A 56,992-nucleotide genomic window follows, 5' to 3' on the forward strand; every position below is an offset into this window, starting at 1 on the left:
TACACGTCCATCAACGAGTACACGGCGCCGGGCGGGGAGCTGTCCCGCACGGTGTCCCCGACAGGGGTCGCCGAGGCGTACAAGTACAACTCGATGGGTGAGGTCACCGAGGTCACTGACGGGGCCGGGAACATCTCCCGGTTCACGTACGCCATGGACGGGCAGGTCCTCACTGCCACCGACCCGGACGGCACGAGCAACCGCAACACGTATGACGGGTTCGGACAGCTCACCAAGGTCGAGGACCTCGACGCGCAGGGCGCGGTGCTGCGATCCAGCAGCTCCACGTACGACCGTGCCGGCAACCCGGTCTCGCTGACGGACTACCGCGGTCATACGAAGACCTTCACGTTCGACCCGACGGGTCTCGTCACGAAGCTGGTGGAGCCGGTCTCCGCCACGGAGTCGATCACGACGACGTACGGCTACGACGTCGCCGGAAACCGGACCCGCTTCACCGACGGACGAGGGAACCGGTTCCTCACGACGTACAACACGTGGGGCCTTCCCGAGTCCGAGATCGAGCCGTCCACCCCGTCCCATCCGGACCTCGCGGACCGGACGTTCACGGCGGTGTACGACGAGGCGGGCCGCGCCAAGGAGATGCGCTCGCCCGGTGGTGTGACCGTCTCCTACGCCTACGACGTCAAGAGCCGTCTGGTGCGTCAGTCGGGCACGGGTGCGGAGGCCGCCACGGTCGACCACACCTACGACTACGACGCCGACGACCGGATCTCGGCCGTCGCGGGCGCGGGTGAGGCCAAGAACACCTTCACCTACGACGACCGCGGTCTGCTCCTCTCGGCCTCCGGCCCCTCGGGGTCGTCCTCCTTCGCCTGGAACGGCGACGGGGCGATGACCGCGCGGACGGACGCCTCGGGCGCGTCGGCGTACGGCTACGACACCGCCGGCCGGCTCAAGACCGTCAACGACGGTGTGACCGGAACGACGGCCACGTACGCCTACGGCGTCAACAACGAGCTCAAGTCGATCGACTACGGAACGGGCAAGTCGAAGCGCACCTTCGGCTACGACTCCCTGCAGCGACTGACCAGCGACAAGCTGACCTCGCCGACGGGCAAGGACCTCGCCTCCACCACCTACGGCTGGGACGCCAACGACAACGAGACCTCCAAGATCACCACGGGCGTCACGGGTGCCACCAGCAACACGTACACGTACGACTGGGCCGACCGCCTGACGTCCTGGAACAACGGGACCACGACGGAGAACTACGGCTACGACGCGTCCGGCAACCGGACCCGTGTGGGCGGCGACACGTACACGTACGACGCGAGGAACAGGCTGACCTCGGACGGCCACAGTTCCTACACCTACACCGCGCGCGGCACGATGAGCTCGGTGATGGACGAGGGCGGCCGCATCACCCCGGTGAAGGCCGATGCCTTCAACCGTGTGATGCAGGAGGGTGACCGCAGCTACACCTACGACGGCCTGGACCGCGTCCTCGAAGCCAAGGACGAGACCGGCGTCGCCCTCCACACCTTCCAGTACAGCGGCGCCGGCAACGACGTCGCCTCGGACGGTGTGACGTCCTACAGCCGCAACGCCGACAACTCCCTGGTGGGGGTGAAGACGGCGGTCTCGTCGGTCCTTGCCCTCACCGACATGCACGACGACGTGGTGGCGCAGTTCACCGCGACGGGCGAGGCGCTGACCGGCTCCACGACGTACAGCCCCTTCGGCAAGGTCGTCCAGACCACCGGCATGCTCGGCGCACTGGGCTACCAGTCCGGCTGGACCGACCCGGAGACGGCCAAGGTCAACATGGCCGCGCGCTGGTACTCGCCGCAGACCGGCCAGTTCAACAGCCGTGACACGGTCGCCACCAGCGGCGTCCCGTCCTCCATCGGGGCCAACCGCTACGCGTACGCGAACGGCAACCCCATGACGGGCGTCGACCCGACGGGCCACTGGTTCGAGTGGGCGAAGAAGGCCGTCAAGAAGGTCGCCAAGAAGGTGACCAAGAAGGTCAAGTCGGCCTACAAGAAGACGAAGGCCGCGGTCAAGAAGGTCGCGAAGGTCGTCAAGAAGGCGGCGAAGGTCGTCAAGAAGGCCGTCAAGAAGGTGGTGAAGCGGGCGAAGAGGGCGGTCCGCAAGGCGGTCCGCTACGTCGCCGACAGCGTCAGAAAGGTCAAGAGATACGTCAAGAGGACGTATCACCGGGTCAAGCGTGCTGTTCACAAGGTCGTCAAGCACGTCAAGAAGGCTGTGCGGAAGGTCGCCAAGGCCGTCAAACACGTCGCCAAGAAGGTGGTCAAGGCAGCCAAGAAGGTCGGCAGAGCCGTCAAGAAGGCGGCGAAGGCCACAGCCAACTTCGTGAAGCAGCACGCCGGGGCGATCGCCTCGGTGGCGACCGGCCTCGTGGTCTTCGCCGGCTGCACGGCCCTGACCGCGGGTGTCGGAGCCATCGGCTGCGCGGCGCTCGCGGGAGCGGCGGCCAACGGTGTCGGCTACCTGATGAGTGACGGCCCGAAGAGCGTCGGCGGCTTCCTCGGCACCGTGGCGCTCGGCGCCGCGACCGGTGCCCTCGGCGGCGCCGTCGGCGGCATGGCCGCGGGCGCGGCAGGCCGACTGCTGCAGGGCGTGGGCGGCAAGATCGCCCAGGGTGCTGCACAGGGCGCGGCGGGCGGTGCCGCTGAAGGCGCCGTCAGCTACGGCGTCTCGTGCGTCGGCAGCGAGGAGGGCTGCAGCGTCGCCGGCGTGGCCAAGGCCACGGCGACAGGTGCCGCGGTCGGTGGCCTCTTCGGCGCGGCGGCCAGCAAGTTCGGCCGCAAGGGCTGCACGCCACACAGCTTCACCGGCCTGACGGGCGTCGTCATGGCGAACGGCACGGTCAAGGCGATCGAGCAGGTCAAGGTCGGGGACTACGTCCTCACGGCCGAGCCCGGCAAGAAGACCAAGGAGAAGCACCGGGTCAAGGAGGTGATCGTCACCAAGACCGACCGTGACTACGTCGACGTCGTCGTCGCCACGAAGTCGGGTCCTAAGACGATCCAGACCACGAAGCATCACCAGTTCTACGAGTCCACTCGTGACGCGTGGACCCAGGCCGCGGACCTCCGGACGGGCCAGAAGCTCCAGAGCGGCTCGGGCGGCTCCACGTCGATTGTCGACGTGAAGCGGTACGAGGCTCAGCGCGTCACGTACGACCTGAGCGTCGAGGGGCTGCACACGTACCACGTGGTGGCCGGTGACAGTTCGGTGCTCGTACACAACAACAATGGCGGGGGCGACGACAGTTGCCCGATCTCCATGGCATCTCCGGATTCCGTGGCATGGCCCAAGTTCCGCTCCACCAAGACCGCGAGCGAGACGGACGGCAAATTCACGCTGTCCGGTTGGTCTGCTCGGAAGCCCAAGTCATTCACCCAGGTGAACGTGGCGGATGTCGCCGCGAAGCGGCTGGAAATCGGAATGCCCATCCGTAAGCACGGATTGGACAATGGTGAGCCTGGGCGCTACTTCAACTCCCACGCGGAGAAACAGGCCGAGATCATGAACCCCGGTGGGTCCCATATGGTCTCTCGGCCGATGTGCGACGACTGCGTGGACTTCTTCTCACGACTGGCGAAGCATGACGGTCAAGTGAAGACGGTCTCCGATCCGGATGGGGTCAACGTGTTCAATACGGACGGGAAGCGGAGTGTGCTGCCACACAAGAAGGAATGACGACAGGTAGGGCCTATGTGGGGCTAGCGGTACGATGCTCGGGTGACAGACGAGCTCTCCGATATCGCTAAGACCGCCAAGGATCTCTTGGATTCTTGGGGCGGCGACCCTGCCCTTGCCCGGCAGCTCACCGAGATTCTTCCCAATCTGCGCGAAGCGGCTGAATCCGGGGACATGGGCGCGCAGAACGTCCTGGGAGGGGTTCTTCTCGAGTTCGAGGAGGACCCCTCCGCTGCCTTGTCCTGGTTCGAGCGGACCGCCGAGCGAGGCAGTGCCGTGGGGCAGCGCAGCCTGGGGCATCTGTACGCGGACGGGATCGGGGTGGTCCAGGATCTGAAGAAGGCGGAGATCCTCTTCCGGGCGGCGGCTGAGGCGGGCGACGGGTACGCCCAGTTCAACCTGGCCCGGTTGTGGTGGGGGAAGGGCGATCCGCAGGCGGTGGCGTCATTGCTGAGGTCGGCGGCCCAGGGCGGTATCGACGAAGCGTGCGTCCCACTGGGGGATCTTCTGGTGGTTCTGGGGGAGGACGCCGAGGCGCTGCGTTGGTACCTCGTGGCGATCGGCGCGGGAGACGCGGACGTCGTCCATGAGGCGATCGAGTTGGCGAAGCGCCTGACCGACGGCGAGATCCGCCGGGCAGGAGAGCGAGCCGGTCGACCGTCCGAAGCGGAGGCGATGATCGGCACCGTGCGGAAGTACCGTTAAGGCCTTGTGTCGCCCGACCGCCGCTCGTGTGTACACGCACGACGTCCGCAACCGGCGCATCTGCTTCGGCGGCGACCCGCGGACGTATGTCACGCGCTCCCGCTGCTTGGAACGCTGTCCGATGGAGACAACCAGCTAGTCGTGGGGAAGCCCCGCCGAGTCGATCGGCGGGGCTTTTTCCGATGGCGGGGTGCGGCCGGCGGCGGGAGCGGTCGGGTCGCTCGACGGGGCGGACCCCCGCCCCCTCAGCCCGTCTTCACCCAGTCCCCGCACCCCGACGACTTGAAGTACCCGTCCGACGCGCTCACCTTCACGATCGCCGTGCCCGTCGCGTTGTCGTTCGCCAGGATCGAGTCCGTGCCGTGGCTCGCGTCCTTCGCCCGCTCCCAGTAGCACTCCGCGTCCTTGTTGCCCGTCGACTTGTACGTGCCCGGGGCGATGTCCGCGCCCACCTTGAACATGCCGCCGTCGCCCTTGAGCGTCGTGCCCGGTGTGCCCTTCGTCTTCGGGTCGACCGCTTCCCACGTGCCGCAGCCCGTCGACTTGAAGAGCTTGTCCGTCGCCTTGATCTCGACGTACGCCGTGCCCGTCACGTTGTCGTTGGCGAGGATCGAGTCCGTGTCGGCCGAGGCGTCCTTCGCCCGCTCCCAGTAGCAGCCCGCGTCCTTGTTGCCCGTCGAGCGGTAGAGGCCCGGCTTCGCGTCGGAGCCGACCTCGAAGTCGCCGTCGCCGTCGATCGTGGGGCCCTTCGGCTTGTCCTGGGCCTTCTTGCCGCTGTCGCCGTCGCCCTGCTTCGCCGGCTGCTCCTGCTTCGCGCCCGCCGTGGGCCCGGTGTCGCCGCCCCCGCCCATCGCCGCGCCGATCACGACGACCGCGACGACCGCGCCGGCCGCGGTGAGGACCTTGTGGCGGGCGAACCAGTTGCGCTTCTGCTGAGACATGGCTGTGGCACCTTCCGGGCGCTGTGGGGACTCCGCTGCGGGACTCCGTGTTCCGATGGATCAATCACAGCAGAGAGTGTGAACCGAGTCAACACTGTTCACGCGATTCAAGTCCGCTCACGCCGTGAATAGGATCGGGCGCTATGCTCCGTGTGTTCACACACGTACGAGGGGAGACGGACAGGTGCCCGAAGAGAGCACGACAGAGGTCACCGCCGCCGGCATCGCCCGGCTCGCCGGCGTCGGCAGGGCCGCCGTCAGCAACTGGCGCCGCCGCCACGCCGACTTCCCCAAGCCCGTCGGCGGCACCGAGACCAGCCCGTCGTTCTCCCTCGCCGACATCGAGCAATGGCTCCGGGACCAGGGGAAACTCGCCGAGGTCCCGCTCCGCGAGCGCGTCTGGCAGCAGCTTTCCGGCCACCCCGGCGGCACCGTCGCCGGCCTCCTGCACACCGGCTGCGCCCTGCTCCTCCTCCGCTCCCGCCCGGGCGCCTGGACCGAACTGGCCGCGCTCCCCGACGACCGCCTCGGCGCACTCCTGCCCGGCGTCTTCGAGGAGGGCCTCACCGCCCGCTTCGGCCCGCACAGGTCGGTTCACACCCCCACCGCCGCCGAGACGCTCCCCGCCGTCCCCCTGCTCCGCGCCGCCGTCGAGCTGGCCGTCGAGCTGGGCGGCGCCCGCCAGGCCTTCGAGTTCCTGCTCGGCCGCCACCTCGACGCCAACCCCCGCCAGTACACGCTCACCCCGCCCCCGCTGGCCGAGCTCATGGCCGCCCTCGCCGCCGCCGCGGCACCCCAGGGCCGCCCCGTCGCCAGCGTCCTCGACCCGGCCTCCGGCACCGGCGGCCTGCTGCGCGCGGTCCCGCACCCCACCGCGCTCCACGCCCAGGACGCCGACCCCGACCTGGCCGCCCTCTCCGCCCTCCGGCTCGCCCTCCACGGCGACGCCGACGTCCGGGCCGCCGCCGGCGACACGCTCCGCGCGGACGCCTTCCCGGCGCTCGCCGCCGACGCCGTCCTGTGCCACCCCCCGTTCAACGAGCGGGCCTGGGGCCACGACGAACTCGCCTACGACCCCCGCTGGGAGTACGGCTTCCCGGCCCGCACGGAGTCCGAGCTGGCCTGGGTGCAGCACGCCCTCGCCCGGCTCCGCCCGGGCGGCACCGCCGTCCTCCTCATGCCGCCCGCCGTCGCCTCCCGCCGCTCCGGCCGCCGCATCCGCGCCGACCTGCTGCGCCGCGGCGCACTCCGGGCCGTCGTCGCCCTCCCGGCCGGCGCCGCACCCCCGTACGGCATCCCGCTCCACCTCTGGGTGCTCGTCCGCCCCGGCGTCGACGAACGGCCCCCGGCGGAGACGCTGTTCGTGGACACCGCGGGGCTCGTCCCGGACGCCGGACGCGACAAGCTCCCCTGGCCCGCCCTGCGGAACGCGGTGCTCGACGCCTGGGCCGGCCGCGGCGGCGACGCGTCCGTGGCCCGCGCCGTCCCCGTCATCGAGCTCCTCGACGACGAGGTCGACCTGGCACCCGCCCGCTACCTCGCCGCCCCCGCCGCCGGCGGCACCGCCCCCGAACTCGCCGCCGTCCGCGACCGACTCGACGAGACCCTCCGCCGCACCCGCGGCCTCGCCCCCACCCCGGTCCCGGCGCGCCCCGCGCCCCGCCCCCTCACCACCGTCGGCGAACTCGCCCGCACCGGAGCCCTCCAGCTGCGGACCGGGGGCGCGGGCACGGCCCCCGCCGGCGGCGGGGTGCCGGTCCTCACCGAGCACGACGTCCTGTCCGGGGCGGCGCCCTCCGGCACCCTCCCCGCCGGAGGCCCCGGGGAGGAGACCGAGGAGCCCGTCCTCGTCGCCGAGGGCGACGTCGTCGTCCCCGTCCTCGGCGGCGGCACCGTCGCACGGGTCGTGGACGCGGCCACCGCCGGCGCGGCCCTCGGCCGGAACCTCCAGCTCCTGCGGCCCGAACCGGCGGCCCTCGACCCCTGGTTCCTCGCCGGGTTCCTCCGCGGCACCGCCAACAACCGGCAGGCCAGCAGTTTCGCCTCGACCGCGACCCGGCTCGACGTGCGCCGCCTCCAGCTGCCCCGGCTGCCCCTGGCCGACCAGCGCAGGCACGGCGCCCACTTCAAGTCGCTCGCCGAGTTCGAGGAGGCCCTGCGGCTCGCCGCCCGCCTCGGCGAGCAGCTGGTCCAGGGGCTGTACGACGGTCTCGCGGACGGAAGTGTGGAGCCCGCGTGAAGGGCCGTCATACTCTCTTGGTCTGATCGACCCCGGGGGTCCGGTCAGGCATGGTCCGGTCAAGCGTCCTGGGGGAGCGTCGTATGTACGGTCAGGTGCCCGCACCCGCGCCGCCGCGGGCCACCGGCCCGTCGGCGGCCACGATCACCGTCCGGGTCCTCATCACGGTCCTGGTGGTCCTGTCGCTCGGCTTCCTCGCCTGGGTCGCCATGCTGCGGATCGCGATCATGCGCCGCACCGGACGGGACTGGACGCTCTTCTGGGCCCAACTGGTCCTGAACGTCGGCTGTGTGGTGCCGCTGGAGCAGCGCTTCGCCGGCACCTGGATGAACACCGCGGGCATGATCGTGCTGCTCGTCCAGATGGCGATCGTGACCTGCTACTTCCTGGTGGTCGACATCCGGCATCACCAGCCCGCCCCGGTCGTGATCATGGTCCCGTCCCCGGCCCCGCCGCCCCACGGGCCGCAGGCACCGGGGCACGGGCAGGGGTACGCGTACGGCACGCCGCAGCCCGGGTACGCCGTGCCGGGATACGCCGCGCCCGGTCACGCCGCCCCGGGGTACGGCTACCCGCCCGCCGCGGTCACGGCGCCGGCCCCGGGCTCGCACCCGGCCCCGGCCCACCCGGCCCCGGCCCACCCGGCTTCCGCGCCGCCCGCCGGGCAGACCCCGCCGCCCCCCGCGCGGACGCCGGACGCCCCGTCCGCCCCGCACCCCGGCCCGGCGCCGCACCCGCTGCCCGGTCGCGCCCCCCGCATCGACCAGGTCCGCGCCGAGCTCGACGAGCTCAGCGACCTGCTCCGGAAGTCCGGGGAAGGCGACGGTCGGGCGTGAACGGGCGTGTGATCGGCGGGCGTTACGAGCTCGCCACCGTCATCGGGCAAGGCGGCATGGGCCAGGTCTGGACGGCGTACGACCGCAGGCTCGACCGCCGGGTCGCGGTGAAGCTGCTCCGGCCGGCCACCCTGACGGGCCCGTCCACCGCCGCCGACGAACTGCGCCGCCGCTTCGTGCGCGAGTGCCGGGTGACCGCGCATGTCGACCACCCCGGCCTCGTGACCGTCCACGACGCCGGCAGCGAGGGCGAGGACCTGTACCTCGTCATGCAGTACGTGGAGGGCGCCGACCTCGCCGACCACCTCGCCGAGCACGACCCGTACCCGTGGGAGTGGGCGGTCTCCGTCGCCGCGCAGCTGTGCGCGGTGCTCGCGGCGGTCCACGCCGTGCCGATCGTCCACCGCGACCTCAAGCCGCGGAACGTGATGGTCCGCCCCGACGGCTCCGTCCTCGTCCTCGACCTCGGCGTCGCCTCCGTCCTGGACAGCGACACCACCCGCCTCACCCATACCGGTTCCCCCATCGGAAGCCCCGCTTACATGGCCCCCGAGCAGGCCATGGGCGGCGCCGTCGGGCCCTCCACCGACCTGTACGCGCTCGGTGTGCTGCTGCACGAACTCCTCAGCGGGAACGTGCCGTTCGCGGGTTCCACCGCGCTCGGTGTCCTCCACCGCCACCTGTACGAGCCCCCCGTGGCGCTCCGCCGGCTGCGGCCCGAGGTCCCCGAGCCCCTCGAAGCGCTCGTCCTGCGCCTGCTCGCCAAGGACCCGCGGGAACGCCCGTCCGGTGCGCACGAGGTGTACGGGGAGCTGCTGCCGCTGCTCCCCGCCCGCGGGGCCCCGGCCGGGCCGATGGATCCGACCCGGCCGTTCCTCCGCCCGTACGCCCCCTGGCCGGACCGCCCGGCGGCGTCCGGGGTGCTGCCGGGCGCGGCCGGTCCGGCGCACGGCGTTCCGGCGCAGGCCCCGCCGCCTCTGCACGTCGGCGCCCCGCCGCCTCCGCCCGTGCCCGCCCCGGCGGCCGCCCGCGCCGACTCCGTGGGCGATCCGCGGGCCTCGTACCCGCCCCCGCCCGCGGCGGTTCCCGCCCGCCCCGATGTCGCCGCCGCCGTCGACGAGGTGAAGCGGCTGCTCGGGGAGGGCGCGCTCACCCGGGCCGTCGACATGCTGGGCGGGATCCTGCCCGCCGCCGCGGCCGAGCACGGCGAGCGGTCGCCGGTCGTCCGCATCCTGCGCAAGCAGTACGCGTCCACGCTGATGGACGACGGCCAGTACCGTCGCGCCCTGCCCGAGCTGCGCCGCCTCGCGGCGGACCGCGACGCGGAGGCGGGGCCGGCGGATCCGCAGGGGCTCCAGTTCCGCTACGACGCCGCCCTCTGCCTGGAGCAGCTGGGGGAGACGGCCGCCGCGCTCGCCGAGTTCCGTGCGGTCCTGCCGTACTACGAGGGCGACCGGGAGCGTGCCTTCGACATCCGGCAGCGGATCGCGCTGCTCCTCGTGGCGACGGGGGAGCACGCCGCCGGTCAGGAGCAGCTCCAGCGGCTGCTGTTCGACGCGGAGCGGGCGTTCGGCCCGTATCACCCGCTTCCGGCGGACTTGCGACGGGTGCTGGAGCACCAGCGTCGGCTGGGGTCGCGCTCCTGACGGAGCGCCAGGGTCACGACTCGACAACTGATCGGTCAACGGTTCTCCCTGATCGACTTTTGTCCTTTTTGGCGCATGTAGCGTTCGCGTCTGATCATGTTCACGTCCCCAAGGAATCACTCATGACGACGCCGCCCGCGCCCTTCACCTCCGAGCAGCCCACCGCCCCGGAGCAGCCCGCCGCCCCCGCGAGCAAGGGCAGCCGCATCCTCAAGAAGGTCGGCGGTGTCGTCGTCGCGATCATCGTCGCCGTCGGCGTGAAGTTCGGCCTGCCGTACCTCACCGGCGACGCCCCCGTGCACGCGAAGGCCGGTGAGTGCGTCACCGTCACGGGCCCGGACAACGACCCCAAGGTCGACACCACGGACTGCTCCTCGGGCAAGGCCGACCTGTTCAAGGTCGTCAAGGTCATCGACGACACCTTCGACGTGAACAAGTGCGGCACGGAGCTGTCGGCGCTCGCGCAGCAGCTGGAGTCGGACAAGTTCGTGCTGTGCCTCGAAGAGGTCCCGGTCAAGAAGTAGTCCGCGCACCCGGACGTCCGTGAAGGGCCGGAACCCGCCGGGGTTCCGGCCCTTCACGCGTCCCGCCCCTCCCCGCGGTCACGGCCGGCCGGTCGCCACCGGCTCCGCGGGGTCGGCCGGATCCGCCGGGGCCGTGGTGTGCCCGCCGGGCCGCGGGACCGCCGGCGGCGCGGGGTGCGCTCCGGGGCGCGGGGTCCCCGTCGGCGCTCCCGTCGGCGTCCCGGCCGTCGGTCCCGGGCCGCCGTCCGGCGTCCGCGGAGCGCCCTCCGGCCCCCGTACCGCCTCCGGCTCCGGCCGCGGCGGGACTCCCGGCCCGGTGACCGAGGGGGCGACCGGGGAGGGCGTGGGCACGGCCGAGGACTCGCCGACCCCCGGCGGGCGCGCGGGCGGTGCCGGAAGGGGGGATACGCCGTCGGCCGGCACCAGGACGAGCAGGTACGCGGCCGCCGCCGCGGCGAGCGCCCCCAGCGAGGCGAACGCGACGCCGCGCACCCGCCGCAGCCCCCAGCTCCGCCCCACCGGGGGCTCGTCACGGCGCAGGTCCCGGTGGGTGACGAGGGCCGCGCGCGCGGCGAACGCGGCGCGCAGCCGTTCCTCGACGACGGTTCCGGGGTCTTCCGCACGCGGTCTCATCGGCCCGCCTCCAGCTTCTTCTCCAGGGCGTCCAGCGCGCGGCTCGCGGTGGACTTCACCGTGCCGCGCGAGAGCCCGAGGGCCTGCGCGATCTGCGCCTCGGTCAGCTCCGACCAGTAGCGCAGGACGAGGACCTCGCGCTGGCGCCGGGTCAGCCCGGCCAGCGCGTCGAGCACGCGCCGGTGCTCCTCGGCGAGCAACAGCCCCTCGTCCACGGGCGCCGCGGCGACCGGGTGCGGCGGGGTGTACGCGCGCGCGGTGCGGCGTCTGCGGAGCACGGAACGGGCGGCGTTGACCACGGCGGTGTGCAGGTACGCGCCCGGGTCCTGCAGTCCGCGCAGGGACGTGCCGTACGTCCGGCACACGGCGGCGAACGCGTCCTGCACGACGTCCTCAGCGGTGGGCAGGTCGTCGACGAGGAAGACCGCGAGCCGCACCATGTCCAGCCGCCGGGCCCGGTACAGCTCGGTGAGCGTGGGCGGCGGGCCCTGTTCCTCGGGGGCCGCCGGCCGGTGCGGACGGCGTGCCCGTACGGTTCCGGCCGCGGCGTCGGCGCCGGGCGGTGCGGTGTCCGTCCCCGGCCGGTCCCCGGGCCGGGTCCGGGGCATGCGGGCGAGCAGCCGGGCCCACCAGGGCGAGGGCCGGGCGGCGGGTCCGGGGGCGGGTATGGCGTACGACAAGTGCACGGTCCTCGATCCGTTGCGGGACGGCGGGCGGCCCGGCCGGACGTGCGCGTGTCCGGCCGGGCCGCCCGCTCCTCGGTGCTACCGCGCGCGGCTACTTCCCGGCGCGGGGCGCGGCCGGAGCCGGCACGGGCGCCGGGGCGGCCGTCGGCCGGACCGCGGGGGCGGGTGCGGGGCGGGCGCCCGGCTCGTCGACGGGCGCGGGCACGGCCACCGGGCGGGGCTCGCCGGGCGCGGCGCTCTTGGGAACCGGCTTAGGAACCGGCTTCGACGCGGGCTTCGGTGCCGCGGGGGCCGGGGCCGCGGGGGCGGCGTCCGGGGCCGAGACCTTCGGCCGCGCAGGAGCGGGCCGCGGGCCGGAGTCGGCGAGGGCCTGAGCGGCGAAGCCGCCGCCGCCGATGAGGAGCGCGGCACCGGCGACGACGCCCAGGATCCGGGGGCGGGGGCGGAAGGTCCGCTTGGAGTGGCTGGACATGGGGTTCTCCCGTGGAAGGGGTCGGACACGGATCGGTTGAAGGGCGCCTTCACACCACCAGACGTGCGTGACCCCCGGGGGTTGCGACCGGACCCGGGAAACTTTCGGCGGGAGTTCGGGCCGGGCGGCCGGAACTCCCGATGCGGCGCCCCGGGGCGCCCGCATAGCCTCTCGGGCATGTCCTCTGACGAGACCCACGCACCGACCGACACCACGACCGACGCACCGGCGAGCACACCGGCGAACGGACCGACGAGCACACCGACGAACGCACCGGCCGCCGCGTCGACGAACGCCGGCCCGGCCCCCGTGATGAACGACGTCGTACGCGGCCTGCTCGACGCCCCGCACATGGCCGTGCTGGTCACCCTCAACCCCGACGGCGGACCGCAGAGTTCGGTGGTCTGGGTCAGCCGGGACGGCGACGAGCTGCTGATCTCCACCACCCGGGCCAGGCGCAAGGCCCGCAACGTGCTCCGGGACCCGCGCGTCGGCCTGACCGTCTTCGACCCCGCCGACCCCGACCTGTACGTCGAGATACGCGGCACGGCCTCCGTCACGGAGGACACCGGCCGGGCGGTGGCCGTCCGCATCGCCGAGGAGTACCTCGGCCCCGGAGGTGGCAAGGAGTACGCCGAGGCCCCGGCGGACCACGTCCGCGTGGTCGTCCGCGTCACCCCGACCCGGATCCTCGGCAGCGCCACCAGGGCGGTCCGCTGACCGCGGGCCCCGTGGCGGCCCGGCGCCGGTCCGGGCGGGCGGACGCGCCGGTGGGCGTGCGAGCATGCCCCGGTGCGTGAACTGAGTGAGTTGACCGAGGTCGAGGACCCCGCGTGGCCGGTCCTCGGGGAGAAGCTGCGGGCCGCGCCCGTCCCCGTCGAGACCCTGGAGGCCGACGCGGCGGAGGGCGCGGCCGCGCTGCTGCGGACACAGGTGACCGTGCGGTCCTTCCTGGGGGCCTTCCTGCTGCACAGCGGCGGGGCGTTCGTCGACGACGGCTGGCTGCGGGTGTACGGCAGCCCGTCCGCCGCCGACGACCGGCGGCTGCCGTCCCTCGCGCGGGTCAACGGCTTCCCCGCGGACCCGGCGGCCGACCCGGGGTGGCGGCCCGGCGCGGGTCTCGTCGTGGCCCACGACGTGCTCGGCGGGGTGTTCGTCCTCCGGGGCGGAACGGCGGACGAGACGGGGCTGCCGGGGCAGCCGGGCGAGATGGTGTACTTCGCGCCGGACTCGCTGCGCTGGGACGCGCTGGGCGCCGGATACGGGGCCTGGCTGTCGTGGATGCTGTCCGGCGGCACCGAGGAGTTCTACGAGGGCCTGCGCTGGCCCGGTTGGCGGGAGGAGGTCCGTCCGCTGGACGGCGACCGGGGCCTCACCCTGTACCCGCCGCTGTGGTCGGCGGAGGCGCACCGGGACCTCGCGGGGACCAGCCGCCGGGTCGTGGCGATGGCGGAACTCCTGGGCGTCGCCCGGGAGACGAGCGTGGGGCTGGACGAGACCGACCCCGGCTTCCTGGGGGACGTGTGAGCCCGGGCCCGGGCCCGGAGGGCCCGCGGGCGGCGGAGGCGGGCGGGGTGGCCGCGCGTACGGTGCGGACCGCCCGCCTGGACCTCGTACCCCTCGACGTCGCGCACGCCGAGGAGATGGCGGTGGTGCTCGACGATCCCGCCCTGCACGCGTTCATCGGCGGGACCCCGCTGTCCCCGGCCGAACTGCGGGCGCGGTACGAGCGGTTGGCGTCCGGGTCGCCGGACCCGGCGACGGTCTGGGCCAACTGGGCCGTCCGGCTGCGCTCCGACGGCCGCCTGACCGGAACCGTGCAGGCGACCGTCACGGAGGGCGGCCGGGTCGCGGAGGTCGCGTGGGTGATCGGCACCGGCTGGCAGGGGCGGGGCATCGCCCGGGAGGCGGCCGTGGGCCTGGTCGGCCTGCTCGTGGAGCACGGCGCGCGGACGATCGTGGCCCACGTCCATCCGGACCACACGGCGTCGGCGGCCGTCGCCGCCGCGGCCGGCCTCGCCCCCACGGACCGGGTGGAGGACGGCGAGGTCCGCTGGGAGCGGCACGACTGACCGCCCCCGCCACCGGGTGTTCCTCAGATCCCCGCACCGAGGCCCGGGCGGGGCCGGGCCGGGTTCCGGTCCGTGGGCGGGGCCGTGCGCCGAGGCCAGGGCGGGGGGCAGGGGTACGGGCGGGGCCGGGTTCCGGTCCGTGGGCGGGACGCGCGCCCAGGCCTGGGCGCGGGACAGCGGCACGGGACCGGGCCGACCAGGGCCACGGCTCACCCGACGGCCCCCGCCCGGCTTCCCGCCGGGCCTTTCGCCGGGCCCCGCGCCCGGCCTTCCGCCGGGCCTTCCGCCGGGCCTTCCGCCGGGCCTTCCGCCGGGCCTTCCGCCGGGCCTTCCGCCCGGCCTCGCGCCAGACCTTCCGCCCGGCCTCCCGTCCGTTCTCCCGCCCGTCGGCCGGACCTGGTGCCGAGGCGCCACGACAGGGCGAGCAGCAGCACGCCCGCCGCACCCGCCGTCAGGCCCGCCCGCAGGCCCGGTGGGTGGAAGGCGCAGCGCACGGCCGTCGCCCCCGGGCGGATGCCGACGGCCAGCAGCCCGCCGTACGCCCGGGCCGGCCGACCCTCGCACCGCCAGCCCGCGATCCTCGGGGCCGCCACCACCGCCGTGCCCGTCGCACCGGGCGGGAGCGTCGCCGTGAGGCCGTCCGACCGGACCTCGACCCCCGTCGCGGCCCGGGTGCGCAGCGCCGCCACCGCCGCGCGCAGCCGGTCGCGGTCCAGGCAGCCCACCTCGGCCGTCCCGCCGCGCGGGATCCGGGGCCGCGCCCCCGCCCGCTCCTGCACGCCCAGCGAGGTCAGCGCCGCCCGCCGCTTCGGCCGCCCGCCGAGCAGCTCCGTCTCGTACCGGCCCAGGCCCGCCGTGCCCGTCGCGTCGGGGGCCCAGAGGAAGACCTCCGTGCCCACCCGGCACGCGCCGCCCGCCCGCGGCGCCTCGTACACCCGGGCGCCCAGCAGGAGTTCCTGGTTGCGGAAGGGGGACGGGCCGTACGCCGGACCCGGGCCCGGCGGCCGTACCGTCACCAGCGGGAGCGGCGGCGCCGACGGGTCCGCGCGGACCACCTCCCCCGCCCGCCAGCGCGCCCCCACCCCGAACAGCGCGTCCGTCACGGGGTTGTCCAGGCTCAGCAGGTTCCGGCCCCGGGAGGTCCAGCCGCCGCCCAGGGCGGTCAGCAGCTCCGTCAGGACCGCCGGGGTGTGGCTGCTGTAGTACGCGGCGCCCTGCCCGCCCAGCAGCAGCGGGTCGTTGCCCGCGACCCGGGGCAGGCCGGGGTCCGTGCGATGGGCGGGCCAGCCGTCCGCCTCGGCGAGGGCCGCCGCCCTGAGGCGCTGCCCGTCGCCCAGCGGCGGGTAGTCGTCGAGCCGGGCGAGCCGCTCCCGGTCCGCGTACGCCGCCGTCGCCGCGGCCTGGCCGGCCACCGTCCCGACGACCAGGAGCGCGGCCAGCGCCCCGTACCGGCCCCGTCGCGTCAGGAGCAGCGCGCCGGCCGTCGCCGCGAGGCCCGCGGCCGTGAGGGCGAGGGCCCAGGGGGTGAGGAAGGGGCTGGGGAGCGCGCCCAGGGACAGGGCCGCGACCACCGCGACCCCGCCGAGGAGCGCGCGGCGGCCCGGGGGGCCGTGGGTGAGTCCGGTCCACGCGGCGAGGACGAGGACGCCGGAGAGGACGAAGGTCTGGCGGTACGGGCTGCCGTTCGGGGTGGCGAAGGCGTGCCACACGAGGTGCGTCGGCCCCCATTGCAGCGAGGCCGCGACCGCCAGGCAGAGCCCCGCCCACGCCCACCGCCGGCGGCCGGGGATCTCGCGGCGGAACGGGAGGGCGGCGACGAGCAGCAGCACCGCCGTGGACACGAAGGCCGCGGGTGTCGCGAAGCTGTACGTCACGGGGAGCAGCCGGGCGAGGACGTCCGTCGCGGGCGCCGGGTCGAACTCCTTCACCAGGCCGGGGTGCGCGTGGCGCGAGCCGAGGAAGACGGGGACGAGGACGGGTGCCGCGAGGGCGATCCCGGTCCCGGCCGTCAGCCCGGCCCGCAGCAGGATGCGGACGACACCGCGCCCGGCGGGGCGCCGACCGCCGTCGGCGGACGCGGCCGGGTCGGGCGCGACCGCAGCGAGGGCAGCCGGGCCGGGAGGGCTGAGGCCGGGTGTGGTCGGGCCCGGGGCGGCCGCATCGGGTGTGGCCGGGCCGGGAGGGCTGAGGCCGGGTGTGGTCGGGCCCGGAGCGGCCGCATCGGAGGCGCCCGGGCCGGGAGGGCCCGCGTCTGCGGGGGCCGCACCCGGAGCGGCCGTGCCGCGTTCGGTCGTGCGCGCGGGAGCGGTCCCCGCGGGGGCGTGCTCCGTCGTGAGGCGGACGGTCAGGACCAGGGCCGCCCCGATCGTCGCCATGTACGCCGTGTAGAAGTTCGCCACCCAGCAGACCGCGACGACCAGCGGCCCCAGGACGGGCCGCACGCCCTCCCGTACCCACTCGCCGACCAGGCAGAGCAGAGGGAAGGCGATCAGGCCGTCCAGCCACATCGGGTTGTACGTGCCCTCCGCGAGCGACCAGCCGCAGAGCGCGTACGAGGCGCCCAGGGCCGAGGCCCACCACCAGCGGCCCGGGCCGGTCCGGCGCAGCAGGTGCGTCATGGCCGCCGCCGCGACCGCCGTCTTGAGGACGGTGATCGCGTACACCGCGTACTCGACGTCCCCGCGCGGGAGGAGGGCGACCAGCGGGGCGAAGGGGCTCGACAGGTAGGTGCCGTAGTCGGGGAGGAAGCTCGTGCCCCATCCCGCCTGCCAGTCGAGCAGCAGCCCGCCGTCCGCGCGGCCGTGCAGCAGGTCCCACAGGTGCGCGTGAAAGGGCACGAACTGGTTCGCGAGGTCGTTGACGGCCCGGTGACGGGGGCCGAAGGGGAAGACCCGGGCGACCGCGTCGCCGCCGCAGACGGCGAGCACGGTGATCAGCGCGGCGAGGAGCAGGGAGCGCGGCCCCCCGGGCGCGCGCCGGGGCGCGGGGACCGCGGAGGCGGGGGCCGCGTCGGCGGGCGGCACGGCGGCGGGCGGCGCGGGGGCGGCCGGCGCGGGGCCCCGCGGACGGGTGGCGTTCGGCATGACCCGTCGAATATGCCAGCGCCCGACCGGGCGGATCCGGTCCCCGCGACCCCGTTCACGCAATGGTCTTCTCGGCGCCATCCCCGCGGACCGGCCGGGACACCGGGCTCCGTTGTCGTGGTCGGCGTGCTGCTCTCGATCGTCGTCCCGTGCTTCAACGAGGAAGACGTCCTCGCCCGCTTCCATGACCATGTGACCCGTGAACTCGCCAGACTGGAAGGCGAGTTCGAGATCGTCTATGTGGACGACGGAAGCCGGGACGGGACGCTCCCGCTCCTCCAGGACCTGGCCGCGCGCGACCCGCGCCACGTCCGCTACGTCTCCTTCAGCCGGAACTTCGGCAAGGAGGCGGCGATGCTGGCCGGCCTCCGCAACGCCGCCGGGGACGCCGTCGTGATCATGGACGCCGACCTCCAGCACCCGCCCGAGCTGGTGCACCGCATGGTCGCGCTGCACGCCGAGGGGTACGACCAGGTCGTCGCCCGCCGCACCCGCGAGGGCGACCGCGTCACCCGCACCCTGACCGCCCGCCTCTACTACTGGGCGGTCAACCGCCTGGTCGACGTCGAACTCGTCGACGGCGTCGGGGACTTCCGGCTCCTGTCGCGCCGCACGGTCGACGCGGTCCTCGGTCTCGGCGAGTACAACCGGTTCTCCAAGGGCCTCTTCTCCTGGGTCGGCTTCCGGACGACGACGTTCTCGTACGAGAACGCCGTCCGCGAGGAGGGCCGCTCCAAGTGGACTCTGGGCAAGCTCCTCAACTACGGCCTCGACGGGCTCCTCTCCTTCAACAACAAGCCGCTCAGGGCCGCCGTGCACCTCGGCCTCCTGCTGGTCCTCGTCGCCGTCGGCTACGCGGTCTGGATCGTCGGGGACGCGCTCGCGCACGGCGTCGACACCCCCGGGTACGTCACCCTCCTCGTCGCCGTCACCGCCCTCGCCGGCGTGCAGATGGTCATGGTCGGGCTGATCGGCGAGTACGTCGGCCGCATCTACTACGAGGTGAAGCGCCGGCCGCACTACCTGGTCAAGGAGACCCACGAGGGAACGGGCGAAGGGGCGTACGAAGGGGCGCGCGCGGGGGCGGAGAAGGGGCCGGTACCGGCCGACACCCGGGGTGCCCGTGAGTCGTTGTGGGAAACAGTCGCACCGAAGTAGTGGCTCCGGCCCGGGCGACTCCCTAACATCGATCACCGCAAGGTCGTTCAACTGACGCACGACCAGCCCGGGAGGCTCCTTTGCACCGCCGCACTGCGCTCACCGTCTCCGCCGCTCTGCTCGCCGCGGCCCCGCTGCTCACCGCCTGCGGCAGCGACGCCCATCCAGGAGCGGCGGCCGTCGTCGGCGGGGAGCGGATCGACGTCTCCAGCCTGCAGGCCCAGGTGCAGGACGTGCGCACCGCCCAGGAGCGCTCCCCGCAGGCCGCCCAGCTCGTCCAGGCCACCGGGGACCTGCCCCGCCGCAAGCTCAACGTGATGATCTTCGACCGGGTCGTCGACAAGGTCGCCGCGGACAACGGCGTGGGCGTCACCCGCGCGGAGCTCCAGCAGACCAGGACGGCGTTCGTCCGCGAGAGCGGCGGCGAGGACCGGCTGAGGGACGTGCTGCTCCAGGAGCAGGGCGTGGCGCCCGGCCAGATCGACGACGTCGTCCGCCGCAACGTCCTCATGAACAAGATCGCCGCCAAGCTGGGCGTCAAGGACACCCCCGAGGGACAGCGGAAGCTGACGGAGGTCTTCTCCGCCGCCTCCAAGGACCTCGCCATCGACGTGAACCCGCGCTACGGCACCTGGGACGACGCCCAGGTCAGGCTCGGCGGCTCCACCGCGCCCTGGCTGCGGCAGATCAGCCAGGACCCGGGCGCCGTCCCGGCCGGTGCGTGAGGCGGAGTAAGTTCGTGGGGTGACAACTGAGAGCCCCGGCCGCATCGTCCTGCTCACCGCCAGCCACCGCGTGGCACCCGGACTGCTGTCCTGGCCCGCCTGGCAGGCGCTGCACGGCGCGGACCGGGTGCTCTGCCCCGACGAGCAGCACCCCCAGCTGCCGTACCTGCGGGAGGCCGGGGTCGCCGTCGAGCACCTGCGGCCCACCGCCGAGGAACTGGTCGCCGCCTGCGCCGGCGGCCGCACGGTCCTGCTGCTGCCCTCCGGCGAGGGCGACCGGCCGCTCACCGACGGCCTCGCCCGCCTCGCCGGCTCGGGCCGCCTCACGATGCCCGACCTGGAACTGCTGCCCGGCTCGTACGACCTGCCCGGCGCCCGCCTCCTGGACGTCGTGCAGATCATGGACCGCATCCGGCGCACGTGCCCCTGGTCCTCCCGGCAGACGCACAAGGAGCTCGTCAAGTACGGCATCGAGGAGGCGTACGAGCTCGTCGAGGCGATCGAGGACGACGACCGGGACGCGCTGCGCGAGGAGCTCGGGGACGTCCTGCTGCAGGTCGTCTTCCACGCGCGGATCGCCGAGGAGGACCCGGAGGAGCCCTTCTCCGTGGACGACGTCGCCGGGGACCTCGCCGAGAAGCTGATCCACCGGCACCCGCACGTCTTCGGGGACGCGGAGGCGCGGACGCCGGAGGACGTCCGGGCCCACTGGCTGCGCACCAAGGCGATCGAGAAGCAGCGCGAGTCCGTGACGGACGGCGTGCCGCTGGGCCAGCCGGGGCTGGCACTCGCCGCGAAGCTCGGCGGCCGGGTGCGCTCGGCGGGCCTCGACGTGGCCCTCCCGGCGGAGCCGGGCGTCGGCTACGACCTGCTGGCCCTCGCGGTCCGCGCGGAGGCGGAGGGCGTGGACCCGGAGGCGGCTCTGCGCGCCGCGGCCCGCGCCTACCGGGACGCGATCCGGGCGGCGGAGGGCGTGGAGGCCTGACGCGGCCGCGGCGGCCCGCGCCGGCGGCCGGCGCTACCGCTCGCGCGGGACCCGTGCCCCCGGGTTGTGCCAGAGCGGGGGCGGCGGGCCCAGGAGGCGTTCCGCCGCGGTGTGGGGGCGGGCGGTGAAGCGGCCCACCGGCTGCAGGGTGTCGTGGTGGATGCGGTACGGGTCGGTGCCCAGTTCCTCCAGCACCTCCGCGACCTCGGTCAGGAAGCCCGGCGGCCCGGCGAGGTAGACGTCGTGCGCGGGCCAGTGGACGCAGGCCCGCAGCGCTTGGACGAGCCGTTCCGTCGCCTGGTCCTTGCGGTGGCCGGGGGCCGAGGTGATGTAGGTGACGCTGAGACCGCTGAGACGTTTCTTCAGTCGCTCCGCGTCCTCCCGGCCGTACAGGTACTCCTTCGCGCGCGCCACCATGAACAGCCGCCCCTGCAGGTCGGGCTCGGCCTCCGCCGCCTCCGACAGCAGCGCCCTCACCGGCGCCCAGCCCGTGCCCGCGCATATATAGGTACGGAGTCCGCCCGGCTCCGTGCACGCGGTGAGGCCGCCGCCGGGCGCGCTCAGCCGCAGCCTCTCGCCCGGACGCGTCCCGGCGACGAGGGCCGTGCTCATCGCGCCACCCGGGATCCGGCTCACATGGAGTTCGACCGTGCCGTCGGGGCGGGGGGCGTCCGCGAGGGAGTAGGTGCGCCAGACGCGCGGGACGCGCGGCGAGCCGACGCTGACGTACTGCCCCGGGAGGAAGGGGAGCGGCTGCCGGGGCCACAGCGTGAGGACGGCCAGGTCCTCGCCGCGCCGCTCGTGCCGGACGACGTCCGCGTCCCACCAGGCGGGCTCGCCGGCCGCGGCCGCCTCCTCGGCCCCGGCCATCATGAGGTCGGCGACGTGTCCGTACGCCTCGGCCCAGGCCTTCTCGGCCTCCCGGGTCCAGGCGGGTCCCGCGGCGTGCGCGAAGGCGGCGAGGAGGCTCGTCCCGACGGCGGCGTAGAGCCCGGGGTCGGCGAGGAACCTGCGGTGGTCGCGGCCCAGCTGCCCCAGGTAGCCGGGGAGACCGGGGGACTCCAGGTGGGTCACCACATGGGTGAGCGCGGCGAAGAGGCGGTCCCGCTGGGGCTGCATGTCCTCGGGGAACAGCTCGCGCATGGCGGGGTTGTTCCAGAAGAGATGCGAGTAGAAGAAGGTGACGGCGTGTTCGGCCCGTCTCTCGACCACCGCGAACGTGCTCCGGAGCATCTGAGGATCCACCGACAAGAATCTAGGGCACCACCCCCTTCTTGATCGCGGGATCCGGCAGACCGCGCCCCCCGGACCGCCGGACCGCGCCTCCCCGGACCGCCGGACCGCCCCTCCCGGACCGCCCTGTACCGTCGGGGAGTGAGCACCACCCCCGGCACCCCGCCCGCCTCCTGCCCCGCGTCGGCCCCCGCGCCCGAGCTCTTCACCTGGGAGTTCGCGAGCGATCCGTACCCCGCGTACGCCTGGCTCCGCGAGCACGCGCCCGTGCACCGGACGACACTGCCCAGCGGGGTCGAGGCCTGGCTGGTGACGCGGTACGGGGACGCCCGGCAGGCCCTCGCCGACCAGCGGCTCTCCAAGAACCCCGCGCATCACGACGAGTCCCCGCACGCCAAGGGCAAGACGGGCATTCCGGGCGAGCGCAAGGCCGAGCTGATGACGCATCTGCTCAACATCGACCCGCCGGACCACACCCGTCTGCGCCGGCTGGTGTCGAAGGCCTTCACTCCCCGCCGGGTCGCCGAGTTCACCCCCCGCGTGCAGGAGTTGACCGACCGGCTCATCGACGGCTTCGTGGAGAAGGGCAGCGCGGACCTCATCCACGAGTTCGCCTTCCCGCTGCCCATCTACGCGATCTGCGACCTGCTCGGCGTGCCCGAGGAGGACCAGGACGACTTCCGCGACTGGGCCGGCATGATGATCCGGCACGGCGGCGGGCCACGCGGCGGGGTCGCGCGGTCGGTGAAGAAGATGCGCGGCTACCTCGCCGAGCTGATCCACCGCAAGCGGGAAGGCCTGCGGCACGAAGGGGCCGACGACCTCATCTCGGGACTCATCAAGGCCTCCGACCACGGCGAGCACCTCACCGAGAACGAGGCCGCCGCCATGGCCTTCATCCTGCTCTTCGCCGGTTTCGAGACGACCGTCAACCTCATCGGCAACGGCATGTACCAGCTCCTGCGCCACCCCGGGCAGCGCGAGCTGCTCCAGACGTCGGTCGCGGCGGGGGAGACCGGGCTGCTGGAGACCGGGATCGAGGAACTGCTGCGCTACGACGGTCCGGTGGAGATGGCCACCTGGCGGTACGCGACCGAGCCCCTGACCATCGGCGGGCAGGACATCCCGGCGGGCGACCCCGTCCTCGTCGTGCTCGCCGCCGCGGACCGGGACCCGGAGCGGTTCGACGGGCCGGACGTGCTCGACCTGGCGCGGCGCGACAACCAGCACCTCGGGTACGGGCACGGCATCCACTACTGCCTGGGCGCGCCGCTCGCCCGGCTGGAGGGACAGACCGCGCTCGCCACCCTGCTGACCCGGCTGCCGGACCTGCGACTTGCCGCGGATCCCGCGGAACTGCGCTGGCGCGGAGGGCTCATCATGCGCGGTTTGCGCACGCTTCCGGTCGAGTTCTCCCCTTCCGTGCGACTCACACAAAGTGAGAGTCCGTCATAAATGTGATCTTCACGTGATCGCGGGTGCATCGACTTGTGATGAGCGTTCGAATACGGCTACCTTCCCCGTCAGCTCGGTTCGTCAACGTGGTTGAGTAATTCGGCCAGGTGTGACAACTCGGGCGCGCCCACACAGTCGTCACGCGAAAGGCGCTTCTATGCGTTCCGGGAACGGACGTCACCGTCGCCCCCGTCAGGCCCCCGCCATCGTCGTCGCCGCGGGCGTGACCGGCTCCGCCATGGCGCTGCCGCTGCTCGCCACCGGGTCCGCCTCCGCCGCCGACGCGGCCACCTGGGACCGGGTCGCCGAATGCGAGTCCGGCGGCCAGTGGAGCGCCAACTTCGGCAACGGCATGTACGGCGGGCTCCAGTTCACCCAGGACAGCTGGGAGCGCCACGGCGGCCTGTCGTACGCGCCCAGCCCGGACCTCGCCAGTCGCGCCCAGCAGATCGCGGTGGCCGAGAAGGCCCTCGCCAAGGGTTCGAACGAGTGGGCCACCTGCGCGCCGATCGCCGGCCTGAAGAACGACGGCGCGTCCCCGGGTGTGGACCCCGGCCCCACGAGCGTCCCCAAGGCCCCCACCGGACCGGTCCCCGAGTCCAACTGGAACGCCGGCCTGCCCGGGACCTCCGGAGAGGCCGCCGAGGCCGACAAGGGGGCCGAGGAGGCCGACAAGTCCGAGGCCGAGCAGAAGGCCCCCGGGACGGCGTCGCCCGACGCGTCCGCCACGCCTGTCTCGCCGACCGCACCCGTCTCGCCGACCGCGCCGACGAGCCCGCCCGCGTCGACCGACCCGAGCGACCCGGCCGCGCCCACCGCACCCGGCACGCCCGACGCGTCCGTGACGCCCGGCGAGCCCGGCTCCACCGAGCCCGGTGCGCCGACGGACGACCCGTCGTCGGCGACCCCCGGCACCGGCAAGCACCGGGGTGACGCCGCACCGGAGGAAACCGACAACCCGGACAGTTCTGCCGAATCAGGTAGACATGCGTCCCCGGACAACAAGCTGGACGAAAAGCCGCTGAAGACGTCGCCCGCTGACGCCTCGAAGGAAACGGACGCAACGGACAGTCAGGGCAAGTCGGACTCCTACCTCGTGCAGCCGGGTGACAACCTCTCCGACATTGCACAGGAGAACGAACTCCCCGGAGGCTGGACCGCCCTCTACGACGCCAACCGGCGGACCGTGGGCCTCGATCCGGACCTCATCCTCCCTGGTCAGGCGCTTGACCTGACGAACGGTTCGACCGCGTCGGCGGAGTAGTTCGGGGGCGTATGTCCGGTTCTGGGCAAGTGAGACATGGGTCTCTTCACCCCAACTGGCGTGTCACGCCCGCAAACTTTGCTCCCGTCACCTCTCACCTGCACAAACACGACCCACCGGAAGGCAAGCAGGGGCGATTTCTCCCCTATGAGGGTCTTTGAACTTCCGGTGGGTCTGTGTCTACGGTCGTCACCGCTCGCCACCGCGGGCCCCGTCGACCGAAACGCCGAATCCTGCCGTCGGCCGACGGGCATCGTCGCGCAAGCGCCGAAGGCAGGAGTGGGGGACCCAAGGTAAGTGCCGGTCCCGGCCGTTGAGACAGACGGCCGAAGACCGGCTTGGGGTGAAGCCGCGTGCTAGGACACGCGGCCGGGCACCTTCCGGCCCGAACCCGACAGCTCACCTCACAGGCGTCGGTGAGGAGAATCCCCATGCTGTTTTCCGCCAAGGGCAAACACCGCCGTCCCTCCAAGGCCACCCAGGTCGCCGCGCTCGTCGGCGTCACCGGTGTCGCCGTGGCCGCCCCGCTGATGACCGCGGGCACCGCCTCGGCCGCCACGGCCTCGGAGTGGGACCGCGTCGCCGCCTGCGAGTCCGGCGGCAACTGGTCCATCAACACCGGCAACGGCTACTACGGCGGTCTGCAGTTCTCGGCCTCCACCTGGGCCGCGTACGGCGGCACCGCCTACGCCTCGACCGCCGACCAGGCGTCGAAGTCGCAGCAGATCGCCGTCGCCGAGAAGGTCCTCGCGGGCCAGGGCAAGGGCGCCTGGCCGTCCTGCGGCGTGGGCCTCTCGGGTGCCTCCTACGAGGGCGGCGCCGCCGAGAGCGCGCCGCAGCAGAGCACCCAGCAGCCGCAGCAGGAGCGGAAGGCCGAGCAGCCGACCACCCGCAGCGAGAAGCGCCAGGCCCCGAAGAAGGCCGCGCAGCAGGCCGCTCCGCAGGCCGACGCGAAGAAGACCGTCACCACCCCGACCGGCAAGAAGGTCAAGAAGGGCGACGGCGAGTACAAGGTCGCCACCGGCGACACCCTCAGCAAGATCGCCCAGGCGCACGGCGTCAAGGGCGGCTGGGCCGAGCTGTTCAAGCTCAACAAGGACGTCGTCGAGGACGCCGACCTCATCTACCCGGGCCAGCAGCTCCACCTGAAGTGAGCCCGGCGGTCCGCGTGAGTCCGGCGGCTCACGCGGCCCCTCCGACCCTCCCGCGGTGACCACCCCGGCCCGGCGCGCCCATCCCCCGTGCGCGCCGGGCCGGGGTTCCCCCGTTTCGGGCCCGCGCCCGGAGAAGGCCAGAGAAGACCGGAGTAGAGGGGAGGGCCGGCGCGACGACCGGCCCGCCGCGGCGGTTACCCGCCGGTAGATCTGGGGCCCTTCGTCCCGACATGCATGCCCTTGGGTCCTTTTTCGTCCCAGGGGGCGGGCGCCCGGCTGGCCGGAGCCCGCGAGCCGGTTAGGCTCTTGTCGCAAGGCCAAGCGACCCTGCACCGACCTTGCGTCACATCCAGCGTCACATCCCAAAAAGGAGATGCTCGTGCCGTCCATCGACGTCGTCGTAGCCCGGGAAATCCTGGACTCCCGAGGCAACCCCACGGTCGAGGTCGAGGTCGGCCTCGACGACGGCAGCACCGGCCGTGCTGCTGTCCCGTCCGGTGCCTCCACCGGTGCGTTCGAGGCCATCGAGCTTCGCGACGGTGACCCGAACCGCTACCTCGGCAAGGGTGTCGAGAAGGCCGTCCTCGCCGTCATCGAGCAGATCGGCCCGGAGCTCGTCGGCTACGACGCCACCGAGCAGCGCCTGATCGACCAGGCCATGTTCGACCTGGACGCCACCGAGAACAAGGGCTCCCTCGGCGCCAACGCCATCCTCGGCGTCTCCCTCGCCGTCGCGCACGCCGCCTCCGAGGCCTCGGACCTCCCCCTTTTCCGCTACCTCGGCGGCCCGAACGCGCACCTGCTGCCCGTTCCGATGATGAACATCCTCAACGGTGGGTCGCACGCCGACTCCAACGTGGACATCCAGGAGTTCATGATCGCCCCGATCGGCGCGGAGTCCTTCTCCGAGGCCCTCCGCTGGGGTGCGGAGATCTACCACACCCTCAAGGCCGTGCTGAAGCGCAAGGGCCTCTCCACCGGCCTCGGCGACGAGGGCGGCTTCGCGCCGAACCTGGAGTCGAACCGCGCCGCCCTCGACCTCATCGTCGAGGCCATCAAGGAGGCCGGCTACACCCCGGGCACCGACGTAGCGCTCGCGCTCGACGTGGCCGCGTCCGAGTTCTACAAGGACGGCGCGTACGAGTTCGAGGGCAAGTCCCGCTCGGCCGCCGAGATGACCGAGTACTACGAGGAGCTCGTCTCCGCGTACCCGATGGTCTCCATCGAGGACCCGCTGTACGAGGACGACTGGGCCGGCTGGAAGGTCCTCACCGACAAGCTGGGCACCAAGGTCCAGATCGTCGGCGACGACCTCTTCGTCACCAACCCGGAGCGCCTGGCCCGCGGCATCGAGGAGGGCACCGCCAACGCCCTCCTGGTCAAGGTCAACCAGATCGGCTCGCTGACCGAGACCCTCGACGCCGTCGAGCTCGCCCAGCGCAACGGCTTCAAGTGCATGATGTCCCACCGCTCCGGCGAGACCGAGGACGTCACCATCGCCGACCTCGCCGTCGCCGTGAACTGCGGTCAGATCAAGACCGGCGCCCCGGCCCGCTCGGACCGCGTCGCCAAGTACAACCAGCTGCTGCGCATCGAGGAGATCCTCGACGACGCCGCGGTCTACGCCGGCCGCAGCGCCTTCCCGCGCTTCAAGGGCTGACGGCAGGCGTCACCCCCGGCAGTTCCGTACGTCCCCGCACTCGGTCCCGTACCGTGTGCGGGGACGTCCGCGTGAACAGGGGAGGCGACACGACATGGCCGCGAAGGACCGGGACCGGTTCTCCACCGCGACCCGGATCAGACTGCTCGGCGAGCAGACCGCCGCCCGTGTCTACCGCTCCCAGACCCGACGCCAGGCCCGCCGCTCCCGGCTCACCGGCCGGGCCGCCTTCCTCGCCCTGGTCGTCTGCTCGCTGGTCGTGGCGCTCGCCTACCCGATGCGGAGCTACGTCTCCCAGCAGGGCGAGATCGCGGAGCAGCAGCGCCGGGCCGCCGACGCCGCCCGGCGGGTCGAGGAGCTCCGGGACGAGAAGGCGCGCCTCCAGGACCCCGCCTACGTCCGGCGCCTCGCCCGCGAGCACCTCCACTACGTGCTGCCCGGCGAGACCGGGTTCACCGTGAACGACCCCGACGCCGAGCAACGGCCCCGCGGGGACCAGGGCGCGGCGGACCGCCCCTGGTACGACAACCTCTGGGACGGCGTCGACCACGCCGACCGCCCCTGACGCGGCCTACCGGTCGCCCCGACATACGAGCAAGGCAGACATGGAAACGCCCCCTCCGCAGACCGAACGCACCGAGCCCACCGGGCAGGACATCGCCGCCTTCGAGCTCCAGCTCGGCCGGCCGCCCCGCGGCCTGCGCGCCATCGCGCACCGCTGCCCGTGCGGAAACCCGGACGTCGTCGAGACCGCGCCGCGGCTCCCCGACGGCACGCCGTTCCCGACCACGTACTACCTGACCTGCCCCCGGGCGGCCTCGGCCATCGGCACCCTGGAGGCCAACGGGGTCATGAAGGAGATGCAGGCCCGGCTCGCCACCGACCCGGAGCTCGCCGCCGCCTACCGGGCCGCGCACGAGGACTACATCGCGCGCCGCGACGCCATCGAGGTCCTGGAGGGGTTCCCGAGCGCCGGCGGCATGCCGGACCGGGTGAAGTGCCTGCACGTCCTCGTCGGCCACTCGCTGGCCGCCGGACCCGGCGTCAACCCCTTCGGCGACGAGGCGCTCGCGATGCTGCCGGAGTGGTGGGCGAAGGGTCCCTGCGTCACGCCGTGCGCGGACGGGGACGAGAAGAAGGAGGGGGCGGAGTGACCCGCGTCGCCGGAATCGACTGCGGCACGAACTCCATCCGCCTCCTGGTCGCCGACGTCCATCCGGAGACCGGGGAGCTGGTCGAGCTCGACCGGCGGATGACGATCGTCCGGCTCGGCCAGGGCGTCGACCGCACCGGCCGCCTCGCCCCCGAGGCACTGGAGCGGACCTTCGAGGCCTGCCGCGCGTACGCCCGGGTCATCGAGGAGCTGGGCGCCGAGCGGCTCCGCTTCGTCGCCACCTCCGCCTCCCGTGACGCCGAGAACCGCGCGGACTTCGTGAACGGGGTCGTGGAGATCCTGGGCGTCGAGCCCGAGGTCATCACGGGCGACCAGGAGGCCGCGTTCTCCTTCACCGGCGCCACCGGCGAGCTGCACGGGGACGACCGCCGGCTGGTCGTGGACATCGGCGGCGGCTCGACCGAGTTCGTGGTCGGCAACCGGCACGTCGAGGCCGCCCGCTCCGTCGACATCGGCTGCGTCCGCCTGACCGAGCGGCACGTCCGGCACGACCCGCCGACCGCCGAGGAGGCCGAGGCGATCCGCGCCGACGTCCGGGCCGCGCTCGACCTCGCCGCCGAGACCGTCCCGATCGGGACCGCGGAGACCCTCGTCGGACTCGCCGGATCGGTCACCACGGTCGCCGCCATCGCCCTCGGGCTGCCGGAGTACGACTCGGAGAAGATCCACCACGCCCGGATCTCCGCCGCGCAGGTCGCCGAGGTCGCCGAGCGGCTGCTCGCCTCCACCCACGCCGAGCGGGCCGCGATCCCGGTCATCCACCCCGGCCGGGTCGACGTGATCATCGCCGGCGCGCTCGTCCTGCGGGAGATCGTCGAGCGGGTCGGAGCCCACGAGGTCGTCGTCAGCGAGCACGACATCCTCGATGGGATCGCCCTATCCGTGGCATAGCGGGCACCTATCGAGGCCTCCCGCGACACCTCGCCGGGAAAGTTCGTGAAGTTCTTCACAAGGAAAAGGGCCCTGGTGGCGCCGAAGTGGGGTCCGAACGAGGTGTTTGGGCCCTCCGGGTGGCGCCTCAGGGCCCTTTCGCAGGCGCGGAGGCGGATTCGCCCGACGTTTCCATCGTGTGAACGGGGGCTCCGGTTCGGGGTTAACGGAGGCTCTCCGGTCCAGTTCACAGGGGGTGAACAACGTCCGCCCGGGTGCCCCGGTTCCTTTGCAGCACCATGACATGGATCACGTGGGCGGCGGAGTGTAGCAGAGGTGTCCGGAGACCTTGTGAAGGGGCGCACGAGCACCCCCCTCAGGAGGGGTGGATACTCGATCTCATGAGCACCACGGAGCGTCCCAGGATCCTCGTAGTAGGCGGCGGGTACGTAGGCCTGTACGCAGCTCGGCGCATCCTCAAGAAGATGCGCTACGCGGAGGCGACCGTCACGGTCGTCGACCCGCGGTCGTACATGACCTACCAGCCCTTCCTCCCCGAAGCCGCCGCCGGCAGCATCTCGCCGCGCCACGTCGTCGTCCCGCTGCGACGCGTCGTGCGCGGAGCGGAGGTGCTCACCGGCCGGGTCACCACCATCGACCAGGACCGCAAGGTCGCCACGATCTCGCCGCTCGTCGGCGAGGCCTACGAGCTGCCCTTCGACTACCTCGTCATCGCGATGGGCGCCGTCTCCCGTACCTTCCCGATCCCCGGCCTCGCCGAGCAGGGCATCGGCATGAAGGGCATCGAGGAGGCCATCGGCCTGCGCAACCACGTCCTCGAGCAGCTCGACAAGGCCGACTCGACCACCGACGAGGAGGTCCGCCGCAAGGCGCTGACCTTCGTCTTCGTGGGCGGCGGCTTCGCCGGCGCGGAGACCATCGGCGAGGTCGAGGACCTGGCCCGGGACGCCGCGAAGTACTACCAGAACGTGTCGCGCGAGGACATGCGCTTCGTCCTGGTCGACGCGGCCGACAAGATCCTTCCCGAGGTCGGCCCCAAGCTCGGCCAGTACGGCAAGGAGCACCTGGAGAGCCGCGGGATCGAGATCTACCTCGAGACCTCCATGGACTCCTGCGTCGACGGCCACGTCGTGCTGAAGAACGGCCTCGAGGTCGACTCCAACACGATCGTCTGGACCGCCGGCGTGAAGCCGAACCCGGCGCTCTCCCGCTTCGGTCTGCCGCTCGGCCCCCGCGGCCACGTGGACTGCAACGAGAAGCTCCAGATCAACGGCCTCGACTACGCCTGGGCCGCGGGCGACAACGCCCAGGTCCCGGACATGGTCGGCCGCAAGGCGGGCAACCCGAACGCCTGGTGCCCGCCGAACGCCCAGCACGCGCTGCGCCAGGCCAAGGTCCTCGGCGACAACGTGGTGGCCGGCATGCGGGGCTTCCCGCAGAAGGAGTACAGCCACGCCAACAAGGGCGCGGTCGCGGGTCTCGGCCTGCACAAGGGCGTCGCGATGATCGTCATGGGCAAGGTGAAGATCAAGCTCAAGGGCCGTCTCGCCTGGTACATGCACCGTGGCTACCACGGCATGGCGATGCCGACCTGGAACCGCAAGATCCGCGTCTTCGCCGACTGGACCCTCGCGATGTTCCTCAAGCGCGAGGTCGTCTCGCTCGGCGCCATGGAGACGCCGCGCGAGGAGTTCTACGAGGCCGCCAAGCCCGCCCCCGCGCCGGCCGCCCCGGCGCAGGAGAAGGCCAAGGCCTCCTGACCGTCGCCCGGCGGTACCAGCAGGACCAGTAGGACAAGTACACGCAAGGCCGTAAAAGGGCCGTCCGCCATCCGTGGTGCGGACGGCCCTTCGCGTGTTTTGCCGACTGATTGCGCTGCGCCGGGACTGCAAACGCCTACGGACGGTGTTCCCTTGGTGACGAGCATTTCTGGGGCACGAGATCACGGAGGTGTGCACCATGGCCGACGCCGCGTCGCGGCTGGCGACTCTCGCCGAGGAGCTGCTGGGCGGACCGCTCCCGGTCCGGCTGCGAGCCTGGGACGGCAGCGAGGCCGGGCCGGTGGGCGGCCCCGTCCTGGTCGTCCGCGACCGCCGCGCCCTGCGGAGGATGATCTGGAAACCCGGCGAACTGGGCATGGCCCGCGCCTGGGTGGCCGGGGAGCTGGACGTCGAGGGCGACCTGTACGCCCTCCTGGACGCCCTCTCCGGCCTGCTCTGGGAGCGGGACGGGGACGGCAGGGGGCTGCTCTCGGCCGCCCGCGACCCGCGGCTTCGCGCCGCCGCGGCCGCCCTGCTGAAGCTGGCCGGACCGCTGCCGCCCCCGCAGCCGCCGGCCGAGGAGGTGCGCGGCCGCAGCGGCGGCCGGCACACCCGGCGCCGCGACAGGCAGGCGATCAGTCACCACTACGACGTGGGCAACGACTTCTACGAGCTGGTCCTCGGCCCGTCGATGGTCTACTCGTGCGCGTACTGGGCCTCCGACGGCCCCGACGCCACCCTGGAGGACGCCCAGCGCGACAAGCTGGACCTCATCGCCCGCAAGCTGAACCTGAAGGAGGGCGACCGGCTCCTCGACGTGGGCTGCGGATGGGGCTCCATGGCCCTCCACGCCGCCCGGGAGTACGGGGCGCGGGTCGTCGGCATCACCCTCTCCCGCGAGCAGGCCGCGTACGCCCGCAAGCGGATCGCCGAGGAGGGGCTGACCGACCTGGTCGAGATCCGCGTCCAGGACTACCGGGACGTCACGGACGGCCCGTACGACGCCGTCTCCTCGATCGGCATGGCCGAGCACGTCGGCGCGGTCCGGTACCGGGAGTACGCCGACATCCTGTACGGGCTCCTCAAGCCCGGCGGACGGCTGCTGAACCACCAGATCTCGCGGCGCCCCGAACCGGACGAGGAGGCGTACGAGATCGACCCCTTCATCGACGCGTACGTCTTCCCGGACGGCGAACTCGCCCCCATGGGACGCACGCTGGGCACCCTGGAGGACGCCGGCTTCGAGGTCAGGGACGTTGAGGCGATCCGCGAGCACTACGCGCTGACGCTGCGCCGCTGGGTGGCCAACCTGGAGCGGGACTGGGACCGGGCGGTCCGGCTCACCTCGCCGGGCCGGGCGCGGATCTGGCGGCTCTACATGGCGGCCTCGGCCGTCTCCTTCGAGCGCAACCGGATCGGCGTGAACCAGTTCCTCGCGGTGAAGACCCCGGTGTCGGGGCGGAGCGGGACGGCGCTGCGGCCGCGGGTCTGGAACGAGAAGGCCTGACGGGCGTACGCCGGAAGGGCCGGCCCCTGGCAGGGGGCCGGCCCTTCCGGGTTCCGGGGGGCTACTCGGCCTTGATGGCGGCGAGCATGTTCAGCCTGGCCGCGCTGCGGGCCGGCCACAGGGAGGCGAGGACACCGACCAGGGCGGCCAGGACCAGGAAGATCCCGATCCGGTCCCAGGGCAGGACCAGGGCGTAGCCCGGGATCTGCTCCCTGATCGTCTCGCCGATCGCCCAGCCGAGGAACGAGCCGAGGCCGATGCCGACGACCGCGCCGAACACCGAGATGACCACGGCCTCCAGACGGACCATCCGCTTCACCCGGCGCCGGTCGAGGCCGATCGCCCGCAGCATGCCGATCTCCTGCTGGCGCTCGAAGACGGACATCGCGAGGGTGTTGACGACACCGAGGACCGCGATGATCAGGGCCATGCCGAGCAGGCCGTACATGATGTTGAGCATCAGGTTGATCGGGCCGCCGAACGAGTCGCGGATGCCCTTGTGGTCCATCACCGTGATGTCGGGGTTGTCTCCCATGGCCTTCGCCAGGGCCCGCTCGTTGGCCGCGCTCGCGCCGCCGTCGGTCGAGACGAAGATCTGGCGGATCTCCGCGCGCTCCTCGTGCGCGGTGACCAGCTTGTGGTCGATCAGGACCGGCGAGACGAACTCGCTGGGCTCGAAGAGCGCGCCGACCGTCAGCGTGGCCTTCTGCTTGTCGAGGTACTCGACGGGGACGCTGTCGCCGACCTTCAGGCCGCGCTTGGCGGCGGTCTTCTCGTCGACGGCGATGGCGCCCTTGCCGAGGGAGGACAGCGAGCCCTTCACGACGGTGAGGTTGAGGACCTTGCCGATGTCGCCGGGGGTGACGCCGGAGGCCGAGACGTAGTCGCCCTTGATCTCCAGGGCGCCCGCCTGCTGCGGGGAGATCGCGGTGACGCCCGGTGCCTTCTCCAGGGCGGTCAGCGCCTCCGGGCTCAGGCTGTTGCCGCTGGCCATGGTGACCATGTAGTCGGCCTTGATCTGGTCCGTGGTGGCCTTGTCGAGGGCCGTGCCGACCGTGGCGCCGAGCACCGAGAGACCGGTGACGAGGGTCAGACCGATGGCGAGCGCGGAGGCGGTGGCGCCGGTGCGGCGCGGGTTGCGGACCGCGTTCAGGCCGGCGAGCTTGCCGGAGACCCCGAAGAGGTTGACGAAGACGGGGCGGATCACGGCGATCACGGGCCGGGACAGGAACGGGATCAGCACGATCACGCCGATGAGGGCGAGGAAGGCGCCGCCCGCGATGAGCATGCGGCCCCCGTCGCCGCCCTGGCCGGCGCCGAGCACGATCAGGACCGCGCCGAGCGCGGCGAACGCGGCGCCGATGGAGTTCCGCACGACGAGCGACTTGGTGCTCGCGGTGGCGTGGACGCTGCTCATGGCGGCGACCGGCGGGATCTTCGCGGCGCGGCGGCCGGGCAGCCAGGCGGCGAGCATCGTGATCAGGACGCCGACGGAGAAGGCGCTGACGGCCGGGGTGGCGGTGAGCACGAGGCCGCCGCCGGGGACCTTCATCTCGAAGGCGCTCATGGCCGAGCGGAGCGAGACGGCGAGGCCGATGCCGAGGACGTAGCCGACGGCGGAGGCGAGCAGGCCGACCAGACCGGCCTCGGCGAGGACGGAGCGGGTGATCTGCCTGCGCGAGGCGCCGACGGCGCGCATCAGCGCCAGTTCCTTGGTGCGCTGGGCGACCAGCATGGTGAAGGTGTTGGAGATCAGGAAGATCCCGACGAAGAGCGCGATGCCCGCGAAGCCGAGGAGGACCTGGTTGAGGGCGCCGAGGCCGGCCTCGATGTCCTTGGCCTGCTGCTCGGCGAGGGCCTCGCCGGTCTGGGCGGTGGCCGCCTTCGGGACGACCTTCAGGACCTCGTCGAGGAGCTTCTCGTCGTCCGTGCCGGGCGTGGCGCTGACGGCCAGGTCCCGGTAGTAGCCGGGCTTGAGGTAGAGCTTCTGGGCGACGGCGCTGTCGAAGACGACGAGGCTGCCGCCGGCGTTGACGGCGCCGTCCTCGGTGGTGAAGACGCCGGAGAGCTCGTACTCCTTGACCGGGCCGGTGGTCGCGACGCGGACGGTGTCGCCGACCTTGTAGCCGCCCTTGTCGGCGGTGTCCTTGTCGAGCGCGATCTGGCCGGCGGAGGCCGGGCCGTTCCCGGAGGTGAAGGCGTATGCGCGGTCCTTGCCGTCCTTGCCGGGGGCGAAGTTGGTGCCCTTGTTGGACCAGCCGACGCCGATCAGCTTGCCGTTCTTGTCGGGCACGCCGGCGAAGCCGTCGACGCGGGGCGTGACGGAGGCGACCCCGTCGAGTTCGGCGACCTTGTCGACGTCCTGCTGGGAGAGGCCGGGGGTCTTCCGGGCGTCCTCGGCGGACGGGTACATCTCGACGGCGACGGCGACGTCGTCGTAGCTCTTGGCCGACTGGTTGCGGAAGGCCTGGCCGAGGGTGTCGGTGAAGACGAGGGTGCCGGAGACGAAGGCCACGCCGAGCATCACGGCGAGGACGGTCATCAGCAGCCGCGCCTTGTGCGCGAGGACGTTGCGCAGGGCGGTACGGAACATGGGTGTGTCCTGGAGGAGGAGGGACGGCGGGAGGGGGCTGCGCTACGGCGTCAGCTCGTGCGGCCCTTGGCGTCGAAGGCCTTCATGCGGTCGAGCACGCCGTCCGCCGTCGGGTGCAGCATCTCGTCGACGATCCGGCCGTCGGCGAGGAAGATCACGCGGTCCGCGTAGGAGGCGGCGACCGGGTCGTGGGTGACCATGACGACGGTCTGGCCCAGCTCGCGGACCGAGTTGCGCAGGAAGCCGAGGACCTCGGCGCCCGAGCGGGAGTCCAGGTTTCCGGTGGGCTCGTCGCCGAAGATGATCTCGGGGCGGGAGGCGAGGGCGCGGGCCACGGCCACGCGCTGCTGCTGGCCGCCGGAGAGCTCGGTCGGGCGGTGGCTGAGCCGCGCGGAGAGGCCGAGCATGTCGATGACCTTCTGCACCCACTGCTTGTCGGGCTTCCGGCCGGCGATGTCCATCGGCAGCGTGATGTTCTCCAGGGCCGTCAGGGTCGGCAGCAGGTTGAAGGCCTGGAAGATGAAGCCGATCTTGTCCCGGCGCAGCTGGGTGAGCTGCTTGTCCTTGAGGGTGGAGAGCTCCGTCTCGCCGATCCGGACCGAGCCGGAGGAGAAGGAGTCCAGGCCGGCGACGCAGTGCATGAGCGTCGACTTGCCGGAGCCGGAGGGGCCCATGATCGCGGTGAACTCGCCCTGGCGGAAGTCCACGGTGACGTGATCGAGGGCGACCACCTGGGTCTCGCCGTGTCCGTAGACCTTGGAGAGATCCGTGGCGCGGGCGGCCACCGCGGTGGCGCGGGACACGGTGGGGGTGGTGGTCACGAGGGACTCCTGTCACTGCGGGGTTTCTGCGGGAACCCCTCCATCGTGTCGAGCGTTCTCGCTCGGATCGTCCGCCCACGTGCCCGTTCCCGGGGCAGTCTCGAGTCGGACCGGGGGCCCCGATCCTCCTCCTGAGGTATGACGGCGGCCCTGAGAGACGGGTTCGCGCCGACGTGACAGACGTGCGACGACTTTTCGTCATTCCGGGGGGTGCGGCTTTGCGCCTGCGACCCCTGTCACAGTCCGGCGAAACGGCCCCCACCTGCACTGACGCACCCTCAAGCGTCAATAAAATAAGACAACATCGGGATGATGTTTCGGCTGAACGAGGGACGCGCCCCGATAGGCTCATGTGCCAACGCGGAGCTTCGCGACGCCCGGATGGTGGAATGCAGACACGGCGAGCTTAAACCTCGCTGGCCTTCGGGCCGTACCGGTTCGAGTCCGGTTCCGGGCACCACCCGGGCCCCAGGTGGGACACCTGCGGCCCGGAGAAGCCCCTCACTCACGCGCGGACCCCCGTGACGCTCCGCGACACGCTCGTGCGAAGATCGAAACCGTACGGGAAAAGATCCTCCCCGAGCACTAGAGAGTTTCTTTTGCCTACGCATTACTCTTGACGCGAGGCCGCGCGCATGCGGCACGCCATGGAGGAGTGAGATGAGGAGCAGCAACCCGGTCTTCTCGCGACGGGGGTTCAGCCGCGACAACGGCACCGCGGGCTTCAACGGCCAGCAGCCGCAGGCCGGGGGCCCCGCCGTCGGGACCAACCCGTACGCCGCCGGCAACCCGTACGCCGAGGGCGCGACGAACCCGTACGCCACCAACCCGTACGCCCCGCAGGACACCCAGCCCGGTGCCCCGCAGCAGGCCCGCGGCAACGTGATGACGATCGACGACGTCGTGAGCCGTACGGCCATGACGCTCGGCACGGTCGTCCTCACCGCCGTCCTGTCCTGGCTGCTCCTGCCGGTCGACCCCGCCAACCTGGGCAAGTCCTACGGCATCGCCATCGGTGCCGCCCTGGTCGCCCTGGTCCTGTCGCTCGTGCAGTCCTTCAAGCGCAAGCCGTCGCCGGCGCTCATCCTGGGCTACGCGGCCTTCGAGGGCGTCTTCCTCGGTGTCATCTCGGCCGCCGTGTCGACGTACATCGCGGACGGCGTGGTCATCCAGGCGGTCCTCGGCACCATGGCGGTCTTCGCCGGCGTGCTGATCGCCTACAAGATGGGCTGGATCCGGGTCAACCGGCGCTTCTACGGCTTCGTGATGGCCGCCGCGATGGGCTTCATGCTCCTCATGGTGACCAACCTGCTGTTCGCCGTCTTCGCCGGCGGTGACGGCCTCGGCTTCCGCAGCGGCGGCCTCGGCATCCTCTTCGGTGTCATCGGCATCATCCTGGGCGCCTGCTTCCTCGCCCTCGACTTCAAGCAGGTCGAGGACGGCGTGACCTACGGCGCGCCGCGCGAGGAGGCCTGGCTGGCCGCCTTCGGTCTCACCATGACCCTGGTGTGGATCTACCTGGAGATGCTGCGTCTGCTGTCGATCCTGCAGGGCGACGACTGACGCGTCCCGACTCGGGGGAAGGGCCCGTCCGGCTTCGTGCCGGGCGGGCCCTTCCGCGTTCCGCGACGACGGGCGGCGCCCGGACCTCAGAGCAGTCTCCGGGCCGCCCTCCGCAGGTCGTACTCGTGCAGGATCGCCTTCGCGTGGCCGTACGCCAGCTCGTGCGCCCCGCGGAGCCAGCTCACGCGCTCCTCGAACCGGAGGAGGGAGGGCCCCTCCTCGACGGTGCGCATCCAGTCGGCGATCTCACGACCGGTGCGGCCCGGGATGCGGGCCAGCATGTTGCGGTGGGTCTCTTCGGAGAATGTATGGGACATCGGCGCCTCCGGACGCGTCGTACCGCGTGCTCCTCGTACTCCTGGCACTTCCTCACGTCACCGTGCCCAAGTGCGCGCCCGTTGGCAAGGGGCCCGCGGCGGCGCGTAGGGTCGCGGGGTGCGCGATACGAGTGAACTGACCGCGGCCGTCGACCGCTTCGCCGACCGGCTGCGGGCCGCCCCGCAGAGCCGCCTCCAGCGGGGCGCGGCGGCCGAGGGCCTGGCCCTCGCCCGGGAGCTGGCGGCGCGCGCCCAGCGCGCCGAGGAGCCGGGGCGGGAGCCCCGGACGATGCCGGACGCGGGGGTCTTCACCGTGGCCGACCAGCTGGTCGTCGCCGGGAACGATCTGGCCGAGATCCTGCGAACGGCCCCGGCCGACTCCCGTGAGGGGGAGCTGGCGGAGGCCGTGGGACTGGTCCGTGCGGCGGCGGAGCGCTCGGGGCTGTAGGGCCGGCGGAGCGCTCGGGCCGGGGCGCGCCCGGTGTGAGGGCGCGGTGCCGGCCTGGCGGTGGAACCCGCCCCGTGCGTTCGGAGCGGGGCGCGAGATCAGAGGGACGCGATGACGCGGTCCGCGAGGATGTAGACGTTCTCGTCGTCGGCCTCGCCGTACGAGAAGGTGAGGGCGAAGGCGCCCGAGACGCCCGAGCCGCCGAGCAGCACCGGCGTGCGGCCGGAGCGCAGGGCCTCGGCCAGGCGCTCCGCGGTCTCGCGGTGCCCCGGCGTCATACAGAGCGTGGTCCCGTCCGCGAACACGTACACGTCGAGCGTGCCGAGCGGGCCCGGGCGCACGTCCGTCAGGGCCGTGGCGGTGTCCGCCAGCTCCTCGAGGCGGGCGACGGTCCGCTCGTGGTCGGTGACGACGGGGGTCTGCACCGGCACGAAGTCCGGGTGCGAGGGGTGCCTGCGGCGGGCGGCGGCCAGCTCGGCCGAGTCCTCCGGGTACTCCTCGAAGGCGTCGACCGCGTCCAGCGGGTCCAGCGCGTCGGGGCCGTCGAGCGCGGCGGCCTCCGCCTCCATGGCCTCCAGGGCCATCGCCTCCAGGCCCACGAAGTCGGCCTGGCGGGGGACGAAGAAGGTGCCGTCGTCGACCGGGCCGCCGAGGCCGCCCAGCAGGGACGGGGCGTCGGCCGCGTCCCGGGCCTCCTGCGCGGCCCAGAAGGCGCGCGCCTCGGCGAGCTCGCGCTCGCGCTCCTCGGCCAGCGCCTCCGCGACCGCGGCCCGTATCTCGGCGGCGGGCGTGGCGCGGGCCGCGGGAACGGTGACGCCGTGCCCGGCCGCCAGTTCGCTCCGCAGGGCCGTGACCTGCTTGCGGAGACCGTGGACGGCGTGCAGGGCGGCAGCGCCCACGGCCGTGGCAGCGGCCGTGGTCAGCAGCAGGGCAAGAGGCATGGTGCTCACTGACGTACTCCCGATTCCGAGTCGATCCCCCCGACTTCCTACATCAGCTTGTCCCGGGGTGGGGCCCGCTGTCAGTGCATTACGTCACGAATTGGACAGGTATTTCTGCCAGGTGTTTCGTCCCGAAACGGCTCTGACCTGCGAAAACGAACTCCCCCGGGACGTAGGTCACATCCTGGGGGAGATTCGGTCACGGCTCGGACGCGGTGCGGTTGGGCGGCTCGGGACGAGGAGACGCGCCCGGGCGCACTCCCCGTCCCGCGGCAGGCGCCCGGCGCCGGTGCCCGGTCCTAGGACAGCCGCTCGATGACCATCGCCATGCCCTGGCCGCCGCCGACGCACATGGTCTCCAGGCCGAACTGCTTGTCGTGGAACTGGAGGCTGTTGATCAGCGTGCCGGTGATCCGGGCGCCGGTCATGCCGAAGGGGTGGCCGACGGCGATGGCGCCGCCGTTGACGTTCACCTTGTCCAGGTCGAGGCCCAGGTCCTGGTAGGACGGGATCACCTGGGCCGCGAAGGCCTCGTTGATCTCGGCCAGGTCGATGTCGCCGATGGTCAGGCCGGCGCGCTTGAGGGCCTGCTTCGAGGCCTCGACCGGGCCGAGGCCCATGATCTCGGGGGAGAGGCCCGAGACGCCGGTGGAGACGATGCGGGCGAGCGGGGTCAGGCCGAGCTCGCGGGCCTTCGTGTCCGACATGATCACGAGCGCGGCGGCGCCGTCGTTCAGCGGGCAGCAGTTGGCGGCGGTGACCAGGCCGTCGGGGCGGAAGACCGGCTTGAGGCCCTGCACGCCCTCCAGGGTGACGCCGGCGCGCGGGCCGTCGTCCGCGGAGACGACCGTGCCGTCCGGGAGGGTCACCGGGGTGATCTCGCGCTCCCAGAAGCCGTTCTTGATGGCCTGCTCGGCGAGGTTCTGCGAACGGACGCCGAACTCGTCCATCTCCTGGCGGCTGATGCCCTTGAGCCGGGCCAGGTTCTCCGCGGTCTGGCCCATGGCGATGTACGCGTCGGGGACGATGCCGTCCTCGCGCGGGTCGTGCCAGGTGGAGCCCTCGGAGGCGGCGACCTCGGCGGTGCGGGCCTCGGCGTCGGCGAAGAACGGGTTGTGCGTGTCGGGCAGGGAGTCCGAGTTGCCCTTCACGAAGCGGGAGACCATCTCGACGCCCGCGGAGATGAAGACGTCGCCCTCGCCCGCCTTGATCGCGTGCAGCGCCATGCGGGAGGTCTGCAGCGAGGAGGAGCAGTAGCGGGTGATCGTGCAGCCCGGGAGGTGGTCCATGCCCATCTGCACGGCCACGATCCGGCCCAGGTTGTTGCCCTGCTCGCCGCCGGGCAGGCCGCAGCCCAGCATCAGGTCGTCGATGTCGCGCGGGTCGAGCTCCGGCACCTTGGCCAGGGCGGCCTGGACGATGTGCGCGGTGAGGTCGTCCGGCCGCAGGTCCTTGAGGGAGCCCTTGAAGGCCCGGCCGATGGGCGAGCGGGCGGTCGAGACGATCACGGCTTCGGGCATCACGGCTCCATGAGGGTGCGGAGTGGGCGGACTGAAAGGGAAGTTACCCGCACGTACCGCACGGGGTCACCGCCCCGGGCATGTGATGCGGGCCTCTTTTCTAAGCGAGCGCTCAGTTGGTGGAGGCGGGGGTCTCCGCGGCCCCCTCGCCCCGGGCGTCCCGCGCCGCCTCCGCCGGGACCGGCAGGCGCCGCCGCCGGCGGTGCTTCAGGAGGGCCCAGGGCGCGCGCGCACCCGTGACCTCGGTGCCCGCCTCCCGCGCCGCCTCGGCCGCCGCCTTCGCGACCGGCAGCATGTTCTCCCGCCGCGCCGGCTCCAGGCGGTCCGTCTCCGGCCACGCGCCGAGCACCGCGCAGAGCGTCGGCAGCACGGCCATCGCCGCCGTCGCGTACCCCTCCGCCGAGGGGTGGAAGTTGTCCACGCCGAACATCTCGCGCGGGTTGGCGGCGAACTCCGGCCCGAGCAGGTCGCCCAGCGACACCGTCCGGCCGCCCTGCTCGACCACCACGATCGTCTGCGCCGCCGCCAGCTGCCGGGAGGCCCGCCGGGCCAGCCAGCGCAGCGGCTGGTAGACCGGCTCGATCGTGCCCAGGTCGGGGCAGGTCCCCACCACCACCTCCGCGCCGGCCGTCCGCAGCCGCCGCACCGCCGACGCCAGGAGCCGTACCGACTCCGTCGGCGACATCCGGTGCGTGACGTCGTTCGCGCCGATCATGATCACGCAGACGTCCGGCGGGCCGAGGGGCTGGGTCAGCAGCAGCGACACCTGGCGCTCCAGGTCGTCGGAGCGGGCGCCGGAGAGCGCCACGTTCCGCAGCACCACCGGCCGCTCCGCCACCGCCGCGAGGCCGGAGGCGAGCAGCGCGCCGGGCGTCTGGCCCGAGCGGCGCACCCCCTGACCCGCCGCCGTGGAATCACCCAGAAGGGCCAGTCGCAGGGGGTCGTCCGTGCCGAACGCGCGGCCGTAGAGGCCGTCCGCTCCCGGCGGCAGCGGGGCCGCGCCGCCGCCCACCGTCCGCTTCGCGATCTGCATCTCGGCCAGCAGGACGCCCACCGCCGCCACACCCAGCAGCCCGATGCTCCCGCCGCCGTACGCCGCACCCGCCGCGATCCGCCGCGCCACCCTCGCCCTCGACATGGGGCCGTCACCTCCTTCAAGCCGTTCAGGGTCTAACTGCCCCGTAACCCGCTCCGACTACGCATACGCTGGCCACACCATTACGGAGACCCCGGAGATTACGGTGCAATTCCACGACTCGATGATCAGCCTCGTCGGCAACACCCCGCTGGTGAAGCTCAACAGCGTCACAGCGGGCATTCAGGCGACCGTCCTGGCCAAGGTCGAGTACTTCAACCCCGGAGGCTCGGTCAAGGACCGGATCGCCCTGCGGATGATCGAGGCCGCCGAGCAGAGCGGCGAGCTCAAGCCCGGCGGCACCATCGTCGAGCCCACGTCCGGCAACACCGGCGTCGGCCTGGCCATCGTGGCCCAGACGAAGGGCTACAAGTGCATCTTCGTCTGCCCCGACAAGGTGTCCCTCGACAAGATCAACGTCCTGCGCGCGTACGGCGCCGAGGTCGTCGTCTGCCCGACCGCGGTCGACCCGGAGCACCCGGACTCGTACTACAACGTCTCGGACCGCCTCGTCCGTGAGACCCCCGGCGCCTGGAAGCCCGACCAGTACTCCAACCCGAACAACCCGCGCTCCCACTACGAGACCACCGGCCCCGAGCTCTGGGAGCAGACGGAGGGGAAGATCACCCACTTCGTCGCGGGCGTCGGCACCGGCGGGACCATCTCCGGCACCGGCAACTACCTCAAGGAGGCCAGCGGCGGCTCCGTGCAGGTCGTCGGCGCCGACCCGGAGGGCTCGGTCTACTCCGGCGGCTCCGGGCGCCCGTACCTCGTCGAGGGCGTCGGCGAGGACTTCTGGCCGACCGCCTACGACCGGAACGTCACGGACCGGATCGTCGCGGTGTCCGACAAGGACTCGTTCCAGATGACCCGCCGCCTCGCCAAGGAGGAGGGCCTCCTCGTCGGCGGTTCCTGCGGTATGGCCGTCGTGGCCGCCCTGGAGGTGGCGCGCGAGCTCGGCCCGGACGACGTCGTCGTGGTCCTGCTGCCGGACTCCGGCCGCGGCTACCTGTCGAAGATCTTCAGTGACGAGTGGATGGCTGACTACGGCTTCCTGGAGGACACCTCGACCGCCACCGTCGCCGACGTCCTGCGCCACAAGGAGGGCGGCACCATGCCCTCCCTCGTCCACATGCACCCGGACGAGACCGTCGGCCAGGCCGTCGAGGTGCTCCGCGAGTACGGCGTCTCCCAGATGCCGATCGTGAAGCCGGGCGCCGGCCACCCCGACGTGATGGCCGCCGAGGTCGTCGGCTCGGTCGTGGAGCGCGAGCTGCTCGACGCCCTCTTCGCGAAGCGCGCCTCCCTGGAGGACGCCCTGGAGCAGCACATGAGCGCGCCGCTGCCGCAGGTCGGCTCCGGCGAGCCCGTCGGCGACCTGATGCACGTCCTCGGCGAGACCGCCGACGCGGCGATCGTCCTGGTCGAGGGCAAGCCGACCGGCGTGGTCAGCCGCCAGGACCTGCTGGCCTTCCTGGCCAACGGCGGGAAGTAGTCCCGGGGCGGGGGCGGCGGGTGCGTTCGCGCAATCGGTACGAGGGCGTCACGTCCGCGCAGCACCCGCTTAACACGCCTCCGGCACAGTAGTGGTCGTCGGCGTCACGGACCTCCGGAGCGGCTCCCGGACTCCTGACGACGCCACGGACGCGGAGACCGGCCCTGACCCGGGCCCGTGTCCTCGCGGGGACCGCCGTCGTCCCGCCCCCCGGTTCCGGGGGTGCGGCGGTCCCCGCGCCGACTTCCCGCCGGGGAGGCCCGGCCGGGCCTTTCCGGCGGTCTTCCCGTTCCCGCTTCTCTCCCGAGCACCCCCTGCATATCCTTATGCAGAGCCCTTCGTGGGTGAATAGGTGCGAGAGAGAGGGGCGGCGGCATGAGCGACAGCCCGGCCGGTCGGCTGCAGGCGCTCTTCGAGGGGCACCGGCTGACGCCGACGCAGCGGCGGATCGCGCACTGCATGGTGCGCCGGGCCGCCGACGCGCCCTTCCTCTCCAGCGTGGAGCTCGCCGAGCTCGCCGGGGTCAGCCAGCCGTCCGTGACCCGCTTCGCCGTCGCGCTCGGCTTCGACGGGTACCCCGCGCTCCGCCGCCACCTGCGCGAGGTCGCGCCCCCCGAGCCGGGCACGGCCGGGGGAGCGGACGAGGGACTCAACGAGTACCAGCAGGCGGTGCTCGCCGAGATCGAGAACCTCCGGCACCTGGCCGGTCTGCTCGCCGACCCCGGGCCCGTCGAGAAGGCCGGCCGGCTGCTCGCCCGCTCGCGGCCCCTGCCCGTGCTGGGCCTGCGGGCCGCCTCGTCACAGGCGCGCGGCTTCGCCTACTTCGCCGCCAAGGTGCACCCGGACGTCCGGCTGCTCGACGAGGCCGGGTCCATGCTCACGGACCGCGTCGACGCCGCCGTGCGCGCCGGGGCCACGGCCCTGCTGTGCTTCGCGCTCCCGCGGCACCCGCGGGAGGTCGTGGAGGCCCTGGAGTACGCCAGGGCGGCCGGGCTCACGGTCGTGACCGTCGCCGAGTCGGCGTTCGCGCCCGTCGCCGCGCACAGCGACCTGCTCATCCCGGCGGCCGTCGGCACCGGGCTCGCCTTCGACACCGCCTGTGCGCCGATGATGCTCGGCCGGGTCCTGCTGGAGGCCATGGCGGACGAGCTCCCGGACGCGCAGGCGCGCCTGGAGGAGTTCGACGCGAAGGCGGCGGCGCGGGGCCTGTTCGTCGAGTAGCCACGGGCCCGCGAAGAGGGGGCGGCGCGGGGTGTCCGTCGAGCGGCGCGGGGTGTCCGCCGAGCGGCCCGGGCCCGCGGGGGCGGCGGCGCGGGGCCCGCGCGTCGAGGAGGCCCCACGCCCGCGAGGGCCGGTCAGACGTCCAGTTCGGCCTCGATCTTCTTCAGCTGGTGGCGCGCCATCGCGAGGTTCGCCCGCTCCTTGTCCAGGGCGAGGTACAGGAACAGGCCGCTCTTGCCCTGCCCCTTGAGCAGCCGGATCATGTGGTACTGGCGGCCGAGGGTGATCAGGATGTCCTCGATCTCCTCGCCGAGGCCCAGCATCTCCATCGTCCGGACCTTGGCCCGGACGACGTCGGTGTTGCCGGCCGCGGCCATGTTGAGGTCGAGTTCCTTGCCGCCGCCGATCGTGCCCAGCGCCATCCCGCTCGTGTAGTCGACGAGGGCCGCGCCGATGGCGCCTTCGATGGCGGCGGCTTCCTTGAGGGAGGATTCGGTGTTAGCCATGGGTGTCGCACTTCCTTCTCGTGTACGGGGTGTCTTCTCGTGTACGGGTCGTCCGGGTGGTGCTCGTGCGGTGCGGTGTTCGTTCCGTGCGGGGTTCGTTCCGTGTCAGTGCAGGTCTCTGCGCTCCAGCGCGCCGTCGACGAGCTCGCCTATCCGGACGCTGGACCTCCGGGCCTCCAGGTGGAGCCGCCCGACGTTGATCCGGGGCTCGGCGAGCAGGGTCAGGACGGCCGAGCCGCCCGCCGCGTATGTCGCCACGTAGCCGTTCTCGCCGCGCACCAGGAGCTCCCGGAACCGGCCCTGGCCGGTGCTGTCGGTCAGCCGCATGCCGACGCCGAGCGCCGCCGCGGTCAGCGCGGCCACGCTCTCGGCCTCGCCGTCCACGGTGTCGTGGGCCAGGACGAGCCCGTCGGCGCTGGCCGCGAGCGCACCGGTCAGCTGGGGCAGCCGGGCCCGCAGCCGTCTGAGCTCGCCGAGGACCTCGGCTTCTGCGGTCATGAGCTGTTTCCTTTCGGCGCGCAGGCGCAGGGCACGCCTCATCACAGGTGTGCCTCCAGGGCGTCACGGAGCCGGCGCAGCAGGGCGATGTCGGGATCGGCCACCGGCAGGGCCGGTAAGAGGGCGGGCATCAGCGGTGGCGGCGGTGGGGACGGGGGGACGGGGTCGAGCGGGGTGTCGACGAGCCCGGCGGCCGCGAGCCGCCGGACGTCGAGGAGGGTGTGGAAGGCGGGGCGGCCGAGCACCCGGGCGAGCTCGGCCGGGGTCAGCTGTCCGTCCGCGGCCGCGAGGAGGGCCCGCTGGCGGGCTCCCACGGTCTGGCCGGGCGCGGCGCGGCGCGGGGCGACGGGGGAGGTGTCGACGGCGGCGTACGGCCAGACGGCGTCGAGGAGTTCGCGGCGGCGCACCGTCTCCCGCTCGACCGCCTCGGCGGAGACCGGCCGGACCGTGCCGAACCAGTGCCCGACCCCGTACCGGAAGCGGGTCGGTCCGCTGGTGGGGGAGAGGGCGAAGAAGGCCGCGTCGAAGACGGCGCCGAGGTGGCAGATCTCCAGTTCGCCGTCGTGGAGCCGGCCGCTGTCGACGAGGAAGCGGCCGACGGCGCGGTGGGCGCCGGCCCGGTCGACGGCTTCGTCCCAGCCCTCGCGGGGGAGTCGTCCGCCGGCGGTGAGGAGGATGTCGACGCCGGGGGCGGCGGGGCTCTCGGCGTGCACCACGCGGCCGTCGACGAGGTAGAGGGTGCCGTGGTCGCGGAGCAGGGCGCCGGTGGCCTTCTCGGCGGCGAGCCGCACCAGCATGGGGGAGACGGGGGTGGCGACGGTACTCGCTCCGGGCCCGCTCATCCCAGGACCAGCCGTTCGGCGAGGTCCCGGAGGCGCATCCGGGCGAGGGCGAGGTTGCCGGTGTCGCGGTCGAGCCAGAGGTGGAGGAAGACGCTGCTGTCGAAGGAGGTCTCGACGAAGCGGAGGACGTGGTAGCCGGCGCGGGTGGTGACGATCAGGTCCTCGACGGGCGGTTCGTCGCCGGGTATCTCCCCTTCGGCGGTGAAGGAGTCGAACTCGGCGGCGGCGCGGGCTATCTCCGCGGTCTCGGCGGCCGTCGTCTCGTGGTCGCCGACCGGTGAGTCGCCCGCCGTCCCGAGCGCGAGCCCGCTGGTCCAGTCGACCAGGGAGGCGCCGCGAGCCCCCGGCAGGGTCATGGCCTCCATCAGGCACTCGTCGATTCCGGGCACGCGGATTCCCCTCCCGATGCGGCGTGCGGACGTACGGCAGTGACGGTGACGTTACTGAACGCAGCGGCTTCCGTGGGGTGTTCTGGCATTTTCCATCGGAACATGCCAGGCCCTGTCCGAATCGGGACCGGAATGTGTGTCAGGTCGCGTGTCAGGACTTCGATTCCACCGCGTTCGCGATCTCGGACAGGTCCTTCGCGAGCGCTTTGGAGACCGCCTTCGCGCCGAAGCGGGCGATCAGCCGTCCCAGGAACCCCTGTCTCCGGCCGCGGGCGGGCCGGGCGGAGAACGTCATCCGCAGGGTGGTCGCGCCGGTCCCGTCGGGTGTGAGGGTGATCTCGGAGACGTAGTGCATGCCGTGCGAGTCGGCGACCGTGACGTACCGGTCCGGCGGCTCGCACTCCGTCACCAGCATCTCCTCGGTGGCCTCCTTGCCCAGCATCCGCCGGGTCTCGCGCCAGCGGGTGCCGACGGCGAAGCCGCCCTGGGTGAGCACCTCCACCCGTTCGACGCCGGAGAGGACCCGCGGCATGTCGGGCAGGTCGGTGATGGACTCCCAGACCCGCCCGGGGGAGGCGTCGACCCGTCGCTCGACGACGACGGTCGTGGTGTTCGAACCGGTTCCCGTTCCAGTCATGGCTTCATCGAAACCGTGTCGCCCGGCCCGCGCTACCGGACGAGGGCGTCCGCGTGCGCCCCGCCCGCCTCGGCGACGATCTCCGCGAGCGTCTGGGCCTCCCGCACGGTCGTGAAGGCGACCACCGCGCCGCCGCCGTCCCCGCCGCCGTCGCCGGGCTCCGTCACCGTGAAGCCGTGCACGCCCGGCCGCGGCAGGCTGTTGTACGCGTAGTGGTGGGCGAAGAAGTAGGCGCCGGTGTCCGGGACGGCCACCACGTCCCCCGGGTGCAGCAGCGGCAGCGCGCGGCCCGCGGCCAGCAGGTCCCCGGCGAAGCAGGCCGGGCCCGCGACGTCCTGGACGGTGACCTCCCCGGTGCGGGGGCGGCCCCCGGAGTCGTACGCGAGGACGCGCAGCGGCCAGGCCTCGGGGGCGTAGACCGTCCGGGTGGCCACCTGCACGCCCGCGTGGGTGACGGCGATCGGCCGGCCGCCGGAGGTCTTGGTGTACTCCACCCGGGCGAGGAGCGTGCCGTGCTTGGCGAGGAGCGAGCGGCCGAACTCGGTCACCAGGCCGTAGCGCCCGTCGAAGAGCCCGGGGACGGTGTCGGCGAGCAGCCGGGCGTACTCCGCGTACGTCGGGGTCTCCTCGTCGGAGTGGAAGTCGACCGGCAGGCCGCCGCCGATGTCGAGGGTGTCGATCTGCTGCCGGCCGGCGGTGCGGTTGATCTCCTCGGCGAGTGCGTACGCCTCGCCGACGCCTTCCGCCATCAGGGCGAGCGGGACGCCCTGGGAGCCGGTGTGGGTGTGCAGCCGGGTCAGCCAGGGACGTTCCAGGCAGGCCTGGACGACCGCCTTGCGGGCGCCCTCGTCGCGGAGTGCCACACCGAACTTGGAGGTGGCGGTCGCGGTCGATAGGGCTCCGATGGAACCGGCTCCGACCTGCGGGTTCACCCGGATTCCGAGGGGTGAGGAGGTGGGCGTGGAGGCAACGAGCGCGTCGAGCCTGGCCAGCTCCTGGAGGTTGTCGGCGTTCACGGCGATGCCGAGCGCGAGGCCCTGGCGCAGTTCGCCGGGGGTCTTGGCGGGGGAGTCGAGCACGGTCCGGGCGGCCGGGATCCCGGCGGCGCGGGCGAGGGCCAGCTCACCGGGGCTGGCGACCTCGGCGCCGAGTCCGGCCTCGTGGAGCAGTCGCAGGACGGGGACGAGCGGGCAGGCCTTGACCGCGAAGGCGTGCAGGACGGGCGCGTCGGTGACGGCGGCGAACGCGCTGGTCAGGGCGGTGGCGGAGGCGCGGATGCCCGCGGTGTCGAGGAGGGCGACGACCGGTTCGGCGGGGGAGAGGAGACCTTGGTCGACGGAGGCGCGGACGGCGAGATCGCGGCGGGAGGAGGCCATGTGTCCATCCCATCACCGGGACGTGCGGCCCCGCAGCTGTTGACTACAACTATTCATGACGCCAGGATGTGAATATCCAGTCGACAATCGAGGAGGCACGCCATGTCAGGACCCCGCCCCGTACGGGCCCCGCGCGGTACGGAACTGAGCGCCCTGGGATGGCAGCAGGAAGCCGCCCTCCGCATGCTCCAGAACAACCTCGACCCCGAGGTCGCCGAGCACCCCGACAAGCTCGTCGTCTACGGCGGCACCGGCAAGGCCGCCCGCGACTGGCGCTCCTTCGACGCCATGGTCCGCACGCTCCGGACCCTCAAGCAGGACGAGACGATGCTCGTCCAGTCCGGCCGCCCCGTCGGCGTCATGCAGACCCACGAGTGGGCCCCGCGCGTCCTCATCGCCAACTCCAACCTGGTCGGCGACTGGGCCAACTGGGAGGAGTTCCGGCGCCTGGAGCAGCTCGGCCTCACCATGTACGGCCAGATGACCGCCGGATCCTGGATCTACATCGGCACCCAGGGCATCCTCCAGGGCACGTACGAGACCTTCGCCGCCGTCGCCGCCAAGAAGTTCGGCGGCACCCTGGCCGGCACCATCACCCTGACCGCCGGCCTCGGCGGCATGGGCGGCGCCCAGCCCCTCGCCGTGACGATGAACGACGGCGTCGCGATCTGCGTCGACGTCGACCCGCGCGCCATCGAGCGCCGCATCGAGCACCGCTACCTGGACGTGAGGGCCGACAACCTCGCCCACGCCCTCCAGCTGGCCACGGAGGCCCGCGACGCCCGCCGCCCGCTCTCCATCGGTCTCCTCGGCAACGCCGCCGAGCTGCTCCCGCAGATGCTCGCCGAGGGCGCCCCGATCGACATCGTGACGGACCAGACCTCCGCCCACGACCCGCTCTCCTACCTCCCGGTCGGCGTCGCCTTCGAGGACATGGCCGACGCGGCCGCCAAGGACCCGGCCGGCTTCACCGTCCGGGCCCGCGAGTCGATGGCCCGGCACGTCGAGGCCATGGTCGGCTTCATGGACGCGGGCGCCGAGGTCTTCGACTACGGCAACTCCATCCGCGGCGAGGCCCAGCTGGCCGGCTACGACCGCGCCTTCGCCTTCCCCGGCTTCGTCCCCGCCTACATCCGGCCGCTGTTCTGCGAGGGCAAGGGCCCGTTCCGCTGGGCCGCCCTCTCCGGCGAGGCCTCCGACATCCACAAGACGGACAAGGCGATCCTCGACCTCTTCCCGGAGAACGAGTCCCTCCACCGCTGGATCAAGATGGCCGGCGAGCGCGTCCACTTCCAGGGCCTGCCCGCCCGCATCTGCTGGCTCGGCCAGGGCGAGCGCGACAAGGCCGGCGACATGTTCAACGACATGGTCGGCAACGGCACCCTCGCCGCTCCCCTCGCGATCGGCCGCGACCACCTCGACTGCGGATCGGTGGCCTCCCCGTACCGCGAGACCGAGGCCATGCTCGACGGCTCCGACGCCATCGCCGACTGGCCGCTGCTCAACGCCATGGTCAACGTCGCCTCCGGCGCCTCCTGGGTCTCCCTCCACCACGGCGGCGGCGTCGGCATGGGCCGCTCCATCCACGCCGGCCAGGTCTCGGTGGCCGACGGCACCGCGCTCGCCGGCGAGAAGATCCGCCGCGTCCTGACGAACGACCCCGGCATGGGCGTCATCCGGCACGTCGACGCCGGCTACGACATCGCCGAGCGGGTCGCCGACGAGAAGGGCGTCCGAGTCCCGATGCGCGAGGGCGACGACGCGTGAGCGCCACCTTCCAGGCCATGTGGCGGTCGCTGCGGCCCATCGGCCGCAGCGCCGCCTCCGGCGGCTACCGGCGCTACGCCTGGACCGGGGCCGATGCCGACTGCCGGCTCTGGTTCCGGATGCAGGCCGAGGCCCGCCGGATGGACGTCGAGACCGACCGCAACGGCAACCAGTGGGCGTGGCTCGGCGACCCCGCCGCCGGGAACGCCGTCGTCACCGGCTCCCACCTGGACTCCGTCCCGGACGGCGGCGCCTTCGACGGCCCCCTCGGCGTCGTCTCCGCCTTCGCCGCCCTCGACGAGCTCCGCTCGCGCGGCGTCTCGTTCAAGCGCCCGCTCGCCATCACCAACTTCGGCGACGAGGAGGGCGCCCGCTTCGGCCTCGCCTGCGTCGGCTCCCGCCTCACCGCCGGCCGGCTGACGAAGGAGCAGGCGTACGAGCTCCGCGACGCCGACGGCACCACCCTCCCGCAGGCCATGGAGGCGGCCGGCTACGACCCCGCCGCCATCGGTCCGGACCCCGAGCGGCTCGCCCGCATCGGCGCGTTCGTCGAACTCCACGTCGAGCAGGGCCGCGCCCTCGACCTGTCCGGGGACTCCGTCGGCATCGCCTCCTCCATCTGGCCGCACGGCCGCTGGCGGTACGACTTCGCCGGCGAGGCCAACCACGCGGGCACCACCCGCCTGGTCGACCGCCGCGACCCGATGCTCACCTACGCCGAGACGGTCCTCGCCGCCCGCCGCGAGGCCGAGCTGGCCGGCGCCGTCGCCACCTTCGGCAAGATCGCCGTCGAACCGAACGGCGTCAACGCCATCCCCTCCCTGGTCCGCGGCTGGCTCGACGCCCGCGCCGCCGACCAGGACGCGCTCGACACCGTCGTGGCGGGCGTCGAGACGGCGGCCCGCGACTACGCCGGGAGGCACGGCATCGACCTCACCGTCGTCCGGGAGTCCTTCACCCCGGTCGTGGACTTCTCGCACGCCCTGCGCGACGAGCTGTCCCGGATCCTCGGCGGCTCCGGAAAGATCCCGGTCCTCGGCACCGGAGCCGGACACGACGCGGGAATCCTCTCCGAATCGATCCCGACCGCCATGCTGTTCGTACGGAACCCCACCGGCGTCTCGCACTCCCCGGCCGAGTTCGCGGCCGAGGACGACTGCGTGGCAGGGGTCCTCGCACTCGCCGACGTACTGGAGGAGCTGGCGTGCCGCTGACGACGTACTGGCTGGAGCACGCCTGGCTCGACACCCACGTCGAGCCGGGCGTGGCCCTGGACGTGGACTCCGACGGCCGGATCACGGCCGTCCGCACCGGGGCGGACACCCCGCCCCCGGGCGCCGTCGCCCTCCACGGCCTCACGCTCCCCGGCCTCGCCAACGCCCACTCGCACGCCTTCCACCGCGCCCTGCGCGGCACCGTCCAGGTCGGCTCCGGCACCTTCTGGACCTGGCGCGAAGTCATGTACAACGTGGCCCAGCGGCTCACCCCCGACAGCTACTTCGCCCTCGCCCGCGCCGTGTACGCCGAGATGGCACTGGCCGGCATCACGGCCGTCGGAGAGTTCCACTACCTCCACCACGCGCCCGGCGGCACGCCGTACGCCGACCCCAACGCCATGGGCGAGGCCCTGATCGCCGCCGCGGGCGAGGCCGGCATCCGCATCACCCTCCTCGACACGGCCTACCTCTCCGCGGGCTTCGGCGCCGCGCCCGACCGGCACCAGCTCCGCTTCTCCGACGGCACCGCCGACGCCTGGGCCGAGCGGGTCGGCGCCCTCAAGGAACGCGACGGCGTACGGATCGGGGCCGCGATCCACTCCGTGCGCGCGGTCCCCGCGGACCAGCTGTCCACGGTCGCCCGCTGGGCCCAGGACCGGCAGGCACCCCTGCACGTCCACCTGTCCGAGCAGACCGCCGAGAACGAGGCCTGCCTCGCCGCCCACGGCCGCACGCCCACGCAGCTCCTCGCCGACCACGGCGTGCTCGACCACCGGACCACCGGCGTCCACAACACGCACATGACGGACGCCGACATCGCGCTCATCGGCTCGACGTCCACCGGCACCTGCATGTGCCCCACCACCGAACGGGACCTGGCCGACGGCATCGGCCCCGCCGTCGCCCTCCAGCGCGCCGGCTCCCCGCTCTCCCTCGGCAGCGACAGCCACGCGGTGATCGACCTCCTGGAGGAGGCCCGCGCGATGGAGCTGAACGAACGCCTCCGCACCCGCACCCGCGGCCACTGGACGGCCGCGGCACTCCTCCGCGCGGCCACGGCCGACGGCCACGCGGCCCTCGGCTGGAAGGACGCCGGAACCCTGGAGGCCGGCGGGCTCGCCGACTTCACGACCCTCGCGCTCGACTCCGTCAGGACAGCGGGACCGGTACCGCGTCTGGCAGCCGAGACGGCGGTATTCGCAGCGTCGGCCGCGGACGTGCGGCACACGGTCGTGGGCGGTCGCCGGATCGTGCGGGACGGGATCCACCAGACCGTGCCGGACGTGCCGCGGGCCCTCGCCGACTCGATCGCCGCCCTGCGCGGCTGAAGCGCCTCAAGGAGACACCTCTCATCATGAACACGGGCCCCGCGGCGACGAACAACCCGGCGGCGAGCTCCGCCCCCACGAGCGCGAACAGCGCCGTGGCGACGACCGCCACCGCCATCGTCAACATCGCCAGCCTCGTCACCAACGACCCCTCCTCCGGTGATGGAACCCCTCTCGGCCTGATCCAGGACGCGGCCGTCGTCATCGACGGCGACCGCGTCGTCTGGGTCGGTGAATCCAGCAAAGCACCCGCCACTGACAACCGGATCGACGCCGGCGGCCGCGCGGTGCTCCCCGGCTTCGTCGACTCCCACTCCCACCTGGTCTTCGCGGGCGACCGCACCGCCGAGTTCAACGCCCGCATGTCCGGCCGGGCCTACGAGGCCGGCGGCATCCGCACCACGGTCGCGGCGACCCGCGCGGCGACCGACGCCGCACTCTCCGCGAACGTCGCCCGCCACCTCCGCGAGGCCCTCCGCCAGGGCACGACGACCTTCGAGACCAAGTCGGGCTACGGCCTCACGGTCGAGGACGAGGCCCGCGCCCTGCGCATCGCCGCGGAGCACACCGACGAGGTCACCTACCTCGGCGCGCACATCGTCTCCCCCGACTACGCCGACGACCCCGCCGCCTACGTCGAGCTGGTCACCGGAGCGATGCTGGACGCCTGCGCCCCGTACGCCCGCTGGGTGGACGTCTTCTGCGAGAGGGGCGCCTTCGACGGCGACCAGGCACGCGCGATCCTCACCGCCGGCAAGGCGAAGGGCCTCCACCCGCGGGTGCACGCCAACCAGCTCACGTACGGCCCCGGCGTCCAGCTGGCGGTGGAACTGGACGCGGCGAGCGCGGACCACTGCACCCATCTGACCGACGCCGACGTGGACGCCCTGGCGAGCGGCTCGACGGTCGCCACCCTCCTCCCCGGCGCCGAGTTCTCCACCCGCGCGCGGTGGCCGGACGCCCGGCGGCTCCTGGACGCGGGCGTGACGGTGGCCCTGTCCACCGACTGCAACCCCGGCTCGTCCTACACGTCCTCGGTCCCCTTCTGCATCGCGCTCGCGGTCCGGGACATGGGCATGACCCCCGACGAGGCGGTCTGGTCGGCCACCGCGGGCGGCGCGGCGGCCCTGCGCCGCACGGACGTCGGCCGCCTGGTCCCCGGCGCCCGCGCCGACCTCGCCCTCCTCGACGCCCCGTCCCACGTCCACCTGGCCTACCGCCCGGGCGTGCCGCTGGTGAACGAGGTCTGGCGCGCGGGCGTCCGGGTGGCCTGAGCACGGACGGGGCACCGCCCGGACGGACGGCCTAAGAGGCGCGGTGCCCCAGTACGTTCACCACCCGGCCGTCCGGGTCGCGGACGAAGAAGCGCCGCACGCCCCAGGGTTCGTCGGTCAGCGGGTGGACGATCTCCGCCCCCGACGCGCGGACCGCCCCGTAGGCCGCGTCCACGTCGTCGACCTCCACGCTCATGTCGGGGACGACGGGCGCGGTCAGGTCGGCGGCCATCAGGCTGATCTGCGCCGTCGGCGCCGCCGGGGAGGCGAGGGTCGCGATCCAGCCGTGGTTCATGACCTCCTCGAACCCGAGCAGCGCGTAGAAGTCGCGGTTGCGCTCCGGCTCCGAGGTACGGAGGTTGGGCACGGCACGTCGGACGGTCATCGGGTGCTCCCGGAGGTCGGCGGTCTTCCCGTACCCGGCACCCTAGGGCCTGTCGTCACACTCCCGTCGTCGCCCGACGGGCGGCCGCGACGCCACGTCGGTCACGGAAAGCCCTGGTATCCCTGCCACGGGTGACCATGGACCGGTACCGTCCTGTCTGTCCCGGTCGTGGGATCGGGGTGTGGACCGGGGGTCGGCAGGTGAGTGCTGTGAGCGTGCGCGTCGTGCGGCCGGCGGAGCTGGGCGAGCGCGAGATCGCGGCGTGGCGGGAGCTGCGCGCGACGTCGGGAGCGCCCGCGAACCCCTTCATGGAACCGGAGTTCACCCGGGCGGTCGGCGAGGTCCGCCCCGGCGCGCGGGTCGCGGTCTGGTGGCAGGACGGCGAGCCGGTCGGCTTCCTCCCCTACGAGAAGGGCCTCCTCGGCGGCGGCCGCGCCATCGGCTTCGGCGTCTCCGACAGCCAGGGCGCCGTGCTGCGCCCCGGACTCCGCCCGCACGCCCGGGCCGTGCTGCGCGTCTGCGGGCTCGCCGTCTGGGAGTTCGACAACCTGGAGGACGGGCAGCCGGTCTTCGAGGGCGCCGCCGCCGAGTCCTTCGCCTCCCCCGTGATCGACGTCGGCGAGGGGTACGCGGCCTACGAGGCCCTGCTCCGCGTCCAGTCGCCCAAGTTCCTCAGAACCACCCTCGCCAAGGAGCGCAAGCTCGGCCGACAGGCCGACGGCGAGGTCCGCTTCGTCTTCGACGAGCGCGACCCGGAGGCCCTGCGCACCCTCATGGAGTGGAAGTCCGCCCAGTACCGCAGGACCGGCCGCGGCGACCGCTTCGCCCAGGAGTGGATCAGCGCGCTCGTCCGCCGGCTGCACGCCCTCCGCACCCCCGGCTGCTCCGGCGTCCTGTCCGTGCTGTACGTGGCGGACCGGCCGGTCGCCGCCCACTTCGGACTGCGGTCGAGGACCGTGCTGTCCTGCTGGTTCCCCGCGTACGACCCCGCGTTCGCCAAGTACTCGCCGGGGCTCGTCCTCCATCTGCGGATGGCCGAGGCCGCGGCCGCCGCCGGGATCGGGCTGCTCGACCTGGGGCGCGGCGCCGCCGAGTACAAGGACTCCCTGAAGACGGGGGAGCTGACGGTGTACGAGGGGGCCGTCGTCCGCCCGGGCGTGCGGGGCGCCCTGCACTGGCTGCGCCGGGAGCCCCCGCTGCGCGTCCACCGCTTCGTCCGCACCCGGCCGGCCCTCGCGGCCCGGGGCCGGGCCGCGCTCAACGGCATCGCCCGGCTGCGGGGCCGCCGATAGCCCCCCGCGGCCCACGACGTTCCGTGTCCTCCCGCACCCGCCCGCCCCGACCCGAGCCCCGCCCCGCCCGTCTCCGTACGTCCCTGGGAAGAGCCCCGATGAGCAGCACGCCAGCCCCCCGGCCCCTCTCCGTCGCGGAGCTCGACCTCGACGCGCCCGACGGGCCCGTCCTCGGCTTCCGCCCGGCGCCCGGCGGACCGCCCGTCGTGCCCGGCGACGTCTTCGCACTCATACGCCTCCGCGGCCGCCCCGCCGCCACCGTGGTCGGCACCGTCCCCGAAGGCGAAGACCCCGCAGCGGTCCTGGCAGGCCTCGCCCGGCGGCGGCTCGCCGACGCCGGGCGGCCCGGCACCGACGCCGAACGCCTCGCGGCCGCCCGGACCCCCGCCCCCGGGACACCACCCGGCGCGCCCCCGCCCCGCGCCTCCGTCGTCGTCGCCACCCGTGAGCGCCCCGGGCCGCTCGCCCGCGCCCTCGACTCGCTGCTCGCCCAGGACCACCCGGACTTCGAGCTGATCGTCGTCGACAACGCGCCCCGCACCGCCGACACCCGCGAGCTCGTCACCCGGGCGTACGCCGAGCACGCCGACCGGATCCGCTACGTGCGCGAGGACGTCCCCGGGCTCGCGACCGCCCACAACACCGGCCTCGCCGCCGCCGAGGGGGCGGTCGTCGCCTTCACCGACGACGACGTGATCGCCGACCCGCGCTGGCTGAGCGCCCTCACCGCCCCCTTCGCCGCCGACCCCGGCCTGGGCTGCGTCACCGGCCTGATCCTGCCCGCCCGCCTCGGCACCCCCGCCCAGGTCCTCCTGGAGTCCCACGGCGGCTTCGCCAAGGGCTTCGCCCCCCGCCTCTACGACCCGGCGCGGCCGCCCGCCGACGAGCCGCTGTTCCCCTTCACCGCGGGGAGCTTCGGCTCCGGCGCCAA

General features: G+C 73.1%; 50 protein-coding genes, 1 tRNA gene and 1 riboswitch (2 of these 52 only partly in view). Of the genes, 32 read left to right on the forward strand and 19 right to left on the reverse strand.

Annotated features, from left to right (window positions below):
* Both ACF09E_RS31360 and ACF09E_RS31365 read left to right on the forward strand, forming a co-directional pair.
* Window positions 1–3,693, forward strand: partial view of a LamG-like jellyroll fold domain-containing protein gene (locus ACF09E_RS31360; protein WP_392209043.1) — the 3' portion only. 6,927 nt of this gene lie to the left of the window's left edge; only the last 3,693 of its 10,620 coding nucleotides appear in the window; the start codon falls outside the window, past its left edge; its stop codon occupies window positions 3,691–3,693.
* Between the two features lie 42 nt (window positions 3,694–3,735).
* Window positions 3,736–4,398 (forward strand): tetratricopeptide repeat protein, encoded by a 663-nt coding sequence (locus ACF09E_RS31365; RefSeq protein WP_361854206.1) that lies wholly within the window; start codon window positions 3,736–3,738, stop codon window positions 4,396–4,398.
* 245 nt (window positions 4,399–4,643) lie between these two features.
* On the opposite strand, the gene ACF09E_RS31370 is transcribed toward ACF09E_RS31365, so the two are convergent.
* Complete coding sequence (locus ACF09E_RS31370; RefSeq protein ID WP_392209045.1) at window positions 4,644–5,339, reverse strand: hypothetical protein; 696 nt, start codon at window positions 5,337–5,339, stop codon at window positions 4,644–4,646.
* Between the two features lie 184 nt (window positions 5,340–5,523).
* Between ACF09E_RS31370 and ACF09E_RS31375 the strand changes: the two genes are divergently transcribed.
* The 4 genes from ACF09E_RS31375 to ACF09E_RS31390 all read left to right on the forward strand — a co-directional run bounded on the left by ACF09E_RS31375 (window position 5,524) and on the right by ACF09E_RS31390 (window position 10,584).
* Window positions 5,524–7,578 (forward strand): N-6 DNA methylase, encoded by a 2,055-nt coding sequence (locus ACF09E_RS31375; RefSeq protein ID WP_392209046.1) that lies wholly within the window; start codon window positions 5,524–5,526, stop codon window positions 7,576–7,578.
* Window positions 7,579–7,661: 83 nt separating this feature from the next.
* A complete protein-coding gene (locus tag ACF09E_RS31380) occupies window positions 7,662–8,414 on the forward strand; it encodes a hypothetical protein (RefSeq protein WP_392209048.1) in 753 nt (250 codons plus the stop codon).
* Window positions 8,411–10,060, forward strand: a complete 1,650-nt coding sequence (locus ACF09E_RS31385) for a protein kinase (protein ID WP_392209050.1) — start codon at window positions 8,411–8,413, stop codon at window positions 10,058–10,060. The genes ACF09E_RS31380 and ACF09E_RS31385 overlap by 4 nt, the downstream gene beginning before the upstream one ends.
* Window positions 10,061–10,182: 122 nt before the next feature.
* Complete coding sequence (locus ACF09E_RS31390) at window positions 10,183–10,584, forward strand: hypothetical protein (protein ID WP_361863337.1); 402 nt, start codon at window positions 10,183–10,185, stop codon at window positions 10,582–10,584.
* 78 nt (window positions 10,585–10,662) lie between these two features.
* Here the strand turns inward: ACF09E_RS31390 and ACF09E_RS31395 are convergent, their stop codons facing one another.
* The 3 genes from ACF09E_RS31395 to ACF09E_RS31405 all read right to left on the reverse strand — a co-directional run bounded on the left by ACF09E_RS31395 (window position 10,663) and on the right by ACF09E_RS31405 (window position 12,375).
* Window positions 10,663–11,217 (reverse strand): hypothetical protein, encoded by a 555-nt coding sequence (locus ACF09E_RS31395; RefSeq protein ID WP_392209052.1) that lies wholly within the window; start codon window positions 11,215–11,217, stop codon window positions 10,663–10,665.
* Complete coding sequence (locus ACF09E_RS31400; RefSeq protein ID WP_392209054.1) at window positions 11,214–11,897, reverse strand: RNA polymerase sigma factor; 684 nt, start codon at window positions 11,895–11,897, stop codon at window positions 11,214–11,216. Before ACF09E_RS31400 ends, ACF09E_RS31395 begins: the two co-directional genes overlap by 4 nt.
* A 97-nt stretch (window positions 11,898–11,994) precedes the next feature.
* On the reverse strand, window positions 11,995–12,375 hold the full coding sequence (locus tag ACF09E_RS31405; RefSeq protein WP_392209056.1) for a hypothetical protein: 381 nt from the start codon (window positions 12,373–12,375) through the stop codon (window positions 11,995–11,997).
* A gap of 177 nt (window positions 12,376–12,552) precedes the next feature.
* Between ACF09E_RS31405 and ACF09E_RS31410 the strand changes: the two genes are divergently transcribed.
* From ACF09E_RS31410 to ACF09E_RS31420, 3 genes are all read left to right on the forward strand, one after another.
* A complete protein-coding gene (locus ACF09E_RS31410; RefSeq protein ID WP_392209058.1) occupies window positions 12,553–13,095 on the forward strand; it encodes a PPOX class F420-dependent oxidoreductase in 543 nt (180 codons plus the stop codon).
* Between the two features lie 72 nt (window positions 13,096–13,167).
* Window positions 13,168–13,902 (forward strand): DUF2625 domain-containing protein, encoded by a 735-nt coding sequence (locus ACF09E_RS31415; protein WP_392209060.1) that lies wholly within the window; start codon window positions 13,168–13,170, stop codon window positions 13,900–13,902.
* 47 nt (window positions 13,903–13,949) lie between these two features.
* Entirely contained in the window at window positions 13,950–14,447 is a 498-nt protein-coding gene (locus ACF09E_RS31420; protein WP_392209062.1) for a GNAT family N-acetyltransferase, read from the forward strand.
* Window positions 14,448–14,656: 209 nt separating this feature from the next.
* Here the strand turns inward: ACF09E_RS31420 and ACF09E_RS31425 are convergent, their stop codons facing one another.
* Window positions 14,657–17,530 carry a YfhO family protein gene (locus ACF09E_RS31425; RefSeq protein WP_392209064.1) on the reverse strand — a complete coding sequence of 958 codons (2,874 nt, stop codon included), beginning with the start codon at window positions 17,528–17,530 and terminating at the stop codon, window positions 14,657–14,659.
* Between the two features lie 126 nt (window positions 17,531–17,656).
* On the opposite strand from ACF09E_RS31425, the gene ACF09E_RS31430 reads away from it, so the two are divergent.
* The 3 genes from ACF09E_RS31430 to ACF09E_RS31440 all read left to right on the forward strand — a co-directional run bounded on the left by ACF09E_RS31430 (window position 17,657) and on the right by ACF09E_RS31440 (window position 20,398).
* Window positions 17,657–18,688: a glycosyltransferase family 2 protein gene (locus ACF09E_RS31430; RefSeq protein WP_392209066.1), complete on the forward strand. Its 1,032-nt coding sequence runs from the start codon at window positions 17,657–17,659 to the stop codon at window positions 18,686–18,688.
* Window positions 18,689–18,768: 80 nt separating this feature from the next.
* The gene (locus tag ACF09E_RS31435) at window positions 18,769–19,413 is read left to right on the forward strand and encodes a SurA N-terminal domain-containing protein (protein WP_392209068.1); all 645 of its coding nucleotides are present in this window, start codon (window positions 18,769–18,771) and stop codon (window positions 19,411–19,413) included.
* A gap of 19 nt (window positions 19,414–19,432) precedes the next feature.
* The gene (locus tag ACF09E_RS31440) at window positions 19,433–20,398 is read left to right on the forward strand and encodes a nucleoside triphosphate pyrophosphohydrolase (protein WP_392209070.1); all 966 of its coding nucleotides are present in this window, start codon (window positions 19,433–19,435) and stop codon (window positions 20,396–20,398) included.
* Window positions 20,399–20,431: 33 nt separating this feature from the next.
* On the opposite strand, the gene ACF09E_RS31445 is transcribed toward ACF09E_RS31440, so the two are convergent.
* A complete protein-coding gene (locus ACF09E_RS31445) occupies window positions 20,432–21,631 on the reverse strand; it encodes a globin domain-containing protein (RefSeq protein ID WP_392209072.1) in 1,200 nt (399 codons plus the stop codon).
* 141 nt (window positions 21,632–21,772) lie between these two features.
* Between ACF09E_RS31445 and ACF09E_RS31450 the strand changes: the two genes are divergently transcribed.
* The 9 genes from ACF09E_RS31450 (at window position 21,773) to ACF09E_RS31490 (ending at window position 32,496) form a co-directional block, all read left to right on the forward strand.
* On the forward strand, window positions 21,773–23,086 hold the full coding sequence (locus ACF09E_RS31450) for a cytochrome P450 (protein ID WP_392209074.1): 1,314 nt from the start codon (window positions 21,773–21,775) through the stop codon (window positions 23,084–23,086).
* 157 nt (window positions 23,087–23,243) lie between these two features.
* Window positions 23,244–24,350: a transglycosylase family protein gene (locus tag ACF09E_RS31455; RefSeq protein WP_392209076.1), complete on the forward strand. Its 1,107-nt coding sequence runs from the start codon at window positions 23,244–23,246 to the stop codon at window positions 24,348–24,350.
* A gap of 255 nt (window positions 24,351–24,605) precedes the next feature.
* Window positions 24,606–24,778, forward strand: a riboswitch (cyclic di-AMP (ydaO/yuaA leader).
* A gap of 3 nt (window positions 24,779–24,781) precedes the next feature.
* Window positions 24,782–25,504 (forward strand): transglycosylase family protein, encoded by a 723-nt coding sequence (locus ACF09E_RS31460; RefSeq protein ID WP_361849100.1) that lies wholly within the window; start codon window positions 24,782–24,784, stop codon window positions 25,502–25,504.
* A gap of 373 nt (window positions 25,505–25,877) precedes the next feature.
* Window positions 25,878–27,164: a phosphopyruvate hydratase gene (eno, locus tag ACF09E_RS31465; RefSeq protein ID WP_388806079.1), complete on the forward strand. Its 1,287-nt coding sequence runs from the start codon at window positions 25,878–25,880 to the stop codon at window positions 27,162–27,164.
* Between the two features lie 94 nt (window positions 27,165–27,258).
* Window positions 27,259–27,729, forward strand: a complete 471-nt coding sequence (locus tag ACF09E_RS31470) for a septum formation initiator family protein (RefSeq protein WP_361849094.1) — start codon at window positions 27,259–27,261, stop codon at window positions 27,727–27,729.
* Window positions 27,730–27,769: 40 nt separating this feature from the next.
* A complete protein-coding gene (locus tag ACF09E_RS31475; protein ID WP_392209078.1) occupies window positions 27,770–28,318 on the forward strand; it encodes a DUF501 domain-containing protein in 549 nt (182 codons plus the stop codon).
* A complete protein-coding gene (locus ACF09E_RS31480; RefSeq protein ID WP_392209080.1) occupies window positions 28,315–29,229 on the forward strand; it encodes an exopolyphosphatase in 915 nt (304 codons plus the stop codon). The genes ACF09E_RS31475 and ACF09E_RS31480 overlap by 4 nt, the downstream gene beginning before the upstream one ends.
* A 380-nt stretch (window positions 29,230–29,609) precedes the next feature.
* Window positions 29,610–30,989, forward strand: coding sequence for an NAD(P)/FAD-dependent oxidoreductase (locus ACF09E_RS31485; RefSeq protein ID WP_361849085.1), 1,380 nt, complete (start codon window positions 29,610–29,612; stop codon window positions 30,987–30,989).
* 199 nt (window positions 30,990–31,188) lie between these two features.
* The gene (locus ACF09E_RS31490; protein ID WP_392209082.1) at window positions 31,189–32,496 is read left to right on the forward strand and encodes a class I SAM-dependent methyltransferase; all 1,308 of its coding nucleotides are present in this window, start codon (window positions 31,189–31,191) and stop codon (window positions 32,494–32,496) included.
* Between the two features lie 61 nt (window positions 32,497–32,557).
* On the opposite strand, the gene ACF09E_RS31495 is transcribed toward ACF09E_RS31490, so the two are convergent.
* Complete coding sequence (locus ACF09E_RS31495; RefSeq protein ID WP_392209084.1) at window positions 32,558–35,089, reverse strand: ABC transporter permease; 2,532 nt, start codon at window positions 35,087–35,089, stop codon at window positions 32,558–32,560.
* 50 nt (window positions 35,090–35,139) lie between these two features.
* Window positions 35,140–35,910, reverse strand: coding sequence for an ABC transporter ATP-binding protein (locus ACF09E_RS31500; protein ID WP_361849079.1), 771 nt, complete (start codon window positions 35,908–35,910; stop codon window positions 35,140–35,142).
* 375 nt (window positions 35,911–36,285) lie between these two features.
* Between ACF09E_RS31500 and ACF09E_RS31505 the strand changes: the two genes are divergently transcribed.
* Window positions 36,286–36,370 (forward strand) — tRNA-Leu (locus tag ACF09E_RS31505).
* A 200-nt stretch (window positions 36,371–36,570) separates the two neighbouring features.
* On the forward strand, window positions 36,571–37,473 hold the full coding sequence (locus ACF09E_RS31510; protein ID WP_148003878.1) for a Bax inhibitor-1/YccA family protein: 903 nt from the start codon (window positions 36,571–36,573) through the stop codon (window positions 37,471–37,473).
* Window positions 37,474–37,559: 86 nt separating this feature from the next.
* Here ACF09E_RS31510 and ACF09E_RS31515 read toward each other — a convergent pair whose 3' ends face one another.
* Window positions 37,560–37,790, reverse strand: coding sequence for a DUF4287 domain-containing protein (locus ACF09E_RS31515; RefSeq protein ID WP_030315254.1), 231 nt, complete (start codon window positions 37,788–37,790; stop codon window positions 37,560–37,562).
* Between the two features lie 118 nt (window positions 37,791–37,908).
* Between ACF09E_RS31515 and ACF09E_RS31520 the strand changes: the two genes are divergently transcribed.
* On the forward strand, window positions 37,909–38,238 hold the full coding sequence (locus ACF09E_RS31520) for a hypothetical protein (RefSeq protein WP_392209087.1): 330 nt from the start codon (window positions 37,909–37,911) through the stop codon (window positions 38,236–38,238).
* Window positions 38,239–38,336: 98 nt separating this feature from the next.
* Here the strand turns inward: ACF09E_RS31520 and ACF09E_RS31525 are convergent, their stop codons facing one another.
* From ACF09E_RS31525 to ACF09E_RS31535, 3 genes are all read right to left on the reverse strand, one after another.
* Window positions 38,337–39,179, reverse strand: coding sequence for a hypothetical protein (locus tag ACF09E_RS31525; protein WP_392209161.1), 843 nt, complete (start codon window positions 39,177–39,179; stop codon window positions 38,337–38,339).
* Window positions 39,180–39,478: 299 nt separating this feature from the next.
* Entirely contained in the window at window positions 39,479–40,699 is a 1,221-nt protein-coding gene (locus tag ACF09E_RS31530) for an acetyl-CoA C-acetyltransferase (RefSeq protein ID WP_392209089.1), read from the reverse strand.
* A gap of 112 nt (window positions 40,700–40,811) precedes the next feature.
* Window positions 40,812–41,837 (reverse strand): SGNH/GDSL hydrolase family protein, encoded by a 1,026-nt coding sequence (locus ACF09E_RS31535; RefSeq protein WP_392209091.1) that lies wholly within the window; start codon window positions 41,835–41,837, stop codon window positions 40,812–40,814.
* Window positions 41,838–41,940: 103 nt separating this feature from the next.
* On the opposite strand from ACF09E_RS31535, the gene ACF09E_RS31540 reads away from it, so the two are divergent.
* Both ACF09E_RS31540 and ACF09E_RS31545 read left to right on the forward strand, forming a co-directional pair.
* On the forward strand, window positions 41,941–43,329 hold the full coding sequence (locus tag ACF09E_RS31540) for a cystathionine beta-synthase (RefSeq protein ID WP_392209093.1): 1,389 nt from the start codon (window positions 41,941–41,943) through the stop codon (window positions 43,327–43,329).
* A gap of 375 nt (window positions 43,330–43,704) precedes the next feature.
* The gene (locus ACF09E_RS31545) at window positions 43,705–44,550 is read left to right on the forward strand and encodes a MurR/RpiR family transcriptional regulator (RefSeq protein WP_392209095.1); all 846 of its coding nucleotides are present in this window, start codon (window positions 43,705–43,707) and stop codon (window positions 44,548–44,550) included.
* A 134-nt stretch (window positions 44,551–44,684) separates the two neighbouring features.
* Here the strand turns inward: ACF09E_RS31545 and ACF09E_RS31550 are convergent, their stop codons facing one another.
* The 6 genes from ACF09E_RS31550 to ACF09E_RS31575 form a co-directional block, all read right to left on the reverse strand.
* The gene (locus ACF09E_RS31550; RefSeq protein ID WP_361849061.1) at window positions 44,685–45,056 is read right to left on the reverse strand and encodes a hypothetical protein; all 372 of its coding nucleotides are present in this window, start codon (window positions 45,054–45,056) and stop codon (window positions 44,685–44,687) included.
* A gap of 105 nt (window positions 45,057–45,161) precedes the next feature.
* Complete coding sequence (locus ACF09E_RS31555; protein ID WP_361849058.1) at window positions 45,162–45,554, reverse strand: roadblock/LC7 domain-containing protein; 393 nt, start codon at window positions 45,552–45,554, stop codon at window positions 45,162–45,164.
* A gap of 41 nt (window positions 45,555–45,595) precedes the next feature.
* A complete protein-coding gene (locus ACF09E_RS31560; protein ID WP_388806061.1) occupies window positions 45,596–46,396 on the reverse strand; it encodes a transcriptional regulator in 801 nt (266 codons plus the stop codon).
* Window positions 46,393–46,785 (reverse strand): hypothetical protein, encoded by a 393-nt coding sequence (locus ACF09E_RS31565; protein ID WP_361849052.1) that lies wholly within the window; start codon window positions 46,783–46,785, stop codon window positions 46,393–46,395. The genes ACF09E_RS31560 and ACF09E_RS31565 overlap by 4 nt, the downstream gene beginning before the upstream one ends.
* 151 nt (window positions 46,786–46,936) lie before the next feature.
* Window positions 46,937–47,422, reverse strand: a complete 486-nt coding sequence (locus ACF09E_RS31570) for an SRPBCC family protein (protein WP_392209098.1) — start codon at window positions 47,420–47,422, stop codon at window positions 46,937–46,939.
* A 32-nt stretch (window positions 47,423–47,454) separates the two neighbouring features.
* Window positions 47,455–48,798 carry a diaminopimelate decarboxylase gene (locus ACF09E_RS31575; protein WP_392209100.1) on the reverse strand — a complete coding sequence of 448 codons (1,344 nt, stop codon included), beginning with the start codon at window positions 48,796–48,798 and terminating at the stop codon, window positions 47,455–47,457.
* A gap of 102 nt (window positions 48,799–48,900) precedes the next feature.
* Between ACF09E_RS31575 and hutU the strand changes: the two genes are divergently transcribed.
* From hutU to hutI, 4 genes are read left to right on the forward strand one after another with little or no spacing between them, the layout of a single operon-like run.
* Window positions 48,901–50,565 (forward strand): urocanate hydratase, encoded by a 1,665-nt coding sequence (hutU, locus tag ACF09E_RS31580; protein WP_392209102.1) that lies wholly within the window; start codon window positions 48,901–48,903, stop codon window positions 50,563–50,565.
* 17 nt (window positions 50,566–50,582) lie between these two features.
* A complete protein-coding gene (locus ACF09E_RS31585) occupies window positions 50,583–51,779 on the forward strand; it encodes an allantoate amidohydrolase (RefSeq protein WP_392209163.1) in 1,197 nt (398 codons plus the stop codon).
* A complete protein-coding gene (locus ACF09E_RS31590) occupies window positions 51,770–53,110 on the forward strand; it encodes a formimidoylglutamate deiminase (RefSeq protein ID WP_392209104.1) in 1,341 nt (446 codons plus the stop codon). Before ACF09E_RS31585 ends, ACF09E_RS31590 begins: the two co-directional genes overlap by 10 nt.
* A gap of 26 nt (window positions 53,111–53,136) precedes the next feature.
* Entirely contained in the window at window positions 53,137–54,384 is a 1,248-nt protein-coding gene (gene hutI, locus ACF09E_RS31595; RefSeq protein ID WP_392209106.1) for an imidazolonepropionase, read from the forward strand.
* Window positions 54,385–54,415: 31 nt separating this feature from the next.
* On the opposite strand, the gene ACF09E_RS31600 is transcribed toward hutI, so the two are convergent.
* Window positions 54,416–54,769 carry a VOC family protein gene (locus ACF09E_RS31600; protein WP_392209108.1) on the reverse strand — a complete coding sequence of 118 codons (354 nt, stop codon included), beginning with the start codon at window positions 54,767–54,769 and terminating at the stop codon, window positions 54,416–54,418.
* A gap of 209 nt (window positions 54,770–54,978) precedes the next feature.
* Between ACF09E_RS31600 and ACF09E_RS31605 the strand changes: the two genes are divergently transcribed.
* Both ACF09E_RS31605 and ACF09E_RS31610 read left to right on the forward strand, forming a co-directional pair.
* The gene (locus ACF09E_RS31605; RefSeq protein WP_392209110.1) at window positions 54,979–56,061 is read left to right on the forward strand and encodes a GNAT family N-acetyltransferase; all 1,083 of its coding nucleotides are present in this window, start codon (window positions 54,979–54,981) and stop codon (window positions 56,059–56,061) included.
* 98 nt (window positions 56,062–56,159) lie between these two features.
* Window positions 56,160–56,992 carry the 5' portion of a glycosyltransferase gene (locus tag ACF09E_RS31610; protein ID WP_392209112.1) on the forward strand. Its footprint extends 544 nt past the window's final position, so only the first 833 of its 1,377 coding nucleotides appear in the window; it begins with the start codon at window positions 56,160–56,162; its stop codon lies beyond the right edge, outside the window.

Origin of the sequence: Streptomyces sp. NPDC014891 (genome assembly GCF_043081085.1) — a bacterium.
Lineage (GTDB): Bacteria > Actinomycetota > Actinomycetes > Streptomycetales > Streptomycetaceae > Streptomyces.

Bases quoted from the DNA above. Each gene is read 5' to 3' on its own strand.
- ACF09E_RS31370 (WP_392209045.1), bottom strand. From the start codon at position 5,339: ATGTCTCAGCAGAAGCGCAACTGGTTCGCCCGCCACAAGGTCCTCACC.
- ACF09E_RS31405 (WP_392209056.1), bottom strand. From the start codon at position 12,375: ATGTCCAGCCACTCCAAGCGGACCTTCCGCCCCCGCCCCCGGATCCTG.
- ACF09E_RS31535 (WP_392209091.1), bottom strand. From the start codon at position 41,837: ATGTCGAGGGCGAGGGTGGCGCGGCGGATCGCGGCGGGTGCGGCGTAC.
- ACF09E_RS31425 (WP_392209064.1), bottom strand. From the start codon at position 17,530: ATGCCGAACGCCACCCGTCCGCGGGGCCCCGCGCCGGCCGCCCCCGCG.
- ACF09E_RS31550 (WP_361849061.1), bottom strand. From the start codon at position 45,056: ATGGCTAACACCGAATCCTCCCTCAAGGAAGCCGCCGCCATCGAAGGC.
- ACF09E_RS31490 (WP_392209082.1), top strand. From the start codon at position 31,189: ATGGCCGACGCCGCGTCGCGGCTGGCGACTCTCGCCGAGGAGCTGCTG.
- ACF09E_RS31395 (WP_392209052.1), bottom strand. From the start codon at position 11,217: ATGAGACCGCGTGCGGAAGACCCCGGAACCGTCGTCGAGGAACGGCTG.
- ACF09E_RS31575 (WP_392209100.1), bottom strand. From the start codon at position 48,798: ATGGCCTCCTCCCGCCGCGATCTCGCCGTCCGCGCCTCCGTCGACCAA.
- ACF09E_RS31470 (WP_361849094.1), top strand. From the start codon at position 27,259: ATGGCCGCGAAGGACCGGGACCGGTTCTCCACCGCGACCCGGATCAGA.
- eno (WP_388806079.1), top strand. From the start codon at position 25,878: ATGCTCGTGCCGTCCATCGACGTCGTCGTAGCCCGGGAAATCCTGGAC.
- ACF09E_RS31585 (WP_392209163.1), top strand. From the start codon at position 50,583: ATGTGGCGGTCGCTGCGGCCCATCGGCCGCAGCGCCGCCTCCGGCGGC.
- ACF09E_RS31570 (WP_392209098.1), bottom strand. From the start codon at position 47,422: ATGACTGGAACGGGAACCGGTTCGAACACCACGACCGTCGTCGTCGAG.
- ACF09E_RS31560 (WP_388806061.1), bottom strand. From the start codon at position 46,396: ATGAGCGGGCCCGGAGCGAGTACCGTCGCCACCCCCGTCTCCCCCATG.
- ACF09E_RS31380 (WP_392209048.1), top strand. From the start codon at position 7,662: ATGTACGGTCAGGTGCCCGCACCCGCGCCGCCGCGGGCCACCGGCCCG.
- ACF09E_RS31455 (WP_392209076.1), top strand. From the start codon at position 23,244: ATGCGTTCCGGGAACGGACGTCACCGTCGCCCCCGTCAGGCCCCCGCC.
- ACF09E_RS31600 (WP_392209108.1), bottom strand. From the start codon at position 54,769: ATGACCGTCCGACGTGCCGTGCCCAACCTCCGTACCTCGGAGCCGGAG.
- ACF09E_RS31460 (WP_361849100.1), top strand. From the start codon at position 24,782: ATGCTGTTTTCCGCCAAGGGCAAACACCGCCGTCCCTCCAAGGCCACC.
- ACF09E_RS31515 (WP_030315254.1), bottom strand. From the start codon at position 37,790: ATGTCCCATACATTCTCCGAAGAGACCCACCGCAACATGCTGGCCCGC.
- ACF09E_RS31495 (WP_392209084.1), bottom strand. From the start codon at position 35,089: ATGTTCCGTACCGCCCTGCGCAACGTCCTCGCGCACAAGGCGCGGCTG.
- ACF09E_RS31410 (WP_392209058.1), top strand. From the start codon at position 12,553: ATGTCCTCTGACGAGACCCACGCACCGACCGACACCACGACCGACGCA.
- ACF09E_RS31525 (WP_392209161.1), bottom strand. From the start codon at position 39,179: ATGCCTCTTGCCCTGCTGCTGACCACGGCCGCTGCCACGGCCGTGGGC.
- ACF09E_RS31485 (WP_361849085.1), top strand. From the start codon at position 29,610: ATGAGCACCACGGAGCGTCCCAGGATCCTCGTAGTAGGCGGCGGGTAC.
- ACF09E_RS31475 (WP_392209078.1), top strand. From the start codon at position 27,770: ATGGAAACGCCCCCTCCGCAGACCGAACGCACCGAGCCCACCGGGCAG.
- ACF09E_RS31390 (WP_361863337.1), top strand. From the start codon at position 10,183: ATGACGACGCCGCCCGCGCCCTTCACCTCCGAGCAGCCCACCGCCCCG.
- ACF09E_RS31545 (WP_392209095.1), top strand. From the start codon at position 43,705: ATGAGCGACAGCCCGGCCGGTCGGCTGCAGGCGCTCTTCGAGGGGCAC.
- hutU (WP_392209102.1), top strand. From the start codon at position 48,901: ATGTCAGGACCCCGCCCCGTACGGGCCCCGCGCGGTACGGAACTGAGC.
- ACF09E_RS31530 (WP_392209089.1), bottom strand. From the start codon at position 40,699: ATGCCCGAAGCCGTGATCGTCTCGACCGCCCGCTCGCCCATCGGCCGG.
- ACF09E_RS31510 (WP_148003878.1), top strand. From the start codon at position 36,571: ATGAGGAGCAGCAACCCGGTCTTCTCGCGACGGGGGTTCAGCCGCGAC.
- hutI (WP_392209106.1), top strand. From the start codon at position 53,137: ATGAACACGGGCCCCGCGGCGACGAACAACCCGGCGGCGAGCTCCGCC.
- ACF09E_RS31555 (WP_361849058.1), bottom strand. From the start codon at position 45,554: ATGACCGCAGAAGCCGAGGTCCTCGGCGAGCTCAGACGGCTGCGGGCC.
- ACF09E_RS31445 (WP_392209072.1), bottom strand. From the start codon at position 21,631: ATGCTCCGGAGCACGTTCGCGGTGGTCGAGAGACGGGCCGAACACGCC.